This is a genomic window from Streptococcus sp. CL5.50, from assembly GCF_049738015.1.
Classification (GTDB): domain Bacteria; phylum Bacillota; class Bacilli; order Lactobacillales; family Streptococcaceae; genus Streptococcus; species Streptococcus mitis_CA.
This window is the reverse complement of sequence record NZ_JBKOTR010000003.1, coordinates 113807-171477: the sequence shown is the minus strand read 5'-3', so window position 1 is coordinate 171477 and position 57671 is coordinate 113807. Positions and strand designations below refer to the sequence as shown.

55 protein-coding genes and 1 pseudogene (1 of these 56 cut by a window edge) are annotated in these 57671 nt (G+C 39.9%); 51 read left to right on the top strand and 5 right to left on the bottom strand.

Annotation, left to right across the window (positions count from 1 at the left end; genetic code table 11):
- The 7 genes from ACLNCV_RS03250 to ACLNCV_RS03220 form a co-directional block, all read left to right on the top strand.
- On the top strand, positions 1-315 hold the 3' portion of the coding sequence (locus ACLNCV_RS03250) for a S1 RNA-binding domain-containing protein (protein ID WP_261125909.1). Its footprint begins 39 nt before the window's first position; 315 of the gene's 354 nt are visible here — the last part of the coding sequence; the start codon falls outside the window, past its left edge; the stop codon is at positions 313-315.
- A gap of 61 nt (positions 316-376) precedes the next feature.
- Positions 377-1126 carry a tRNA1(Val) (adenine(37)-N6)-methyltransferase gene (locus ACLNCV_RS03245; RefSeq protein ID WP_261022980.1) on the top strand — a complete coding sequence of 250 codons (750 nt, stop codon included), beginning with the start codon at positions 377-379 and terminating at the stop codon, positions 1124-1126.
- The gene (locus ACLNCV_RS03240; RefSeq protein WP_033685375.1) at positions 1116-1412 is read left to right on the top strand and encodes a GIY-YIG nuclease family protein; all 297 of its coding nucleotides are present in this window, start codon (positions 1116-1118) and stop codon (positions 1410-1412) included. Before ACLNCV_RS03245 ends, ACLNCV_RS03240 begins: the two co-directional genes overlap by 11 nt.
- 178 nt (positions 1413-1590) lie before the next feature.
- Positions 1591-2526 (top strand): manganese-dependent inorganic pyrophosphatase, encoded by a 936-nt coding sequence (locus tag ACLNCV_RS03235; RefSeq protein ID WP_049488515.1) that lies wholly within the window; start codon positions 1591-1593, stop codon positions 2524-2526.
- Between the two features lie 86 nt (positions 2527-2612).
- Positions 2613-3125 (top strand): YiiX/YebB-like N1pC/P60 family cysteine hydrolase, encoded by a 513-nt coding sequence (locus ACLNCV_RS03230; protein ID WP_153209965.1) that lies wholly within the window; start codon positions 2613-2615, stop codon positions 3123-3125.
- Positions 3109-3759 (top strand): DUF1803 domain-containing protein, encoded by a 651-nt coding sequence (locus ACLNCV_RS03225; protein ID WP_261241015.1) that lies wholly within the window; start codon positions 3109-3111, stop codon positions 3757-3759. The genes ACLNCV_RS03230 and ACLNCV_RS03225 overlap by 17 nt, the downstream gene beginning before the upstream one ends.
- A gap of 98 nt (positions 3760-3857) precedes the next feature.
- The gene (locus ACLNCV_RS03220; protein WP_000051182.1) at positions 3858-4049 is read left to right on the top strand and encodes a CsbD family protein; all 192 of its coding nucleotides are present in this window, start codon (positions 3858-3860) and stop codon (positions 4047-4049) included.
- 46 nt (positions 4050-4095) lie between these two features.
- Here the strand turns inward: ACLNCV_RS03220 and ACLNCV_RS03215 are convergent, their stop codons facing one another.
- Positions 4096-5541, bottom strand: coding sequence for a UDP-N-acetylmuramoyl-L-alanyl-D-glutamate--L-lysine ligase (locus ACLNCV_RS03215; protein ID WP_261188581.1), 1446 nt, complete (start codon positions 5539-5541; stop codon positions 4096-4098).
- 105 nt (positions 5542-5646) lie between these two features.
- Between ACLNCV_RS03215 and ACLNCV_RS03210 the strand changes: the two genes are divergently transcribed.
- The 24 genes from ACLNCV_RS03210 (at position 5647) to msrB (ending at position 31932) form a co-directional block, all read left to right on the top strand.
- Positions 5647-7272, top strand: a complete 1626-nt coding sequence (locus tag ACLNCV_RS03210; protein ID WP_424844854.1) for a putative polysaccharide biosynthesis protein — start codon at positions 5647-5649, stop codon at positions 7270-7272.
- Between the two features lie 202 nt (positions 7273-7474).
- Positions 7475-9433, top strand: coding sequence for a peptide ABC transporter substrate-binding protein (locus ACLNCV_RS03205; protein WP_261052002.1), 1959 nt, complete (start codon positions 7475-7477; stop codon positions 9431-9433).
- Positions 9434-9749: 316 nt separating this feature from the next.
- Entirely contained in the window at positions 9750-10205 is a 456-nt protein-coding gene (locus ACLNCV_RS03200) for a hypothetical protein (protein ID WP_045612047.1), read from the top strand.
- Between the two features lie 270 nt (positions 10206-10475).
- Positions 10476-11570: a cystathionine gamma-synthase gene (locus ACLNCV_RS03195; RefSeq protein WP_045612046.1), complete on the top strand. Its 1095-nt coding sequence runs from the start codon at positions 10476-10478 to the stop codon at positions 11568-11570.
- 7 nt (positions 11571-11577) lie between these two features.
- Positions 11578-12744, top strand: a complete 1167-nt coding sequence (locus ACLNCV_RS03190) for a MalY/PatB family protein (RefSeq protein WP_084926700.1) — start codon at positions 11578-11580, stop codon at positions 12742-12744.
- Between the two features lie 92 nt (positions 12745-12836).
- Positions 12837-15935, top strand: coding sequence for a DEAD/DEAH box helicase (locus tag ACLNCV_RS03185; RefSeq protein WP_261241007.1), 3099 nt, complete (start codon positions 12837-12839; stop codon positions 15933-15935).
- A gap of 47 nt (positions 15936-15982) precedes the next feature.
- Complete coding sequence (locus tag ACLNCV_RS03180) at positions 15983-16600, top strand: hypothetical protein (RefSeq protein WP_045612040.1); 618 nt, start codon at positions 15983-15985, stop codon at positions 16598-16600.
- A gap of 10 nt (positions 16601-16610) precedes the next feature.
- Positions 16611-17945 carry a UDP-N-acetylmuramate--L-alanine ligase gene (murC, locus tag ACLNCV_RS03175; RefSeq protein WP_261241006.1) on the top strand — a complete coding sequence of 445 codons (1335 nt, stop codon included), beginning with the start codon at positions 16611-16613 and terminating at the stop codon, positions 17943-17945.
- 9 nt (positions 17946-17954) lie between these two features.
- Positions 17955-18428: a GNAT family N-acetyltransferase gene (locus tag ACLNCV_RS03170; RefSeq protein WP_261057172.1), complete on the top strand. Its 474-nt coding sequence runs from the start codon at positions 17955-17957 to the stop codon at positions 18426-18428.
- Positions 18418-18930, top strand: a complete 513-nt coding sequence (locus tag ACLNCV_RS03165; protein ID WP_261022938.1) for a GNAT family N-acetyltransferase — start codon at positions 18418-18420, stop codon at positions 18928-18930. The genes ACLNCV_RS03170 and ACLNCV_RS03165 overlap by 11 nt, the downstream gene beginning before the upstream one ends.
- 61 nt (positions 18931-18991) lie before the next feature.
- Positions 18992-20686 carry an endolytic transglycosylase MltG gene (gene mltG, locus ACLNCV_RS03160; protein WP_424844853.1) on the top strand — a complete coding sequence of 565 codons (1695 nt, stop codon included), beginning with the start codon at positions 18992-18994 and terminating at the stop codon, positions 20684-20686.
- 60 nt (positions 20687-20746) lie between these two features.
- A complete protein-coding gene (greA, locus tag ACLNCV_RS03155; RefSeq protein WP_000818748.1) occupies positions 20747-21229 on the top strand; it encodes a transcription elongation factor GreA in 483 nt (160 codons plus the stop codon).
- Between the two features lie 75 nt (positions 21230-21304).
- Complete coding sequence (locus tag ACLNCV_RS03150) at positions 21305-22669, top strand: amino acid permease (RefSeq protein ID WP_424844852.1); 1365 nt, start codon at positions 21305-21307, stop codon at positions 22667-22669.
- Between the two features lie 100 nt (positions 22670-22769).
- The gene (locus ACLNCV_RS03145; RefSeq protein ID WP_424844851.1) at positions 22770-23180 is read left to right on the top strand and encodes a GNAT family N-acetyltransferase; all 411 of its coding nucleotides are present in this window, start codon (positions 22770-22772) and stop codon (positions 23178-23180) included.
- A 370-nt stretch (positions 23181-23550) separates the two neighbouring features.
- Positions 23551-24396 (top strand): ABC transporter ATP-binding protein, encoded by an 846-nt coding sequence (locus tag ACLNCV_RS03140; RefSeq protein WP_424844850.1) that lies wholly within the window; start codon positions 23551-23553, stop codon positions 24394-24396.
- A 15-nt stretch (positions 24397-24411) separates the two neighbouring features.
- Positions 24412-25140: a hypothetical protein gene (locus tag ACLNCV_RS03135; RefSeq protein WP_414302427.1), complete on the top strand. Its 729-nt coding sequence runs from the start codon at positions 24412-24414 to the stop codon at positions 25138-25140.
- A gap of 378 nt (positions 25141-25518) precedes the next feature.
- Positions 25519-25728, top strand: coding sequence for a helix-turn-helix transcriptional regulator (locus tag ACLNCV_RS03130; protein WP_001107500.1), 210 nt, complete (start codon positions 25519-25521; stop codon positions 25726-25728).
- Complete coding sequence (locus ACLNCV_RS03125) at positions 25718-26206, top strand: DUF6773 family protein (protein WP_261125919.1); 489 nt, start codon at positions 25718-25720, stop codon at positions 26204-26206. The genes ACLNCV_RS03130 and ACLNCV_RS03125 overlap by 11 nt, the downstream gene beginning before the upstream one ends.
- A 115-nt stretch (positions 26207-26321) precedes the next feature.
- Positions 26322-27782, top strand: coding sequence for a nicotinate phosphoribosyltransferase (locus ACLNCV_RS03120; protein ID WP_424844849.1), 1461 nt, complete (start codon positions 26322-26324; stop codon positions 27780-27782).
- On the top strand, positions 27779-28603 hold the full coding sequence (gene nadE, locus ACLNCV_RS03115; protein WP_261052557.1) for an ammonia-dependent NAD(+) synthetase: 825 nt from the start codon (positions 27779-27781) through the stop codon (positions 28601-28603). The genes ACLNCV_RS03120 and nadE overlap by 4 nt, the downstream gene beginning before the upstream one ends.
- Positions 28604-28807: 204 nt before the next feature.
- Entirely contained in the window at positions 28808-29350 is a 543-nt protein-coding gene (locus ACLNCV_RS03110) for a GNAT family N-acetyltransferase (RefSeq protein WP_424844848.1), read from the top strand.
- A 172-nt stretch (positions 29351-29522) separates the two neighbouring features.
- Positions 29523-30233 carry a thiol-disulfide oxidoreductase-associated membrane protein CcdA2 gene (gene ccdA2, locus ACLNCV_RS03105; protein ID WP_064276520.1) on the top strand — a complete coding sequence of 237 codons (711 nt, stop codon included), beginning with the start codon at positions 29523-29525 and terminating at the stop codon, positions 30231-30233.
- 13 nt (positions 30234-30246) lie between these two features.
- Entirely contained in the window at positions 30247-30810 is a 564-nt protein-coding gene (locus ACLNCV_RS03100; protein WP_261240997.1) for a redoxin family protein, read from the top strand.
- A gap of 9 nt (positions 30811-30819) precedes the next feature.
- Positions 30820-31932 carry a peptide-methionine (R)-S-oxide reductase MsrB gene (msrB, locus tag ACLNCV_RS03095; RefSeq protein ID WP_261240995.1) on the top strand — a complete coding sequence of 371 codons (1113 nt, stop codon included), beginning with the start codon at positions 30820-30822 and terminating at the stop codon, positions 31930-31932.
- Here msrB and ACLNCV_RS03090 read toward each other — a convergent pair.
- On the bottom strand, positions 31929-32120 hold the full coding sequence (locus ACLNCV_RS03090) for a hypothetical protein (protein ID WP_261240992.1): 192 nt from the start codon (positions 32118-32120) through the stop codon (positions 31929-31931). The genes msrB and ACLNCV_RS03090 overlap by 4 nt on opposite strands.
- A gap of 74 nt (positions 32121-32194) precedes the next feature.
- On the opposite strand from ACLNCV_RS03090, the gene ACLNCV_RS03085 reads away from it, so the two are divergent.
- From ACLNCV_RS03085 to ACLNCV_RS03045, 9 genes and pseudogenes are all read left to right on the top strand, one after another.
- Positions 32195-32932, top strand: coding sequence for a response regulator transcription factor (locus tag ACLNCV_RS03085; RefSeq protein WP_424844847.1), 738 nt, complete (start codon positions 32195-32197; stop codon positions 32930-32932).
- Positions 32929-34620, top strand: a complete 1692-nt coding sequence (locus ACLNCV_RS03080) for a cache domain-containing sensor histidine kinase (protein WP_424844846.1) — start codon at positions 32929-32931, stop codon at positions 34618-34620. The genes ACLNCV_RS03085 and ACLNCV_RS03080 overlap by 4 nt, the downstream gene beginning before the upstream one ends.
- Before the next feature lie 114 nt (positions 34621-34734).
- Positions 34735-35298 (top strand): TIGR01440 family protein, encoded by a 564-nt coding sequence (locus ACLNCV_RS03075; RefSeq protein ID WP_000659517.1) that lies wholly within the window; start codon positions 34735-34737, stop codon positions 35296-35298.
- A 2-nt stretch (positions 35299-35300) separates the two neighbouring features.
- Entirely contained in the window at positions 35301-41189 is a 5889-nt protein-coding gene (locus ACLNCV_RS03070) for a ZmpA/ZmpB/ZmpC family metallo-endopeptidase (protein ID WP_424844845.1), read from the top strand.
- A 73-nt stretch (positions 41190-41262) separates the two neighbouring features.
- A complete protein-coding gene (gene pabB, locus ACLNCV_RS03065; RefSeq protein ID WP_424844844.1) occupies positions 41263-42984 on the top strand; it encodes an aminodeoxychorismate synthase component I in 1722 nt (573 codons plus the stop codon).
- Positions 42985-43602 carry an alpha/beta hydrolase gene (locus ACLNCV_RS03060; protein ID WP_261125932.1) on the top strand — a complete coding sequence of 206 codons (618 nt, stop codon included), beginning with the start codon at positions 42985-42987 and terminating at the stop codon, positions 43600-43602. It begins immediately after the preceding gene.
- Positions 43603-43651: 49 nt separating this feature from the next.
- Positions 43652-44338, top strand: a pseudogene (locus tag ACLNCV_RS03055) (excalibur calcium-binding domain-containing protein); the annotation flags it as partial.
- A gap of 117 nt (positions 44339-44455) precedes the next feature.
- Positions 44456-45415, top strand: a complete 960-nt coding sequence (locus ACLNCV_RS03050) for an ROK family glucokinase (protein WP_020902451.1) — start codon at positions 44456-44458, stop codon at positions 45413-45415.
- Between the two features lie 97 nt (positions 45416-45512).
- Positions 45513-46352: a thymidylate synthase gene (locus tag ACLNCV_RS03045; protein ID WP_033686601.1), complete on the top strand. Its 840-nt coding sequence runs from the start codon at positions 45513-45515 to the stop codon at positions 46350-46352.
- A 50-nt stretch (positions 46353-46402) separates the two neighbouring features.
- Here the strand turns inward: ACLNCV_RS03045 and ACLNCV_RS03040 are convergent, their stop codons facing one another.
- On the bottom strand, positions 46403-46573 hold the full coding sequence (locus tag ACLNCV_RS03040) for a DUF3042 family protein (protein WP_001051780.1): 171 nt from the start codon (positions 46571-46573) through the stop codon (positions 46403-46405).
- 120 nt (positions 46574-46693) lie between these two features.
- Here ACLNCV_RS03040 and miaA point away from each other — a divergent pair, with 120 nt between their 5' ends.
- From miaA to ACLNCV_RS03015, 5 genes are read left to right on the top strand one after another with little or no spacing between them, the layout of a single operon-like run.
- The gene (gene miaA / locus ACLNCV_RS03035; RefSeq protein ID WP_261011068.1) at positions 46694-47578 is read left to right on the top strand and encodes a tRNA (adenosine(37)-N6)-dimethylallyltransferase MiaA; all 885 of its coding nucleotides are present in this window, start codon (positions 46694-46696) and stop codon (positions 47576-47578) included.
- Entirely contained in the window at positions 47571-48809 is a 1239-nt protein-coding gene (hflX, locus tag ACLNCV_RS03030; protein WP_261125934.1) for a GTPase HflX, read from the top strand. The genes miaA and hflX overlap by 8 nt, the downstream gene beginning before the upstream one ends.
- On the top strand, positions 48802-49425 hold the full coding sequence (locus tag ACLNCV_RS03025) for a cystathionine beta-lyase (RefSeq protein ID WP_261125935.1): 624 nt from the start codon (positions 48802-48804) through the stop codon (positions 49423-49425). Before hflX ends, ACLNCV_RS03025 begins: the two co-directional genes overlap by 8 nt.
- 14 nt (positions 49426-49439) lie before the next feature.
- Positions 49440-50369, top strand: coding sequence for a ribonuclease Z (gene rnz, locus ACLNCV_RS03020; RefSeq protein ID WP_261125936.1), 930 nt, complete (start codon positions 49440-49442; stop codon positions 50367-50369).
- Positions 50370-50389: 20 nt separating this feature from the next.
- On the top strand, positions 50390-51145 hold the full coding sequence (locus tag ACLNCV_RS03015) for an SDR family oxidoreductase (protein WP_261125937.1): 756 nt from the start codon (positions 50390-50392) through the stop codon (positions 51143-51145).
- A gap of 38 nt (positions 51146-51183) precedes the next feature.
- Here ACLNCV_RS03015 and ACLNCV_RS03010 read toward each other — a convergent pair whose 3' ends face one another.
- Positions 51184-52089, bottom strand: a complete 906-nt coding sequence (locus tag ACLNCV_RS03010) for a helix-turn-helix domain-containing protein (protein WP_049499926.1) — start codon at positions 52087-52089, stop codon at positions 51184-51186.
- A 385-nt stretch (positions 52090-52474) separates the two neighbouring features.
- On the opposite strand from ACLNCV_RS03010, the gene ACLNCV_RS03005 reads away from it, so the two are divergent.
- From ACLNCV_RS03005 to ACLNCV_RS02995, 3 genes are all read left to right on the top strand, one after another.
- Entirely contained in the window at positions 52475-53449 is a 975-nt protein-coding gene (locus ACLNCV_RS03005; RefSeq protein ID WP_049502202.1) for a hypothetical protein, read from the top strand.
- Between the two features lie 32 nt (positions 53450-53481).
- On the top strand, positions 53482-54072 hold the full coding sequence (locus tag ACLNCV_RS03000; RefSeq protein WP_024056545.1) for a hypothetical protein: 591 nt from the start codon (positions 53482-53484) through the stop codon (positions 54070-54072).
- A 73-nt stretch (positions 54073-54145) separates the two neighbouring features.
- Positions 54146-54862 (top strand): Ltp family lipoprotein, encoded by a 717-nt coding sequence (locus ACLNCV_RS02995; RefSeq protein WP_024056544.1) that lies wholly within the window; start codon positions 54146-54148, stop codon positions 54860-54862.
- A gap of 25 nt (positions 54863-54887) precedes the next feature.
- On the opposite strand, the gene ACLNCV_RS02990 is transcribed toward ACLNCV_RS02995, so the two are convergent.
- Entirely contained in the window at positions 54888-55508 is a 621-nt protein-coding gene (locus ACLNCV_RS02990; RefSeq protein WP_024056543.1) for a hypothetical protein, read from the bottom strand.
- A gap of 374 nt (positions 55509-55882) precedes the next feature.
- On the opposite strand from ACLNCV_RS02990, the gene ACLNCV_RS02985 reads away from it, so the two are divergent.
- The 3 genes from ACLNCV_RS02985 (at position 55883) to ACLNCV_RS02975 (ending at position 57591) form a co-directional block, all read left to right on the top strand.
- The gene (locus tag ACLNCV_RS02985) at positions 55883-56362 is read left to right on the top strand and encodes a helix-turn-helix domain-containing protein (protein WP_033686609.1); all 480 of its coding nucleotides are present in this window, start codon (positions 55883-55885) and stop codon (positions 56360-56362) included.
- 32 nt (positions 56363-56394) lie between these two features.
- Positions 56395-57324: a hypothetical protein gene (locus ACLNCV_RS02980; protein WP_261125941.1), complete on the top strand. Its 930-nt coding sequence runs from the start codon at positions 56395-56397 to the stop codon at positions 57322-57324.
- A gap of 105 nt (positions 57325-57429) precedes the next feature.
- A complete protein-coding gene (locus tag ACLNCV_RS02975; RefSeq protein WP_235285511.1) occupies positions 57430-57591 on the top strand; it encodes a hypothetical protein in 162 nt (53 codons plus the stop codon).
- The last annotated feature ends 80 nt before the right edge of the window (positions 57592-57671 follow it).

Below are 57671 nucleotides of genomic sequence, written 5' to 3'. Positions count from 1 at the left end.
ATTCAGCCTTACGGTGCCTTTGTTGAGCTAGAAACGGGTGATACGGGGCTGATTCACATTTCAGAGATTCGGACAGGCTTTATTGAAAATATACAAGAAGCCTTGAAAGTGGATGAAGAAGTTCAAGTTCAAGTAGTGGATTTAGATGAATTTACAGGGAAAGCTAGTCTTTCTATCCGCACTTTGGAGGAGGAAAAGCACCAGTTTCCTAGACGGAGACGCTTTTCAAGCGACCGCTTTAACTACGGCTTTGCGCCTCTCAAAAGAATGATGCCAATTTGGACCAAGGAAGCCCTTCAACATTTGAAGAAGTAGAAGAATTAGTTAGAAATCTATATTCTTTGTAATGTTAATATAAATTTGCTATAATAGGACCATGGAAGAAGAACAATTATTAAAATCAGGAGAGCGTATTAACCAGCTCTTTTCGACAGATATCAAAATCATTCAAAATAGAGAGGTTTTTAGCTATTCGGTGGATAGTGTTCTCTTGTCACGTTTTCCACGTTTTCCTAAAAAGGGCTTGATAGTGGATTTTTGCGCTGGAAATGGAGCGGTGGGGCTATTTGCTAGCACTCGGACTCAGGCACAGATTTTGGCTGTTGAGATTCAGGAGCGTTTGGCGGATATGGCTGAACGCTCTGTCCGTTTGAATGGTTTAGAAGAGCAGATGGAGGTCATCTGTGATGATTTGAAAAATATGCCTACTTACATCCAGGGAAGTAAGGTGGATATGATTTTGTGTAATCCACCCTATTTCAAGGTGGATCCTCATTCAAACTTGAACGAGAGCGAACATTATCTCTTGGCGCGACATGAAATCACGACCAATTTGCAGGAAATCTGTCGTAGTGCCCAGAGTATTCTCAAGTCTAATGGGCGTTTGGCCATGGTTCATCGTCCTGATCGACTTTTAGATATCTTGGACAGCTTACAACGGCATAATCTAGCTCCTAAGCGCCTGCAGTTTGTTTATCCAAAAAGAGAAAAGGAAGCCAATATGCTTTTGATTGAGGCTATCAAGGATGGCTCGAAAAGTGGCTTTAAGGTCTTACCACCTCTCATTGTGCACAATGATGATGGCTCTTATACGCTGGAACTCGAAGAGATTTATTATGGATCATAAGGCTTATATGTACGTGCTGGAGTGTCGTGACGGATCCTACTATACAGGCTATACGACTGATGTGAGAAGACGCCTCGCTGTCCACAATAGTGGGAAGGGAGCCAAATATACACGAGCACGCTTGCCAGTCAAACTTATCTATGCTCAAGGTTTTGCCAGTAAGGAAGAAGCCATGTCAGCAGAAGCCCTTCTCAAGCTTAAGAAGAGGCCACAGAAGGAAAGATTTTTATCTGAAAATCAAGATAGAAATTTACTCATACTCAATGAAAATCAAGGAGCAAACTAGGAAGCTAGCCGTAGACAGTACTTGAGTACGGCAAGGCGAAGCTGACGTGGTTTGAAGAGATTTTCGAAGAGTATCAGTTATTTTGAAGAATCGTGAGGAGCCCTTTGACTCCTCTTACTTTTGTCAAAAAGCGAAAAAAATGCTACAATAAAGAGAATAAACAAAATGAGGTATTATCATGTCTAAGATTCTAGTATTTGGTCACCAAAATCCAGACTCAGATGCCATCGGGTCATCTGTAGCCTTTGCCTACCTTGCAAAAGAAGCTTACGGTTTGGATACGGAAGCTGTTGCCCTTGGAACTCCAAATGAAGAAACAGCCTTTGTCTTGAACTATTTTGGTGTAGAAGCACCGCGTGTCATCACTTCTGCTAAAGCAGAAGGTGCAGAGCAAGTTATCCTGACTGACCACAATGAATTCCAACAATCTGTATCAGATATCGCTGAAGTAGAAGTTTATGGTGTTGTGGATCACCACCGTGTGGCTAACTTTGAAACTGCAAGCCCACTCTACATGCGTTTGGAGCCAGTTGGTTCAGCGTCTTCAATCGTTTACCGTATGTTCAAAGAACATGGTGTAGCTGTACCTAAAGAGATTGCTGGTTTGATGCTTTCAGGTTTGATTTCAGATACTCTTCTTTTGAAATCACCAACAACACACCCAACAGATACAGTCATCGCTCCAGAATTGGCTGAATTGGCTGGTGTCAACTTGGAAGAGTATGGTTTGGCTATGTTGAAAGCTGGTACAAACTTGGCTAGCAAATCTGCTGACGAATTGATTGACATCGATGCTAAAACTTTTGAATTGAACGGAAATAATGTCCGTGTTGCTCAAGTAAACACAGTTGACATCGCTGAAGTATTGGAACGCCAAGCAGAAATTGAAGCTGCAATGCAAGCTGCTAACGCAGCAAACGGCTACTCTGACTTTGTCTTGATGATTACAGATATCGTCAACTCAAACTCAGAAATCCTAGCACTTGGTGCCAATATGGACAAGGTTGAAGCAGCCTTCAACTTCAAACTTGAAAACAATCATGCCTTCCTTGCTGGTGCCGTTTCACGTAAGAAACAAGTGGTACCTCAATTGACTGAAAGCTTCAATGCTTAAGATTTTGAGTGTTAATTCAAATTAGGAAAGGCTAGTTTGCCTTATATCGAAAGGAGTTTCGGCTCCTTTTTTTCTAGGAGTGAAGCATGTTAGAAAATGGCGATTTGATTTTTGTGAGAGATGAGTCAGATATGGGACATGCCATCCAGACTTCCACAGGCAACTATAACCATGTTGCGATTTGTTTGGATGGGATGATTTACCACGCTAGTGGACAGGCGGGTGTTGTCTGTCAAGAACCGGCAGACTTCTTTGAGTCCAATCACTTGTACGACCTCTATGTTTACCCAGAAATGGATATCCAGTCTGTGAAGGAAAAAGCTTGCAAACATCTAGGAGCACCCTACAATGATTCTTTCTATCCAGATGGAGAAGGTTTTTACTGTTCCCAGTACATGGCAGAAATTCTCCCCATTTTTGAAACCATTCCCATGAAATTTGGGGATGGGGAGCAGGTGATTAGTGATTTTTGGAGGGAGTATTACAGAGAACTAGATCTGCCTGTTCCTTTGAACCAGCCGGGGACCAATCCTAGTCAGTTGGCAGCATCGCCTCTGTTAGAAAGTAAAGAAAGGAATCTTCATGATTCAGATTTTTAATCCATCTCGTTTGACGAGACAGCCATTTTTTAGAGAATTGATCCGCTATTTGGACCAGCATGATGATGTTATTTTGAGAGAAATTAAGGCTCAATTTCCAGATGTGGCAGTCGATAAACTCATGGAAGAGTATATAAAGGCTGGCTTGATTCTACGGGAAAATAAGCGTTATTACCTTAATCTTCCTATGCTTGAATCACTCGATAGTCTAGAACTGGATCAAGAGATTTTTGTCAGCGAAGATAGTACGGCCTATCAAGCCTTGTTAGAGCAGCGTTTTGAGACGGAATTACGAAATCAAACCAATGCTGCTATTTTAGTTGAAAAGACAGACTTTGCGAGATCAAAAATGACCCTTTCCAATTATTTCTACAAGGTCAAACATCAGTATCCTTTGACAGAAAAACAGCAGGAACTTTACGACATTTTGGGAGATGTTAATTCTGAGTATGCTCTCAAATACATGACAACTTTTTTGCTAAAATTTCTCAAAAAAGACCAGCTCATGCAGAAACGCCGTGATATCTTTGTGGACAGTTTAGTTGTCCTAGGTTATATTATTCAAAATGAAGATGGAAAGTATGAGTTGGCCGTCGATTTTGATAAGGAAAGATTAACTTTCTACTTGGCCTGATTTTTTTCTGAGCACATTGTTTGACTTTCCTTAGTATTCGGTATAAACTATATGTAACCGGTAACACATATCGGAATAAAATTAAAGGAGACAATCATATGTCACTTGAAAACAAATTGGAACAAGCAACAGGCGCTATCAAAGAAGGATTTGGTAAAGTTACTGGGGATGGCAAGACTGAAGCAGAAGGTGCTGTAGAAAAGACAGTTGCTAAGGCAAAAGAAGTAGTTGAAGACGCTAAAGGTGCTGTAGAAGGTGCCGTTGAAGGTTTGAAAAACGCTTTTAAATAAAAATAGAAAAAATCAAGGGTTTCATTTCCCTTGATTTTTTACTATCTTATAAATAATTTTCTGCGACGGCTGCATCTCCAGGATAGGCTTCTTTCTTGCCTTGGACGATTTGGTAGCAATCGGCACCCTTACCGGCGATAATAACTGCATCTAATTCGTGATTTGTGATAGCCATAGCTGCCTTGATGGCTTCTTGGCGATCCGCAATTTTTTCAACAGGATGATTGATGTAACTCCTAATTTCATCTGCAATGGCCATTGGGTCTTCATAGTTAGGGTCATCAGCAGTCAAAAAGACTTGAATCTCAGGGTGTTGATTGAGGAGAAGTCCAAAGTCCTTACGACGACTTTCTCCCTTATTTCCTGTCGAACCTAACACCAGAGCAATCTTTCCTGTTTGATGAGTCTCTACAACATTGATGAGTTTTTTGAGACTGTCACCATTGTGGGCGTAGTCGATGAAAACCTTGGCTCCGTTTTTCTGAGTGAGGACTTCCATACGACCAGGAACACGGGTTGCAGCGATTCCTTTTTTGATGTCCTCAAGACTAGCTCCGAGACGGAGGCAAGCAAGTCCAGCAGCAACGGCATTTTCTTGGTTAAAGTGGCCAATGAGTTGAATATCATAATCTCCAGCGAGTTTACCCGTAGCTGAAAAGCTAAAGGCTTTGGAATTCTCGATTTGGTTATCAGACTGGCTGCCGTAGAAATCATGGTCTTGATCTTCTACTTGTTCTTTCAAGACAGAAAAGTGATCCATGTCACTATTAATGATGACTGCTCGGCTATTTTTCATCAAGAGACGCTTGTGGTAGAAGTAGTCTTCAAAGCTAGGGTGTTCAATCGGGCCGATATGGTCGGGGCTGATATTGAGGAAAACTCCCACATCAAAGGTTAGACCATAGACACGTTTGACCAGATAGGCCTGACTGGATACTTCCATGATGAGGTGAGTACGGCCATTTTGCACAGCTTGATTCATCATATCAAAGAGGTCAATACTCTCAGGGGTTGTTAATGCAGACTTAAAGAAAGTCTTGCCATCTAGAGTTGTATTCATGGTCGAGAGCATAGCCGGTCGATGCCCTTGAGATAAAATGTTATAGGCGAAGTAGGCTGCTGTTGTTTTACCCTTAGTACCAGTAAAGGCAAGGAGTTTGAGTTTTTTCTGTGGATTGCCATAAAATTCCATAGCTACCAAACTCATGGCTTTCTTGATATCACTGACGATGATAGCAGGAATACCAACCTCATAGTCTTTTTCAGCTACATACCAACCGAGGCCTTGAGAGATGGCAGAAATCAGAAATTCCTTCTTAAAGGCAGCACCTTTAACGAAAAAGAGGCTCTTTTCTTTAGCCTTGCGGCTGTCATAGCAGATGGTGTCAAATATGACATGGCTGTAGTTGTAGTGATAATGTCCTTGGTCGATAATCTCACGGAAGAGACCATCTTTCTTTAAAATATCTAATACGGTTTCAATCTTAATCATACTTTCTATTGTAAACCGAAAGTCGTAAATTTACAAGTGACAAGGAAAAGTTTATAATGGAAGATGAGGAATTTTTCCTAGTGATTAAAATTAAATGAGGAATCTATGTCTAACGAAAACAATCACCAGCAGGCCCAGATGTTACGGGGGACTGCTTGGCTAACGGCTAGTAACTTTATCAGTCGTCTACTCGGTGCCATTTATATCATCCCTTGGTATATCTGGATGGGGTCTTATGCGGCTACGGCCAATGGTCTCTTTACCATGGGCTACAATATCTATGCCTGGTTCTTGCTGATTTCAACAGCGGGGATTCCAGTTGCAGTGGCCAAGCAAGTTGCCAAGTATAATACCATGCGAGAAGAGGAGCATAGTTTTGCCCTGATTCGGAGTTTTTTAGGCTTTATGACGGGACTAGGTCTGGTCTTTGCTCTAGTCTTGTATGTCTTTGCTCCATGGCTAGCAGACTTGTCGGGTGTAGGGAAAGACCTGATCCCAATCATGCAGAGCTTGGCTTGGGCGGTCTTGATTTTCCCATCTATGAGTGTTATCCGAGGTTTCTTCCAAGGGATGAATAACCTGAAACCTTATGCCATGAGCCAAATCGCTGAGCAGGTCATTCGTGTTATCTGGATGCTTTTAGCTACCTTTATCATTATGAAGATTGGTTCAGGAGATTATCTAGCAGCGGTAATCCAATCAACCTTTGCTGCCTTTGTCGGCATGGTAGCCAGTTTTGCAGTTTTGCTTTACTTCCTTGCTAAGGAAGGATTACTAAAAAGAGTCCTTGAAACAGGAGATAAGATTAACAGCAAGCGTCTCTTAGTCGATACCATTAAGGAAGCCATTCCTTTTATCCTGACAGGGTCTGCCATCCAGCTCTTCCAGATTCTGGACCAGATGACCTTTATCAATAGTATGAGCTGGTTTACCAATTATAGTAATGAAGACTTGGTTGTCATGTTTTCTTATTTCTCAGCTAACCCTAATAAAATCACTATGATTTTGATTTCTGTTGGGGTTTCGATTGGTAGTGTAGGATTGCCACTCTTGACTGAAAACTATGTCAAGGGAGACTTGAAAGCAGCTTCTCGCCTAGTTCAGGACAGCATTACCATGCTTTTCTTATTCCTACTGCCAGCAACAGTTGGAGTGGTCATGGTAGGAGAACCTCTTTATACGGTTTTCTATGGCAAGCCAGATAGTTTGGCTATGGGTTTGTTTGTCTTTGCAGTTTTGCAGTCTACTATTTTAGGCTTGTACATGGTCTTGTCACCAATGCTTCAGGCCATGTTCCGAAACCGTAAGGCTGTTCTCTATTTTATCTATGGTTCTATTGCCAAGCTAGTCTTGCAACTTCCAACCATCGCTCTCTTCCACAGTTATGGTCCTTTGATTTCCACAACTATCGGTCTTATCATTCCTAATGTCTTGATGTATCGGGATATTTGTAAGGTAACAGGTGTCAAGCGCAAGATTATTGTGAAGCGAACCATTTTAATCAGTTTGTTAACTCTTTTCATGTTTCTTGTAGTTGGGACATTGCAGTGGATTTTAGGATTTGTCTTCCAACCAAGTGGACGTTTGTGGAGTTTCCTATATGTAGCTCTTGTCGGTGCCATGGGGGGAGGAGTTTACGGATTCTTGAGTCTTCGTACCCGTTTATTGGATAAGGTGATTGGACAAGCCCAAGCTAATCGCTTACGAGCAAAATTAAGAATTTCTCAATAATTTTTTTATAAATAAAAGGGATAATTTGAACATTTCTATCATGAAATGCTTGAATTATTCTCTTTTTTATTAATTTGTATTATATTTTTTATAATTTGTAGATAGTAATTTAATTTTTCTTAAATTTTACTTAAAAAACTATTGACTAAATAAAACCTGTAATGTATAATAAGACAAATATTTAAATCAGGAGGTTCTGGAGATGAAAAAGTCTAAGGCCAAGTATGCAACGCTTGCAGGTGTCGTGTTAAGTGCAGGTATTTTGTTAAGTGCCTGTGGAAATTCTAGCACAGGGTCAAAAACATACAATTATGTTTATTCAAGTGATCCATCTAGTTTGAACTATCTAGCAGAAAACCGTTCAACAACTACTGATATTGTGACCAACCTGGTAGATGGTCTCATGGAAAATGACCAATATGGGAACTATGTCCCATCCTTGGCTGAGGATTGGAGTGTTTCTAAGGACGGTTTGACCTATACCTACAAACTGCGGAAAGATGCTAAATGGTATACTGCAGATGGAGATGAATATGCTCCTGTAACTGCCCAAGATTTTGTCACTGGTTTGAAATATGCGGCTGATAAAAAATCAGAAGCCTTGTACTTAGTGCAAGAATCCGTTGCAGGTTTAGATGACTATATCACTGGTAAAACAAGCGACTTTTCAACTGTCGGAGTCAAGGCTCTTGATGACCAAACCGTTCAATATACCTTGGCACGACCAGAATCTTATTGGAACTCAAAAACAACTTCAACCATTCTCTTCCCAGTCAATGCAGATTTCTTGAAATCAAAAGGGGATGATTTTGGGAAGGTAGACCCATCTAGCATTTTGTATAATGGACCTTTCTTGATGAAATCCTTTGTTTCAAAATCTGTCATCGAATTCAAGAAAAATCCTAACTACTGGGATGCTAAAAATGTCTTTGTAGATGATGTCAAATTGACTTATTTTGATGGTAGTGACCAAGACGCGTTAGCACGTAATTTTACCGAAGGTGTTTATAGCTACGCTCGTCTTTATCCAAATAGTTCAAGTTTTGAAGGAATTAAAGAAAAGAATAAGGACAATATCATTTATAGCATGCAAGATGCCACTTCTTACTTCTTAAACTTTAACCTAGATAGAAAATCTTATAAATTCACTTCTAAGACAAGTGATGCTGAAAAGAAATCGACTCAGGAAGCGGTTCTTAATAAAAACTTCCGTCAAGCCATTAATTTTGCCTATGACCGTACAGCTTACGGAGCCCAATCTCAAGGAGAAGAGGGGGCAACTAAGATTTTGCGTAACTTGGTTGTTCCTCCAAACTTCGTAAGTATCAACGGAAAAGACTTTGGTGAAGTAGTAGCCTCGAAGATGGTTAACTACGGTAAGGAATGGCAAGGAATCAACTTTGCGGATGCTCAAGATCCATACTACAATCCAGAAAAAGCTAAAGCTAAATTTGCTGAAGCTAAGAAAGAACTCCAAGCCAAAGGAGTCCAATTCCCTATACACTTAGATAAAACTATAGATTTGGCTAATAAGGCTGAAATTCAAGGAATCAATTCCATGAAGCAATCAATAGAATCTGTCTTAGGTGCAGATAATGTTGTGATTGATGTTCATCAACTTTCTACAGAGGACTATGATAGTTCAGGTTATCTTGCTCAAACTGCAGCTCAGAAGGATTATGATCTTTACAATGGTGGTTGGACTCCAGACTATCAAGATCCTTCAACTTACCTCGATATCTTTAGTGTCAATAGCGGAGGTATGTTGCAAAACCTTGGTTTAGAGCCAGGTGAAGTTAATGACAAGGCCAAGGCTGTTGGGCTGGATGTCTATACTCAAATGTTGGAAGAAGCTAATAAGGAGCAAGATCCAGCTAAACGTTATGAGAAATATGCTGATGCTCAAGCTTGGTTGGTGGATAGCTCTCTAGCAATTCCAAATGTTTCACTTGGTGGAACACCAACATTGAGAAAAATCGTTCCTTTCTCAACACCATATTCATTGGCTGGTAATAAAGGGGTTGAATCATATAAATACCTCAAATTACAAGATAAGACAGTTACAAAAGACGAATATGAAAAAGCCAAAGAAAAATGGTTGAAAGAAAAAGAAGAATCTAATAAAAAAGCCCAAGAAGAATTGACAAAACACGTCAAATAAGGATTTTTCAAGAAAAACGATGGTTTCGAAAGAAGCTGTCGTTTTTTTATAGAATGATGGTGAATTTGGAAGAAAAGTGCTTACATTTTTTAATTGGTTTATTAAATTTATGTTATAATGAATATAATAAAAGGTGTGAGAAGCTATTTTTTAAATCCTCTTCCAGTGTTAACTGAAGTATGCACATGCTAGGATGATTTTATAGGAGGGATGCTGTCTACTGGAAAAGTAAGATAAAATGTAACAAATGATAAGTTCTTCTTTTATGTGAAGAGTTCTTATCTGTCTATTTACTAATCGTTATGGAGGTAAGATCATGGGTGCTATTATGGAGTTTGCAACAGAAAAACAGATTGAATCATTTCTCTCAATTTGCCACATTGAAGGGCAAAAGAATTTTCTGATGGCTTTTAAGAAAAAGACATGGTTGAAATCCTTTATTGATTTCTTCATTATAGGAGGGACTTACTATGTTCAGTCGAGTGTGAAGCCTAAGATTCTGGCATTCACACCTAATGGAATCTACTTGATGGACATCAGTGATGTAACAGAAAATCATTCTAATCAAGTCGTAGAGATGCCTTGGAATCAAGTTCAAGATTTTACTTATAAGCCAGCCTTGAATACAGTTAGGCTGAATTGGAACTATCAAAATGAAGTCTATATTTTTTCCGTGGATGTCGGTCAGATTGGTCAGCATGTGGGCCAATATCAATTTAATAAAGACCATTATGACTATTTAGCCCAACACGATTTCTTTCGGTTAAAGTAAACCCTAGCAATCATTTTCACGAAAGAATCTGGAATATTTTCTGGATTCTTTTTAGCTTTACTATCTAATACTCAATGAAAATCAAAGAGCAAACTAGGAAGCTAGCCGCAAGCTGTACTTGAGTACGGTAAGGCGACGCTGACGTGGTTTGAATTTGATTTTCGAAGAGTATAAGTCTATAGTTTAAAACTATAACCAGCTCTTGAAAAGAAGAAAATGAGTTGATGAAAATAAGTGGTACAATAGTTACTATAGATTTGGAGGTATTGTATGAGCAAGGAATTACGCATCAACACAATTTTGGCCCAGGCGGGTATTAAGTCAGATGAAGCGACAGGAGCTTTGGTGACACCGCTTCATTTTTCAACGACTTATCAGCACCCAGAGTTCGGTCAGTCTACTGGTTTTGACTATACGCGTACTAAAAACCCAACTCGCAGTAAGGCTGAAGAAGTCTTGGCAGCCATTGAGTCCGCAGATTATGCCCTAGCGACTAGCTCAGGCATGTCAGCAATTGTACTGGCCTTTAGCGTCTTTCCAGTAGGAAGTAAGGTCTTAGCTGTCCGTGACCTTTATGGTGGTTCTTTCCGCTGGTTCAACCAAGTGGAGCAAGAAGGCCGTTTCCATTTTACCTATGCCAATACAGAAGAAGAGTTGATTGCCGAGTTGGAGAAGGATGTGGATGTTCTCTATATCGAAACGCCAACCAACCCTTTGATGTTGGAATTTGATATCGAAAAACTAGCAAAGTTGGCTCATGCTAAGGGTGCCAAAGTGGTGGTGGACAATACTTTCTACAGCCCTATCTACCAACGTCCGATTGAAGATGGAGCAGATATCGTTCTTCATTCAGCAACCAAGTATCTAGCAGGACACAATGATGTCTTGGCTGGAGTGGTTGTGACCAATAGTTTAGAACTATACGAGAAACTCTTCTACAATCTCAATACGACAGGGGCAGTCTTGTCTCCATTTGACAGTTATCAATTGATTCGTGGTCTCAAGACCTTGTCTCTTCGTATGGAGCGCTCAACAGCTAACGCCCAAGAAGTGGTTGCCTTTTTGAAGGATTCCCCAGCAGTTAAGGAAGTTCTCTACACTGGTCGTGGAGGCATGATTTCCTTTAAAGTAGCTGATGAAACACGCATTCCTCACATTTTGAACAGTCTTAAGGTCTTCTCTTTTGCGGAAAGTTTGGGTGGGGTAGAAAGTCTCATTACTTATCCAACGACGCAAACTCATGCTGATATTCCAGCAGAAGTGCGCCATTCTTATGGTTTAACAGATGACCTCTTGCGTTTGTCGATTGGGATTGAGGATGCTAGAGATTTGATTGCAGATTTGCGCCAAGCCTTGGAAGGATAAGACAAAGATGGGAAAATATGATTTTACAAGCCTGCCCAATCGTTTAGGGCACCATACCTATAAATGGAAAGAAGCAGAAACAGATAGTGAAGTCCTACCAGCTTGGATAGCGGATATGGACTTTGTAGTCTTGCCTGAAATCCGCCAAGCCGTGCAGACTTACGCTGATCAACTGGTTTATGGCTATACCTATGCCAGTGAAGAGTTAATTCACGAAGTTCAAAAGTGGGAAGCCACACAACACGATTACCACTTTGACAAAGAGGCTCTTGTCTTTATCGAGGGTGTGGTACCAGCCATCTCAACAGCTATTCAAGCCTTTACAAAAGAAGGCGATGCGGTTTTGATTAACACACCTGTCTATCCACCCTTTGCACGCAGTGTCAAGTTGAATAACCGTAGATTGATTACCAATTCTTTGGTGGAAAAGGATGGTCTGTTTGAGATTGACTTTGACCGACTTGAAAAGGATTTGGTAGAAGAGGATGTCAAACTTTATATTCTTTGCAACCCTCACAATCCTGGTGGACGTGTTTGGGAAAAGGAAGTGTTGGAGAAGATTGGCCAACTCTGCCAAAAACACGGTGTTTTCTTGGTTTCAGATGAGATTCACCAAGATTTGGCCCTCTTTGGTCACAAGCATCATTCCTTCAATACCATCAATCCTGACTTTAAAGAATTTGCTATCGTCTTGACTAGTGCCACTAAAACCTTTAATATTGCTGGAACAAAAAATTCATATGCAGTCATTGAAAATCCTAAGTTGAGACTGGCTTACCAGAAACGCCAGTTGGCCAATAACCAGCATGAAATTTCAGGCTTGGGTTATTTGGCGACAGAAGCTGCCTATCGATACGGTAAAGATTGGTTAGAGGAACTCAAGCAAGTCTTTGAAGACCATATCAATTATGTGGTGGATTTATTTGGAAAAGAGACTAAAATCAAGGTCATGAAACCGCAAGGAACCTACTTGATTTGGCTTGATTTTTCAGCCTATGACCTGACTGATGAAAAATTACAAGAGCTTTTGAGAAATGAAGCCAAGGTTATCCTCAATCCTGGTTTGGATTATGGGGATGAAGGAAGTCTTCATGCCCGCCTCAATGTAGCCATGCCTAAATCCCTGCTGCAAGAAGTTTGTCAGCGGATTGTGACGACTTTTGCTAAACTTTAAAAATCCAGCCTTCTAGGAGAAAAGTCTTCCTAGAAGGCTATTTTCATAGGGGAAAATATGGTATAATAAAAAGATAAGGTAAAGGTAAAAATATGGCTAAATTGATTCCGGGGAAAGTCCGTATCGAAGGCGTTGCCCTTTATGAAACTGGTAAGGTTGACATCATCAAGGAAAAGAACAATCGGCTCTATGCTCGCGTTGCAGAAGAAGAACTGCGCTATAGTTTAGAGGATGATTTGGTTTTTTGTGCCTGCGATTTTTTCCAAAAGAGGGGCTACTGTGTGCATTTGGCAGCTCTGGAGCATTTTCTGAAAAATGATGAGCGTGGTCAGGAAATCTTGCAAAGTCTGGAAGAAGGTCATGAGGAAAAAGAGGCCGTTGAAACCAAGGTGACCTTGGGTGGCAAATTTTTGGAACGAATCTTGTCTCCAAAATCAGAACGTGCCTATGAATTATCGGCTGTGGGGCAAGTGGAAGCAGGAACCAATCATATCTTGTGGACCCTGAGAATCGGCCAAATCAATAGCCAAAAATACTACGTCATTCGGGATATTCCACTCTTTTTAAGAATTGTCGAGCAGAGAAAGTCTTATATGATTGGCAAGATTTATGAGGAGTCTCTTTCTTGGGAAGCCTTTGATGAGGCCAGTCAAGAACTTCTGACTTTCTTGCGCGGACTGATGGAGGAAGGACAGGCTCCAGACCTCTTTTTCCAAAACCAAGGTCGGCACCTCTTTTTCCCTCTGACTTTTTTTGAGCAGGGTGTGAATTTACTGATGACTTTGCCGCATTTTCAATTTGACCATCAAGTGGATAGCTACCAGACTCTACTTTTTCAGGATATGCATGCTGATGCCAATCTCTTTGCCTTTACAGTAACAGAATACTCGGATTATTTTGAAATGGAAATCCATGAGAGTCCGAGGGTCAATGCCTTTTATCAGGGAGCTGTGCTTTTCCATAAAGGACAGGTTTATTTTCTAACAGACCAGCAGATGCGTCTTCTCAAGGAAATCAAAGCGCTGCCTTTGGATCAACATGGAAAGAAATACCTGCAATTTGATAGCAGTGACCGAGATAAGTTGGCTTCTTGTCTAACGCTCTTTGGCCAGATGGGCACCGTTTCAGCTCCAGAACGTCTACAAATCAAAACTTTTGCACCATCTTTTTACTTTGACAGGGAAGAGGATAATCGGATTCGTTTGGAAATTCAGTTTGATTATGGAAATAGACAGGTATCTAGCCGACAAGAGCTAGAAGAATTGCCATTTTCGAGTGATGCTGATTTAGAAGAAAGAGTTTTCCAAGTCTGTTTGGCAGCTGGTTTTGAAGCAGATTTTCAATCTTGGCGTCAGGCCTTAAAAGCAGAGTCTGTTTATCATTTCTTCCATGAAATGATTCCAGTCTTTGAAAAACTCGGGAATGTTGATCTATCAGACAAGCTAGAAGAACTCTATAACCTAGCAAGCCCTCAAGTGCAGATTGCTTCCAAGGGAGGTCTCTTGGAAATTCAGTTTGATTTTCAAGATATTGCCCAGGAGGAAATCGACCAAGCCATGCAGGCCTTGGTTGCCAATCAAGATTTTTACATTGATGCGTCTAATCAAGTCTACTTTTTCGATGAAGAAACCAAGAAAATTCGCCAAAATCTACAGGAACTGGGGCAGCTTGAATTAAAAGATGGGGCTTTGCAGGCTCGAAAACCCTTGGCCTACAGTTTAGCTCATCTTTTTGAAGGGCGTGACCGTGTTTCTTTTTCACAAGAATTTCAGAATCTGGCCCACGATTTGACGCATCCAGAGGATTTTCCTCGACAGGCAACTCAGGTTAAGGCTGATTTACGAGATTATCAGGAAAAGGGAATCGGCTGGCTGCAGATGCTCCATCATTATGGTTTTGGTGGGATTTTGGCTGATGATATGGGACTTGGTAAAACCCTGCAGACCATTGCTTTTTTGACCAGTCAAGTGACAAAAGAAAGTCGGGTCTTGATTTTAGCTCCGTCAGGTTTGATTTACAACTGGGCAGATGAATTTCAGAAGTTTGCCCCACAGTTGGATGTAGCTGTTGTTCATGGCTTGAAAGCTAGTCGTGAAGAGATTCTTGCTGAAAGCCATCAAATCTATGTGACGAGCTATGCCACCTTCCGTCAGGATAGCGATCTTTATCAGGGGATGGCCTTTGACTTCCTTTTCTTAGATGAGGCCCAGGTCATGAAAAATGCCCAGACCAAGATAGCCCAGACCTTGAGACAATTTGTGGTGCCGTCAGTTTTTGCCTTGTCAGGAACTCCTATTGAAAACCATCTGGGTGAGTTGTGGTCTATTTTCCAAATCGTCATGCCAGGACTCCTGCCAAGCAAGAAAGAATTTATGAAATTGTCAGCAGAGCGAGTGGCTCAGTTTATCAAGCCTTTCGTGATGCGGCGCAAGAAAGAAGAAGTTCTGACTGAATTGCCAGACTTGATTGAAGTGGTTTATAAAAATGAACTGGAAGACCAGCAAAAGGCTATCTACCTAGCCCAGTTGCAACAGATGAGGGACCGTCTAGCTCAAGTTTCAGATCAGGAATTTCAGCGAAGTCGGGTGGAAATTTTATCTGGTTTGATGCGCTTGCGCCAAATCTGTGATACTCCTGCCCTCTTTATGGAGGATTATCAGGGAGCCAGTGGCAAACTGGATAGTCTCCGAGACCTGCTGGTACAGGTGGCAGACGGCGGACACCGTGTCTTGATTTTCTCGCAGTTCAAGGGAATGTTGGAGAAAATTGAACAAGAACTGCCAGACTTGGGCATGACATCCTTTAAAATTACGGGTTCAACCCCAGCCAAGGAAAGACAAGACATGACCAAGGCCTTTAACCAAGGAGAAAGAGATGCCTTTCTGATTTCTCTTAAGGCTGGTGGTGTCGGTCTGAACTTGACAGGTGCTGATACAGTGATTTTGGTTGACCTTTGGTGGAATCCTGCGGTGGAAGCGCAAGCCATTGGCCGTGCCCATCGGATGGGGCAGGAAGAAACGGTTGAGGTCTATCGCTTGGTGACCAGGGGAACCATTGAAGAAAAAATTCAAGAACTCCAAGAACAGAAGAAACATCTGGTGTCACAAGTATTGGACGGCACAGAGTCACGTGGCAGTCTGACCCTAGCAGAAATTAGAGAAATTTTGGGAATTTCTGAAGCCAGCACTTGAAAAATCAAGACAATACGCTATAATGAAGTGTTGAAAGGAAATAGAAAATGAGAGAAGAACGATTTCCATTGGTGTCAGATGACGAGGTCATGCTGACTGAGATGCCGGTTATGGACCTCTATGATGAGTCTGACTTTATCAGTAATATCAAGGGAGAATACCGTGATAAGAATTATCTGGAGTGGGCCCCTATTACTGAAGAAAAACCAGCAAAACCGATTGAAAAACCAGTAGAGAAACCTAAGAAATCTGGTTTAGGAGTTAAAAAAGAAGGAAAGAGCTATGCGGAGGTGGCGCGTGAAGAAGCGCGTGCGGATTTGAAAAAGAAACGCTCAGCAAGTTATCTGACTAAGGATATTACTCCTACAAGACGCCATTCTCATCCAAGTCTAGTTAGGCAGGGCAATCAACCTACCGCGCCTTTCCAAAAGGAAAATCCTGGTGAATTTGTCAAATATAGTCAAAAATTGACCCAGTCTCATTACATCTTGGCGGAAGAAGTGAGCAATATTTCGACTCAATCTGAGCCAAAAGAAACTTCAGGTCCAAAGAAAAATAATTATGATTTTCTGAAGAAGAGCCAAATCTACAATAAAAAGAATCAACAAAAAGAACAAGAACGTCAGGTTGCCCAAGAGTTGAATCTGACAAGAATTACTGAATAGGGGAGAAAACATGTCAAAGACATATCATTTTATCGGAATTAAGGGATCAGGGATGAGTGCCTTGGCCTTGATGTTGCATCAAATGGGGCATAAGGTACAGGGATCAGATGTTGAAAAGTACTACTTTACTCAACGTGGTCTTGAGCAGGCAGGGATTACTATTCTTCCTTTTGATGAAAAGAATCTAGACGGTGATATGGAAATTATCGCTGGAAATGCCTTTCGTCCAGATAACAACGTCGAAATTGCCTATGCGGACCAAAATGGAATCAGCTACAAACGTTACCATGAGTTCCTAGGTAGCTTTATGCGCGACTTTGTCAGCATGGGAGTTGCTGGAGCGCACGGCAAAACTTCAACGACAGGTATGTTGTCTCATGTCTTGTCTCACATTACAGATACTAGCTTTTTGATTGGGGATGGGACAGGTCGAGGATCAGCTAATGCCAAATATTTTGTCTTTGAATCTGACGAATATGAGCGCCACTTCATGCCGTACCACCCAGAATATTCTATCATCACTAACATTGACTTTGACCATCCAGACTATTTCACAAGTCTAGAGGATGTTTTCAATGCCTTTAACGACTATGCTAAACAAATTACTAAAGGTTTGTTTATCTACGGTGAGGATACTGAATTGCGTAAGATTACGTCTGATGCACCAATTTATTATTATGGTTTTGAAGCAGAAGGTAATGACTTTGTCGCTAGTGATCTTCTTCGTTCAACAACTGGTTCAACCTTCACCGTTCATTTCCGTGGACAAGACTTGGGGCAATTCCACATTCCAACCTTTGGTCGTCACAATATCATGAATGCGACAGCCGTTATTGGTCTTCTTTACACAGCAGGATTTGATTTGAACTTGGTGCGTGAACACTTGAAAACATTTGCCGGTGTTAAGCGTCGTTTCACTGAGAAAATTGTCAATGACACAGTGATTATCGATGACTTTGCCCACCATCCAACAGAAATCATTGCAACCTTGGATGCAGCTCGTCAGAAATACCCAAGCAAGGAAATTGTTGCAGTCTTCCAACCGCATACTTTTACAAGAACCATTGCTTTGTTGGACGAATTTGCTCACGCTTTGAACCAAGCGGATGCTGTTTATCTAGCCCAAATTTATGGATCCGCTCGTGAAGTAGACCATGGAGATGTTAAGGTAGAAGACCTAGCTAATAAAATTAACAAGAAACACCAAGTGATTACTGTTGAAAATGTTTCTCCACTCCTAGACCATGACAATGCTGTTTACGTCTTTATGGGAGCAGGAGATATCCAAACCTATGAATACTCATTTGAACATCTTTTGTCCAACTTGACAAGCAATGTTCAATAGGCTATTCTCATGGAAATTCCAATTAAGATCATTCAGGCAAGTAAGTCTGATTTGACTGAGATAGAGACACTTCAGGCCACATCTTTTCCAGTTGAAAAGCAGCAACCTTCCCATATTTTAGAAGAAAGTATCCGTAAGTATGCGGATACCTTTCTTCTAGCTAGGGATGAAAATCAGCTTCTGGGCTATGTTCTAGGTGGTCCTTACCCACATAATCCGAAATGTCTAGAAATACATTCTTTAGTCATCGAGGCTGACCATCAGAGACAGGGCTTGGGAACGCTTCTTCTTGCGGCTTTGAAAGATGTGGCAGTTGAGCTGGATTACAAAGCTATTCGTTTGAAGAGTCCGGATAAGTTGCTTTCCTATTTTGAAATGAACGGTTTTATTGATGAAGAAGAGACAGATTCGCTTTATGCAGCTAGTCAAGGTTTTAGTATGATTTGGTTTAATCTCTTTTTTAGGAGGCAAAATGGAAATTAGGAAAGCAAGATTAGAAGATTTGGATCGTATCGTTGAGATTGAACTAGAAAATTTCTCGATTGAAGAAGCCATTCCTCGCTCTGTTTTTGAGGCGCATTTGCGAGAAATTCAGACCTCGTTTCTGGTTGCAGAAAAAGAAGGTAGAATCATGGGGTATATAGAAGGACCAGTTGGCTCCCACCGTCATCTGCAAGATCAGTCCTTTACAGAAGAGATAGAAGATTATAGTCATGAGCCTGGTGGTTATATCTCTGTGACCTGTCTTTCTATTGCCGAGGAGGCACAGGGAATAGGACTAGGTCAGAAATTGCTAACAGCTTTGAAAGAACTAGCTCTTGAACACGAAAGAGAAGGCATTAACCTAACCTGTCATGACTATCTCATTACTTACTACGAAAAACATGGATTTATCAATGAAGGCCAGTCCCAGTCAACCTTTGCAGGGGAAACATGGTATGATATGGTCTGGGAAGCTAAAAAATCAGCTAGAAAAGCATGCTAGGTTGCTTTTCTTTCGTTTTTAAGATATAATATTATGGATTGTCAACGAGGAGGATAAACTTTTGAGTGAAAAGTCAAGAGAAGATGAAAAATTAAGCTTTAAAGAGCAGATTTTACGTGATTTAGAAAAAGTAAAACGTTATGAAGGGATTCGCCAAGAGACCACTGAACTTGCAGAGAAAAAAGAAGCTCTATTTGTCCCTGAAACAAAACTCGCAGATGAAGATGTTATGGTTGCATCCCTATCAGCTGTTGAAAAAATTATGGAGAATGCACCACGTGTTCCAAAACATCCTAGTGAGGATATGCCTGCATCACCGGCAGATGAATCGAGAGTAGAAGCTCCGATTACTCCTCGTCACCCTAGTCAAGATGTTCCAGCTTCACCAGTTGAGGCAAGTCCATCAAGACCGGTTCCAGGGCCAGAGACTAATCGTCCAAAAAAGGTCGAAGAAGATTTCAACGTAACTCCAACAAGAGTAGCTGTTTCTTATAAGACTGAAGCTAAAAAAGAGCCTCAGAAAGAAGTAACAAAACCAGAACCAGTTATGGAAACGGAAGCTGTTGAAGTCATTTCTGAAACTCCGAGTCGTAGTCGTCGTGAGACTGTTAAACCTGTCAAGAAGAAAAAATCACATTTGAAGGCTTTCTTCATTTCTCTACTGATTTTCCTTGCCTTGATTTCGGCAGGTGGCTACTTCGGTTATCAGTACGTCCAGTCATCTTTATTACCAGTTGACGCTAATTCTAAGAAGTATGTAACTGTTCAAATCCCAGAAGGAGCCAATGTCCAAGAAATTGGCTCAGCACTTGAAAATTCTGGTGTGATTAAACACGGAGTGATTTTTGCTTTTTATGCTAAATATAAGAATTATTCAGATTTGAAGGCTGGATATTACAATTTGCAAAAGAGCATGAGTACAGAGGATATCATTAAGGAACTCCAAAAAGGTGGTACTCCTGAACCTCAAGAACCTTCACTTGCAGATTTAACGATTCCAGAAGGATATACGATTGATCAAATCGCCCAAGCTGTAGGCCAATTACAAGGTGAATTTAAAGAGCCTTTGACAGCGGAAGCTTTTTTGGCTAAAGTTCAAGATGACAACTTTATCAGTCAAGAAGTTGCTAAATATCCAAACCTACTCGAAAGCTTGCCAACGAAAGAAAGTGGAGTTCGTTATCGTTTAGAAGGATTCCTCTTCCCAGCGACATACTCTATCAAGGAAAGCACAACTATTGAAAGTTTGATTGATGAGATGTTGGCAGCTATGGATAAGACCTTGACTCCGCACTATAGTGCAATTAAGTCTAAAAACTTGACAGTCAATGAATTGCTAACAATTGCTTCACTTGTTGAAAAAGAAGGTGCTAAGACTGAAGACCGTAAGTTGATTGCAGGTGTCTTCTACAATCGTTTGAACCTTGGTATGCCACTTCAAAGCAATATTGCAATCTTGTATGCCCAAGGGAAACTTGGTCAAAATATTAGCCTAGCAGAAGATGCTGGAATTGACACATCGATTAATTCACCATACAATGTTTATACCAAACCTGGTTTGATGCCTGGTCCAGTAGATAGTCCAAGTCAGGACGCGATTGAAGCAAGTATTAACCAAACAAAGAGTGAGAACCTCTACTTTGTAGCCAATGTTACAGATGGTAAAGTCTATTACGCAGTGACACAGGAAGAACATGATCGTAATGTAGCTGAGCACGTCAATAGCAAACTTACTCAAAATAGTAGTTCAAACTAAGACTACAAAAATGAGAATCTCAGATAGAGATTCAATACTATCGAAAGAAAGTTGAGAAAAATGGCAGAAAAAACATATCCTATGACCCTTGCGGAAAAGGAAAAACTTGAAAAAGAATTAGAAGAATTGAAATTGGTTCGCCGACCAGAAGTGGTAGAACGCATTAAGATTGCCCGTTCATATGGTGACCTTTCAGAAAACAGTGAATACGAAGCAGCTAAGGATGAACAAGCTTTTGTCGAAGGACAAATCTCTAGCTTGGAAACAAAAATCCGTTATGCTGAAATCGTCAATAGCGACTCAGTTGCCGATGATGAAGTGGCGATTGGAAAAACAGTCACTATCCAAGAAATTGGTGAGGACGAGGAAGAAGTTTATATTATCGTAGGTTCAGCCGGTGCAGATGCCTTTGCGGGTAAAGTTTCAAATGAAAGCCCAATTGGACAAGCCTTGATTGGCAAGAAAACAGGTGACACAGCAACCATTGAAACACCTGTTGGTAGCTATGATGTAAAAATCTTGAAGGTTGAAAAAACAGCCTAAAAATAGAAAAAAGGAGTGGGGAGGCAGTGCGCTTCACTCACTCCTTTTTCCATTTTAAATTGAATTGGAGACGTTATGAGTTCAAAGAAGAAAAAAAATAAGATGGAGCGTGGTCTGACCAATCGTCACGTGCAGGTTATGGCCATTGCGGGAACAATCGGAACAGGACTCTTTTTGGGAGCGGGGCGCTCTATCAGCCTAACAGGTCCTTCCATTGTACTGATTTATATGATTACAGGGGCCTTCATGTTCCTCATGATGCGTGCGGTTGGAGAAATGCTCTACCAAGACCCTGAGCAACATACCTTTATCAACTTTATCACGCGCCATTTGGGTAAGGGCTGGGGTTATTTCTCAGTTTGGTCCTACTGGCTATCCGTTGTCTTTATCGGTATGGCGGAAATTACAGCCATCTCTCACTACGTCCAGTTTTGGTTCCCTAGCTGGCCAAGTTGGATGATTGAGATTGGATTTTTGACTATTCTAGCCTTGGTCAATTTGATTGCGGTGAAACTTTTTGGGGAAGTTGAGTTTTGGTTTGCTATGGTCAAGATTGTGGCTATTTTAGCTATGATTGCCACAGGAGTCTTTATGGTCTTGACAGGCTTTAAGACACCACATGGAGTAGCAAGTTTGGCTAATATTGCTGACAATTTCTCTCTCTTCCCAAATGGTGGAGTCAACTTTGTCATGGCCTTCCAGATGGTGTTCTTTGCCTACCTCATGATTGAGTTTATCGGGGTAACAACTTCTGAAACCAAAAATCCACGTCAGGTCTTGCCAAAAGCCGTTAAGGAAATTCCTTTGCGTATCGCCTTTTTCTACGGTGGTGCCCTCTTAGCCATCATGGCTATCATTCCTTGGCGTGAGCTTGCCTCTGCTGATTCTCCCTTTGTTACGGTATTTGAATTAGCCGGTGTCAAGTGGGCAGCAGCCTTGATTAACTTCGTCGTTTTGACCTCAGCAGCATCTGCTCTTAACTCAACCCTTTATTCAACAGGGCGTCATTTGTACCAGATTGCCCATGATTCGCCAAATCCATTCTTAAAAGCTATCAAAGCAGATACTCTTTCTCGCCATAATGTGCCACAAAATGCCATCATTGCCTCAGCAATCTTGATTGCCCTAGCAGCCTTTATCAACATCTTGCCAGGTGTTTCCGATGCCTTTGCCTTGATTACGGCATCGTCGTCAGGTGTCTATATCGCCATTTATATCTTGATTATGGTGGCTCACCTTAAATACCGCAAGTCACCAGACTTTATGGCAGATGGCTATCTCATGCCCCATTATCGTTTCCTAAATCCCTTAACCATGCTCTTCTTTGCCTTTGTCTTTGTAACCCTCTTTTTACAAGAGTCTACATTTGTCGGAGCAATCGGTTCAGCTATCTGGATTATCGGTTTTGGGATTTACAGCCAGTGGAAATTTAGAAAATAGATTTGAAACTCATCAACTCAGGTTGGTGAGTTTTTGCTAGTTTGACAGTCCATTGAAATAAGACTATAATCAAGCTGTATCAGTTTTCGAGGAGGTTTAGATGTACTTTAGATTGGAAAATAAGGAATCCCATAAATCACAAGAAATAGGGAATCTGATTCGTGTTTATAACCGTTCCAAAAGAGAAGAGGCTGAAAGTGAGCCACTTAATCTTTATGTCGAAGATGAAAAGGGCAATCTCCTGGCAGGTTTGGTAGCTGAGACTTTTGGAAATTGGCTAGAAATCGAGTATTTATTTGTAAAAGAGGAACTGAGAGGGCAAGGAATCGGTTCAAAACTATTGCAACAGGCAGAAAGTGAAGCTAAGAATCGAAACTGTCGTTTTGCCTTTGTCAATACTTACCAATTTCAGGCACCGGACCTTTATCAGAAACATGGCTATAAGGAAGTCTTTTCTTTGCAAGACTATCCCTACACAGGAAAAAGATTTTATTACCAAAAAGATTTGTAAGGTGAGTATGAAAGTATAAGGCAAAGGGGAACTTGACATAAGTCTCGATAAATACCAGTAAAATCCTACAAATTGTGTCTTTCTAGACGATATTGAGGACAATACAATTGTAGCTGAGAAGGTGGGAATCAAGGCTTATCAAGTTAAGAAAAGAAGTGATGTCGTCGAAATTTTGAAATCATATATTTAGATTCAAAACTCTCTATCTTTTTGTGGTAGAGAGTTTTTTTGTTAACAAAATATTACAAAATGACATTTATATATTGCATTAAGTTAGATATATGATATAATGATGTTGAAAAGAGGCGCAACTTTTTAAAATTAATGAGAATCAAAGAAAAACCAAGAATATTAATGGAGGAATTACAAAATGGAAGTTATAAATGTAAGTAAAAATTATGGTCATTCAACCATTCTCAAAGATATCAATTTCGCACTTAACAAGGGTGAAATTGTTGGTCTAGTAGGGAGAAACGGAGTTGGTAAGAGTACATTGATGAAAATTCTTGTTCAGAATAATCAACAGACTTCAGGGAATATTACAAGGAGTGATAATGTTGGGTATTTAATCGAAGAACCAAAGTTATTTTTATCTAAAACAGGTTTAGAGAATTTAAAATATTTGTCAAATTTATATGGTGTTGATTACAATAAAGAAAGATTTGGGAGTTTGATTCAAAAGTTAGATTTGACTCAGTCTATTAATAAAAAAGTAAAGACCTATTCTTTGGGTACAAAACAAAAATTAGCTTTGCTTCTAACTCTCGTTACGGAACCTGATATATTGATTTTAGATGAACCGACTAATGGTTTAGATATTGAATCATCACAAATAGTTTTAGCGGTTCTAAAAAACTTAGCTTTACATGAAAATGTGGGAATTTTAATATCGAGTCATAAATTAGAAGATATTGAAGAAATTTGTGAGAGGGTTCTTTTCTTGGAGAACGGGCTTTTGACATTTCAAAAAGTAGGAAAAGATAGTCATAATTGCTTGTTTAAGATAGTTTTTTCATCAGCTACAGATAAAGACATTTTCATTACCAAACAAGAATTTGGAGATATTGTTCAGGAAGAGGGATTGAAAATTACTATGTCTGGGAATATTCAAAGTAGTGAACTTTTTAAATTTTTTAACGAAAACTATATTAAAGTAGTTGATTTTGAAACTAAAAAAGAGACGCTTAAAGATATTTATCTAAATCGTTCAAAATAAAGGAAGGTTATAATCATGAAATTAAATAAATTGAATTTTCTTAAGGAAAATATAAGAGATTTATATTCATCAGGCGTAATATATCTCGGATTGGTTATCTCGTTTATACCGCCGATACTGGTTACATTCTTTATTCTAAAGACTCAAGGGACATCACTTGGTATTAAGCATATTTCAAATTTTTATGCTATGCTCGGTATGTTAATGGCTGTTATACATGCTAACCGAATTATTAGCAGGGATTTTTCCCACAATACGATCAGTTTATTTTATAATCAACAGAAAAATCGGATGATTTACGTTTTGTCCAATTTTCTATATGCCATCTCAGTTTCCATTATTTATGCTTTGAATGGTATGGTGTTACTAGTCATCGTAAGTAAATTGGGTGTTCCAGGTGCTTTAGGATTAGATTTTATAGCAGCCATTGTAGTCAATACAATTTTGTTAGTCCTATTTTATTTTCTATTATCTTACATTTTCTATTTATACAAATTGAAAAGTGGCTTGGTATTTGGTATTTTAGTAGCTTTACTACTCTTTATCCCTAATATATTAAATACGATTGTGATGAATACTAGTAATGATTTGTTTATCAAAGCAATTGAACTTCTTCCTTTTTATTCCTTACCTGTATTTGTTGCTTCAAATACGATGTCTATTAGTCAGTATCTTGTGGTAATCACTACAATCATTTTATTGTATTTTTTCACTCTCAAGAAAAGTAAGGAGTATTCATTTTAGTTTCGTTTAGTATTATTTTGTAGACTGCAAATCCAGCAAAAAATCAGTCATCTTGCTATGCTCCTGCTCTTGTTGTGTACACGTTTTTGTCTTATGCTAGACTCATTTCCAAAAGCATTATATAATAGTGATATGAAATCAACTAAATAAGAAATACAAGCAATCAAAACTCGTTTAAAAGATCCTACCAAAGCTAATACTAAACAAAAATAAAAGAGTAAACTAGGAAGTTTATTTCAAACAATCCAACATACTGATTTTAGGCTGAAGATAATATTGGAGTGCTAATTAATGAGGTTATAATAAATAGCTGACAGCTTGTGTTGGTTTTGGATTTTTTAAGAGTAGATGAGTATTAAAACTATAAGGAGGACGCAGGTGGCTAAAAATTTAAAATTAAAATTAGCTCGTGTAGAGCTTGATTTGACACAAGGTCAACTGGCAGAGGCTGTTGGGGTGACGCGCCAGACTATTGGTTTGATAGAGGCGGGGAAATACAATCCCAGTCTCTCACTCTGCCAGTCTATTTGCAGATGTTTAGGGAAAACCTTAGATCAACTATTTTGGGAGGAAGAAGATGGTAAATAAATTTATTCATTATCAATTACTTGACGAAAGAGAAGAACAACTAATCAATAAAGCTGGAGCGGAATCCTTTACCCTCTTCATTGGGCTTGTGCTTCTAAGCTATTTGGTGGCTGTATTAGCTCCCTCTATTTTTAATCCGAATTTTCTAGTCTATACTCTGATAGTAGGAATTTTCTTCTTTTTCAATCGTGCTCGTTATCTGGGAGTGACCTACTATAGTCGTTTTCATTTTACGATTTTGGGTTGTTTTTTCCTAAACTTGGCTATTACGACTCTTTTGATGTTGCAGAATTATCAATTCAACATAGAAATTTATCAGCACAATCCTTTGAACCTTAAATACTTATCTGCTTGGGTCATTACTTATCTGATTTACCTTCCTTGGGTTTTTATCGGTAATCTCGGCCTTAAAAGTTATGGCGAATGGGCTCAGAAAAAGTTTGGACAAGATATGGATGAATTGGAGAGTGGTGAATAACTTGTTACTCTTTTCTCAATCCAGCTAAAATGTGTTATAATAGTACTAATTTATTGGAATACATGAAAGTTCTTGAAAATTTTCATGGGTTTCTAGCTAAGGAAGTAGGAAAAGTATGTATCCAGATGATAGTTTGACATTGCACACGGACTTGTACCAGATTAACATGATGCAGGTTTACTTTGACCAAGGAATTCACAATAAAAAGGCGGTCTTTGAGGTTTATTTCCGCCAACAGCCTTTTAAGAATGGCTATGCGGTTTTTGCAGGTTTGGAAAGAATTATGAGTTATCTTGAAGACCTGCGTTTTTCAGATAGTGATATTGCCTATTTGGAGTCGCTAGGCTATCATGGGGCATTCTTGGACTATCTCCGCAATTTCAAGTTGGAGTTGACCGTTCGTTCTGCCCAAGAAGGGGACTTGGTCTTTGCTAATGAACCGATTGTGCAGGTGGAAGGCCCTCTAGCCCAATGTCAATTGGTAGAAACGGCTCTTTTGAACATCGTCAACTACCAGACCTTGGTGGCTACTAAGGCAGCTCGTATTCGTTCAGTCATTGAAGATGAGCCTTTGATGGAGTTTGGGACACGTCGGGCGCAAGAGATGGATGCGGCTATCTGGGGAACACGCGCAGCGATGATTGGTGGTGCCAATGGAACCAGCAACGTGCGTGCTGGTAAACTCTTTGACATTCCTGTTTTGGGGACCCATGCCCATGCCTTGGTACAGGTTTATGGCAATGACTATGAGGCCTTTAAGGCTTACGCTGCTACCCACAAAAATTGTGTCTTTCTTGTGGATACCTACGACACCCTTCGCATCGGTGTGCCAGCTGCTATTCAGGTGGCGCGTGAGCTGGGTGATCAGATTAACTTTATGGGTGTGCGGATTGACTCTGGGGATATTGCCTACATTTCCAAGAAAGTCCGTCAGCAATTGGACGAGGCTGGATTTACAGAGGCTAAGATTTATGCTTCTAATGATTTGGACGAAAATACCATCCTCAACCTCAAGATGCAAAAGGCCAAGATTGATGTCTGGGGTGTGGGAACCAAGCTGATTACAGCCTATGATCAGCCAGCTCTTGGGGCAGTTTATAAGATTGTTGCCATCGAAGATGAAAATGGGAACATGCGCAATACCATCAAGCTTTCTAATAATGCGGAAAAAGTGTCTACGCCAGGTAAGAAACAGGTGTGGCGCATTACCAGTCGTGAAAAAGGCAAGTCAGAAGGAGACTATATCACTTATGACGGTGTGGATGTGAGCGACATGACGGAAATCAAGATGTTCCATCCGACTTATACCTACATCAAGAAGACCGTTCGTAATTTTGATGCCGTTCCTCTCTTGGTGGATATCTTCAAAGACGGAAAATTGATTTACAACCTGCCTAGCTTGACTGAGATTCAGGCTTATGCCCGTAAGGAATTTGACAAGCTTTGGGATGAGTATAAGCGTGTGCTCAATCCGCAGCATTATCCAGTGGATTTGGCGCGTGATGTATGGCAAGACAAGATGGACTTGATTGACAAAATGCGTAAGGAAGCCCTCGGTGAAGGAGAAGAAGAATGAGTTTGCAAGAAACGATTATCCAAGAGCTGGGTGTCAAACCGGTGATTGATGCTCAGGAAGAAATTCGTCGTTCCATTGATTTTTTAAAAAGATATTTGAAAAAACACCCCTTCCTTAAAACTTTTGTACTAGGGATTTCTGGAGGACAAGACTCAACATTAGCAGGACGATTGGCTCAACTGGCCATGGAAGAACTGCGAGCAGAAACGGGAGATGACAGCTACAAATTTATCGCTGTCCGTCTGCCATATGGAGTGCAAGCTGATGAAGCAGATGCTCAAAAAGCCTTAGCATTCATCCAACCAGATATCAGTTTAGTGGTGAATATCAAGGAGTCTGCAGATGCTATGACAGCTGCAGTTGAAGCGACAGGTAGTCCTGTTTCAGACTTCAACAAGGGAAATATCAAGGCACGTTGCCGTATGATTGCTCAGTATGCCCTTGCTGGTTCCCATAGCGGAGCGGTCATTGGAACAGACCACGCTGCGGAAAATATCACAGGTTTCTTTACCAAGTTTGGTGACGGGGGTGCGGATATTCTCCCTCTTTACCGCCTCAATAAGCGTCAAGGAAAACAACTCTTGAAGGAACTTGGTGCAGACCCAGCCCTTTATGAAAAAATCCCAACAGCAGACCTAGAAGAAGACAAACCAGGCCTAGCTGACGAAGTAGCCCTCGGAGTCACTTATGAAGAGATTGACGACTACCTAGAAGGCAAAACAATCAGCTCAGAAGCCCAAGAAAGAATCGAAAACTGGTGGCACAAAGGCCAACACAAACGCCACCTACCAATCACAATTTTTGATGACTTTTGGGAGTAAAAAGGTCCGGGGGACCTTTTTACCCCGAGTCTAAAAATAGGAAAACGAGGCACCTCCAGTGGAGGTTCTTACCCCGAGCATGGAAACAGGTAAGCGAAGAAGGTCCGAGAGACCTTTTTAGCTTATTACCTTGAAATTAAAAAGCAAAGTAAATTTAAATTGAGGTTGGGCAGAGAATCATCTATCAGAAAGTGAGGTAGCGTAATGAAATCTATCGGTACGCAAATGTTACAGACAGAACGTTTGATTTTGAGAAGATTTGTGGAAAGTGATGCAGAAGCCATGTTTCAGAATTGGGCTTCATCCGCTGAGAATCTAACCTACGTCACCTGGGATCCTCATTCTGATGTCGAGGTGACTCGAAACTCGATCCGAAATTGGGTTGTTTCCTATGCTAATCCCAACTATTACAAATGGGCCATTTGTCTCAAAGAAAAGCCAGAGCAGGTGATAGGAGATATCAGCATCGTTGCAATAGATGAGAATGATTCTTCTTGTGAAATTGGCTATGTGCTAGGCAAGAAATACTGGGGTCATGGTATGATGACAGAGGCTTTGAAAGCTGTCTTGGACTTTTGTTTTACTCAAGCAGGTTTTCAAGATGTCAGAGCACGATATGCTAGTCTTAATCCAGCTTCAGGTCGTGTCATGGAGAAGGCTGGAATGTCCTATCTCAAGACTATTACCAATGGTGTAGAGAGAAAAGGCTATCTTGTGGACCTTATTTATTATCAGATAAGTAGGTAAGAATAGTGAATTTTCTTTTCAGTTTCCATCAAAGTCAGACTTTGTCTGGCTTTTTTTGCAACATTTTTTACATAACCTGATTAAATTCCTATTTTTCCCTATCATTATCCCTATTTTTTCTGGAATTTTGAGGCTATAATAGTCCTATCAAATCAAAGAATGGAGGAAGGCAATGGATAATATAATCTTTTTTATCAGTGTTTTTCTTGCTGGAATTCTTTCCTTCTTTTCTCCTTGTATCTTACCCTTGTTACCGGTCTATGCAGGGGTACTACTGGATGATAAAGATGGTGCTCAGGTTTCTAGTGGCAAATGTTCAATCTCACTTGTTAGTTTATTGCGAACTCTGGCCTTTATTGCAGGGATATCCTTTGTTTTTATCTTACTAGGCTATGGAGCTGGTTTTTTAGGCAATTTGCTTTATGCTTCTTGGTTTCAGTATGTGACGGGTGCGGTTATCATTCTCTTGGGCTTGCACCAGATGGAAGTCTTACATTTTCAGGGACTCTACAAGGAAAGAAGGATACAATTAAAGAGACAGGTACAAAAGGGTAAGGGCTATAGTCAGGCATTTTTACTGGGGTTGACCTTTAGTTTTGCTTGGACGCCTTGTGTTGGGCCGGTTCTTGGCTCTGTTTTGGCTTTAGCAGCTTCAGGTGGTTCAGGTGCTTGGCAGGGAGCTGGTCTCATGTTAATTTATACGCTGGGTCTAGCGCTACCATTTTTGGTTCTAGCTCTAGCCTCCAGCTATGTTTTGAAACATTTCCGAAAACTTCATCCCTACCTCGGAACCCTCAAAAAAGTAGGTGGTTTCCTCATTATCGTGATGGGAATCTTGGTGCTTTTGGGAAATGCTTCCATTTTGACTACATTATTTGAATAGAGAGGAAAAAGAAATGAAAAAATGGCAAACATGTCTCCTTGGAGTAGGATCAATCTGTTGCTTGGCAGCCTGTTCGGCTAAAAATATGTCAGACGAATCTACTATGAAGGAGCAAACAAAAACAGAACAAGTTAGTTCGCAAACTGCGACTAAAGGTCAGGCGGTTGCTGATTTTGAACTGACGGGAGTAGATGGCAAGACTTACCGTTTATCTGATTACAAGGGCAAGAAAGTCTATCTCAAATTCTGGGCGTCTTGGTGTTCCATCTGTCTAGCCAGTCTTCCAGATACGGATGAAATTGCTAAGGATGCTGGTGATGACTATGTGGTCTTGACAGTGGTGTCTCCTGGACACAAGGGGGAACAAGCTGAAGCAGACTTTAAGAACTGGTACAAGGGCTTGGATTATAAAAATTTCCCAGTTCTAATTGACCCATCAGGCAAACTTTTGGAAAGTTATGGTGTCCGTTCTTACCCAACTCAAGCCTTTATAGACAGGGAAGGTAAGCTAGTCAAAACGCAACCAGGTTTTATGGATAAGGATATGATTTTAAAAACATTGAAAGAAATGGGGTAGAGAAAGGTCATGAATGATAAAGTAAAATTGTTTGTCTTGGCAGGAATCTTTTTCCTAGCCATAAGCGGTTTCTATTTTCTATTGATGCGAAATATAGGGCAGACAGATAGCTCGCAAATTGAGAAAGCATCAGTTAGCCAAGGAGGAAAAACAGTGAAAAAAACAGAAGTGAGTAAAGATGCAGACTTGCACGAAATTTATCTGGCTGGAGGTTGTTTCTGGGGAGTGGAGGAATACTTCTCACGCGTTCCCGGAGTGACAGATGCCGTTTCAGGCTATGCAAATGGTAGAGGGGAAACAACCAAGTACGAATTGATTAACCAAACAGGTCATGCGGAGACTGTTCATGTCACCTATGATGCTAATCAAATTTCTCTTAAAGAAATCCTGCTTCATTACTTCCGCATCATTAATCCAACCAGCAAAAATAAACAAGGAAATGATGTGGGTACCCAGTACCGTACTGGTGTTTATTACACAGATGACAAAGATTTAGAGGTGATTAACCAAGTCTTTGATGAGGTGGCTAAGAAATACGATCAACCTCTAGCAGTTGAAAAGGAGGCTTTGCAGAATTTCGTGGTGGCCGAGGATTACCACCAAGACTATCTCAAGAAAAATCCAAATGGCTACTGCCATATCAATGTCAATCAGGCAGCCTACCCCGTCATCGATGCCAGCAAATATCCCAAACCAAGCGATGAAGAATTGAAAAAGACCTTGTCACCTGAGGAGTATGCAGTCACCCAGAAAAATCAAACAGAACGAGCTTTTTCAAACCGCTACTGGGATAAATTTGAATCCGGTATCTATGTGGATGTGGCAACTGGCGAACCCCTCTTTTCATCAAAGGACAAGTTTGAGTCTGGTTGCGGATGGCCTAGTTTCACCCAACCAATCAGTCCAGATGTTGCTACTTACAAAGAAGATAAGTCTTACAATATGACACGCATGGAAGTACGGAGCCGAGTTGGAGATTCTCACCTTGGCCATGTCTTTACAGATGGGCCTCAGGATAAGGGTGGCTTGCGCTACTGTATTAATAGTCTCTCTATCCGATTTATTCCCAAAGACCAAATGGAAGAAAAAGGCTACGCTTATTTACTAGATTATGTTGATTAATACTCTTCGAAAATCTCTTCAAACCACGTCAGCGTCGCCTTACCGTATCTAGGGTTACTGACTTCGTCAGTTCTATCCGCAACCTCAAAACAGTGTTTTGAGCTGACTTCGTCAGTTTTATCTGCAACCTCTAAGCTGTACTTTGAGCAGCCTGCTGCTAGCTTCCTAGTTTGCTTTTTGATTTTCATTGAAGAGGGCTTTCCTAAGCAGTTAGAGGAGAATTTTGCTATACTGATACTAGTAAGTGACAAAGGAGAGAAGCATGACCTATACAATCTTAATCGTAGAAGATGAATATCTGATAAGACAAGGCTTGACCAAGCTGGTCAATGTAGCAGCCTACGATATGGAAATCATCGGTCAGGCTGAAAATGGAAGGCAGGCTTGGGACTTGATTCAACAACAAGTTCCAGATATCATTTTAACCGATATCAACATGCCTCAGCTAAATGGCATCCAGTTGGCCAGTCTGGTTCGAGAAACCTATCCTCAGGTTCATCTAGTTTTTTTAACAGGCTACGATGATTTTGATTATGCCTTGTCTGCTGTCAAACTCGGTGTGGATGACTACCTGCTCAAGCCCTTTTCTCGTCAGGATATTGAGGAAATGTTGGGGAAAATCAAGCAAAAGTTGGATAAGGAAGAAAAGGAAGAGCAGTTACAAGATTTATTGACCGATAAGTTTGAGGGAAATATGGCTCAGAAAATCCAGTCCCATCTGGCTGATAACCAGTTTAGTTTAAAATCTTTGGCCAGTGACTTGGGTTTTAGCCCGACTTATCTGAGTTCTTTGATTAAGAAAGAGTTAGGCCTGCCTTTTCAGGATTATCTGGTGCGAGAACGTGTCAAACAAGCCAAGCTCTTGCTTTTAACTACAGATCTGAAGATTTACGAGATAGCCGAAAAGGTTGGCTTTGAAGATATGAACTATTTCACCCAACGTTTTAAACAGATTGCAGGTGTGACACCTCGTCAGTTTAAGAAGGGGGAAGGTCGATGAAGCGTTCTTCTCTCCTAGTCAGAATGGTTATTTCTATCTTTCTGGTCTTTCTCATTCTCCTAGCTCTGGTTGGGACTTTCTACTATCAATCTAGTTCTTCAGCCATTGAGGCTAGCATTGAGGGCAATAGCCAAACGACTATCAGTCAAACTAGCCACTTTATCCAGTCTTATATCAAAAAATTAGAAACCACCTCTACCAGTTTGACCCAGCAGACGGCTGTCCTAGCCTATGCTGAGAATCCCAGTCAAGACAAGGTCAAGGGAATTCGAGATTTGTTTTTAACCATCTTAAAGGCAGATCAGGATTTGAAAACTGTTGTGCTGGTGACCAAATCCGGTCAGGTCATTTCTACAGATGACAGTGTGCAGATGAAAACTTCCTCAGATATGATGGCTGAGGACTGGTACCAAAAGGCCATTCATCAGGGAGCTAAGCCAGTTTTAACCCCAGCTCGTAAATCAGATAGTCAGTGGGTCATTTCTGTCACTCAGGAACTTGTTGATGCAAAGGGAGCCAATCTTGGCGTGCTTCGTTTGGATATTTCTTATGAAACTCTGGAAGCCTATCTTAACCAACTTCAGTTGGGTCAGCAGGGCTTTGCCTTTATCATCAATGAAAACCATGAATTTGTTTATCATCCTCAACATACAGTTTATAGTTCGTCTAGCGAAATGGAGGCCATGAACCCCTATATTGAGACAGGGCAGGGTTATACTCCAGACCACCAATCCTATGTCAGTCAAGAAAAGATTGCTGGAACTGATTGGACGGTTCTGGGTGTGTCTTCGTTGGAGAAGTTAGATCAGGTTCGGAGTCAACTCATGTGGACCTTGCTTGGGGCTAGTGTCACATCTCTTCTTGCCTGTCTCTGCTTGGTGTGGTTCAGTCTCAAACGTTGGATTGCTCCCTTGAAGGATTTGAGAGAAACTATGCTGGAGATTGCTTCTGGTAATCAGAATCTTCGTGCCAAGGAAACTGGTGCCCATGAACTGAGAGAAGTGACTCGCCAGTTCAATGCTATGTTGGATCAGATTGATCAGTTGATGGCAGCTATTCGCAGGCAGGAAGAAACAACCCGTCAGTATGAACTTCAAGCCTTGTCGAGCCAGATTAATCCGCATTTCCTTTATAATACCTTGGACACCATCATTTGGATGGCTGAATTTCAGGATAGTCAGCGTGTGGTGCAGGTGACCAAGTCCTTAGCGACCTACTTTCGCTTGGCGCTCAATCAAGGCAAGGACTTGATTTCCCTGTCTGACGAAATCAACCATGTCCGCCAGTACCTCTTTATCCAGAAACAACGCTATGGAGATAAGCTGGAATATGATATTGATGAAAATCCTGCCTTTGATAAGCTAGTTTTGCCCAAGCTGGTGTTACAACCCTTAGTAGAAAATGCTCTTTACCATGGCATTAAGGAAAAAGAAGGTCAGGGACATATCAGAGTTTCTGTTCAGAAACAGGATTCAGGACTAGTCATCCGCATTGAGGATGATGGGGTTGGTTTCCAAGATGCTGGCGATAGTAGTCAAAGTCAACTCAAACGTGGGGGGGTTGGTCTTCAAAATGTTGATCAACGGCTCAAACTTCATTTTGGAGAAGATTACCAAATGAAGATCGATTCTATTCCCTCAAAAGGAACGATAGTAGAAATATACATAAATAGAATAGAAACTAGCTAACTCCCAGTCAATTCTGGGAGTTTTATGCATAATTGGGCAAGCTTTCTAGGTTGTCTATCTTGCTAAAACGTAGAAAAAACGATATGATAGATAATGACAAAAGAGGTATCAAGTATGAAGGAAAAAGACATTCAAAGAGAAACAAGCCAGATTGTAAAAGATGTATTAGAAAAGGCCAATTTGAAGCAAGGATCTATCTTTGTTTTGGGCCTTTCTTCTAGTGAAGTGATAGGTGGTCAGATTGGCAAGGAATCCAGCCAAGAAATTGGCGAAATCATTGTGAAAACCATCCTAGATATCCTAGAGGAAAAAGGAATTCATCTAGCCGTTCAAGGTTGTGAACATGTCAATCGGGCCCTCGTCGTTGAACGTCAGGTGGCAGAGCAGTTTGGTCTGGAAATCGTCAGTGTCCTTCCTACCCTTCATGCAGGAGGGTCAGGTCAGTTGGCAGCCTTCAAGTTTATGCAAGATCCAGTTGAGGTCGAATTTATCAAGGCTCATGCTGGATTGGATATCGGAGACACTGCAATTGGCATGCATGTCAAGCATGTTCAGGTTCCGATTCGCCCTCTTTTGAGAGAGATTGGGCATGCCCACGTAACGGCGCTGGCTAGTCGTCCAAAATTAATCGGAGGTGCGCGTGCGCACTATCCGCAAGATTCTATTAGAAAGTCGTGAGAATGAGAAAAACAAAACAACAACTAGAAAAAATCACCAAATATTCAATTCGTAAGCTAACTGTTGGGGTAGGTCCTGTAGCCATCGGGGCCTTCCTTTTTGGTGCAAGTACCCTTTCAGTAGACAAGGTGCAAGCCAATGAAGTTGGTGGTGCTCATAGCGTTCATTACCGTTATTTGGCAGAGCAGGAATTGACTGAGTCTGAAAAAGCTCTGATTCATCATGAAGTTCCTACAGAATTTCAAGATGATGATATTCTTTATGTGGTTTATCGTAAGAAGGCAACTAACAGTCAACAACTTCCATACACAGGAAGTAAGGAGCTAGCTCTAGCAGGCCTTGGCTTGGCAACAGCTTCTCTAGCAGTCTTTTTGGTGTCTAAAAAAGGTCGTAGAGAAGTTCTAGGTGTTCTCTTGATTGGTTCTTTAGGAGCCAGCACTTTTGTACCTTATGGGACATTTGCGTTTGAAAATAAGGAATTACTTTCTTATAACCAAACTATTTCAGCCTCTACACATGAAGGCTTGGCTGAAGGGATTATCCACATTGATGGTTATGAGTACATCGGCTACTTCAAGGAGGCAGAACTCCATCCATCAAGACCAGCTTCAGCTGAGAAGCCTCAGTTGCCAGTAGAAAATCAAAGTTCAAAAGAAATCGAGAAAACAGAAGTCGTTCAAGAAAGACATGCTGTTGCTCTGGAAACTGTCGTTGAAAAACCTGTAGTAGAGACTCCAGTTGCTCCTGAGGTTGAAGAAAAACCAGTTTCTGAAAAACCTCAGACAAGACAGGAAGAGAGCTTGGTGGAGATTCCTTTTGAAACAGTCACAAGTCCAGATGCGAATCTAGTAGAAGGACAGACTCGTATTGTCACAGCCGGAGTAAATGGTCAGCGTCGTCTTGTAACCAAAGTTTCGGTGGTCAATGGTCAAGAAGTTAGAGAAGTCATCGAAGATCAAGTAGTCCAAAATCCTGTGTCGCAAGTCATTGCAGTCGGAACTAAGAAAGAAGTGCAACCTGCCCCAACTCCAGTACCGCAATCAGAACCAAGTCACCAAGTAGCTAAAGGTACTCAAGAGGCAGGCAAAGAGGGTCAAGCCTTAACGCAAGCAGAATTACCAGAAGCCCCAATTGAAGTCAAAGGCACCCAAGAAGAAGATAAAGCAGGTCAAGCTCTGACGCAACCAGAAAATCAAGAATATCATGAAGCAAAAGGTGTTCAAGAAGTAAAAGAAGATGAGAAACAAGGTCAAGCTTTAGTACAGCCAGAACTTCCTGAATATACAGAAGCAGTTTCAACTAAGGGAACACAAGAAACAGGAAAAGAAGGACAAGCTACAGAGCAACCTGCAAACCCAGAATATAAAGTAACAACAGGTACAGTTGAGAAGTCTACTGAAAGTGAACTAGATTTCACAACAGAAGTAGTTCCTGATGACACAAAATATGTGGATGAAGAAGTAGTTGAACGTCAAGGTACTAAAGGGGTTCAAGTTACTAAAACAACTTATGAAACAGTGGAAGGTGTCGAAACAGATAAAGTCGTATCTACAACGACAGAATTGAAAACTCCTGCCGTTTCTAAAGTAGTTAAAAAAGGGACAAAACCAATTGAAGGAACAAAAGTTGAAATAAGAGAAGAAGTCATTCCTTTTGAAACCAAAGAACAAGAAGATGACACTTTAAAACGCGGAACAAGACAAGTAGCTCAAAAAGGTGTAGAAGGTAAGAAACAAATTACTGAAACCTATAAAACGATTCGTGGAGAAAAAACAAATGAAGCTCCAACAGTAGAAGAAACAGTTCTCCAAGCACCTCAAGATGAGATTATCAAAAAAGGTACAAAAGGTTTAGAAAAACCAACCTTAGAATGGGCTAACACAGATAAAGATGTCTTGAAGAAGAGCGCTACAGCTAGTTATACATTGAATAAACCAGCTGGAGTAGAAATCAAATCGATTAAAGTAGCTCTGAAAGATAAGACTGGACAAGTTGTTAAAGAAGTGACAGTAGAAGAAAATAAATTACAAGCTACTTTAGACAACTTGAAATATTATCAAGGCTATACACTATCCACAACGATGGTCTACGATCGAGGCGAAGGCGAAGAAACTGAGAAATTAGAAGATAAACAAATTCAGTTAGACCTCAAAAAAGTTGAAATCAAGAACATCAAAGAAACAAGCTTGATGAGTGTAGATGCTGAAGGAAAAGAAACAGATAAGAGCTTATTAACTGAAAAGCCAACAGATGTTGCTCCATTATATTTACGTGTAACAACGCATGATAATAAGACAACAAGACTTGCAGTAAGTTCTGTTGAAGAAGTGGTTGTTGATGGCAAAACATTGTACAAAGTTGTAGCAAAAGCTCCAGACTTAGTTCAACGTAGAGCTGATGATACACTAAGCGAAGAGTATGTACATTACTTTGAAAAGCAAAAAGCAAAAGTCGGAAATGTCTATTACAACTTTAAAGAACTCATTGAGGATATGCAAAAAGACCCAACTGGTGAGTTTAAACTTGGTGCGGACTTAAACGCTGTGAATGTACCAACACCAAGTAAACAGTATGTAACAGGAACGTTTAAAGGTAAGTTGTCTAGTGATGGGGATAACCGCTTTACAATTCATAACCTAGCGCGTCCACTATTCAACCGAGTTGAAAACGCTCATATTCATGACTTCAATCTAGGTAATGTTGATATCAATATGCCTTGGGCTAACAAGACAGCACCGCTTGGTGAGATGTTTAAGAAGTCAACGATTGAAAACATTAAAGTAACAGGTAATGTTGTAGGTAACAATGACGTTACGGGTATGGTCAATAAACTGGATGAATCCAATATGCGTAATGTAGCCTTTATCGGCAATATTACAAGTGTAGGTAACGCAGGATGGTGGTCTGGCGGACTTGTCAGCGAAAGCTGGAGAAGTAACACAGATAACTCTTACATTGATGCCTATATTAAAGGGAATAAAGCTAAGGTCGGTGGACTTGTTGCTAAATTGAATCACGGTGATAATCCGAGAGACGTTAGTGCATGGGGACGTTTGAAGAACTCTGTTGCCAAGGGTACAATTGATGTGAAAGAACCTCTTGAAACAGGTGGTTTGCTTCATTCTAACTGGTCATGGGGACTTGCTGAAAATAACGTTACTATGATGAAGGTGAAGAATGGCGGTGAGATTCTTTACGGTTCTCGTGATGCAGAGGATGATGATTACTTTGGTGCAAACTGGGTTCGAAATAATAATGTATTCGTTAATGGTGTAAGTGAAGGTAAACAATCCTATTCTCGTTCTAGTCGTTGGAAAGGTGTTTCCCAAGAAGAAGCTGATGCAAGAATTGCTAAAATGGGAATTACTGCACATGAATATACAATAACTGAACATTTTGTAGATAAGTTAAATCATAAGGAATCAAAAGTTGACACTTATAAATCTACTCAAGATTATGATGCATCTCGTGAGCTTGCTTACCGTAACATCGAAAAACTTCAACCATTCTACAATAAAGAATGGATTGTAAATCAAGGTAACAAGATTCCTTCAGATTCTAAATTACTGAATACAGAAGTATTATCTGTTACAGGTATGAAAGATGGACAATTTGTGACCGACTTATCAGATGTTGATCATATTATGATTCATTATGCTGATGGTACGAAAGAAGAAAAAGCTGTGTCACCTAAGGCTACATCAAACGTGGAACAAGTAAAAGAATATGGTATTACAGATTTAGGAGATGTAGTTTACACACCAAATATGGTGGTTAAAGACCGTACTCAATTACTAAGTGATATTAAAGCAAAATTAGATACAATTACTCTTGAATCTCCTGAAGTTCGTGCGATAACAGGTAATGTTGGAGCATTATATTTAGAAGAAAGTTTCGCAGAAGTAAAAGGAAATCTTGATAAATTAGTAAAAGCTCTTGTTGAAAATGAAGACCATCAATTAAACGGTGATGAGGCAGCCATAAAAGCACTTCTTAAGAAAGTAGAAGATAATAAAGCTAAAATTATGATGGCACTTACTTACCTCAATCGTTATTATGGAATTGAATATGGTGACTTGAACATTAAGAATATGATGATGTTTAAACCAGACTTCTATGGTAAGACACCAAGTGTTATTGACAGATTGATTCGAATTGGCTCGCAAGAAAAGAACTTAAAGGGTGATAGAACTCAAGATGCATACCGTGAAATTATTGCAGGAGACACTGGTAAAGGTGATTTACGTAGTTTCTTAGATTATAATATGCGTCTCTTCACAAATGATACAGATCTTAACGACTGGTTTATTCACTCAGCGAAAAATGTTTATGTTGTAGAACCTGAAACAACAAATCCAGATTTAAAAAATAAACGTCATCGTGTCTTTGATGGTCTGAATAATAATATGCATGCACGTATGATTTTACCATTATTGAACTTGAAGAAAGCACATATCTTTATGATTTCAACCTATAATACTATGGCTTATAGTTCATTTGAAAAATATGGTAAAAATACAGAAGCTGAACGTGAAGCGTTCAAAGAACGTATTAATTATGTAGCTAAAGCTCAACAAACATACTTAGACTTCTGGTCACGTCTTGCACTTCCGAATGTTCGAGATAGACTACTTAAGAGCCAAAATATGGTTCCTACACCTGTATGGGATAATCAAGCTTATGCGGGTATTAAGGATGCTAATCGTCGTGGATATGGTAAAGATGGGAAGGTAGCGACACCGATTCGTGAGTTATTTGGACCAACAGATAGATGGCATCAAATTAATTGGAATATGGGAGCGATGGCTAAAGTCTATGCAAAACCATATGAAGATGAACAAGTTTTCTTCATGGTAACAAATATGTTAGAGGACTTTGGTATTTCAGCATTTACACATGAAACAACTCACGTAAATGACCGTATGGCATATCTTGGTGGTCATGGACATCGTCAAGGTACAGATCTTGAAGCGTACGCGCAGGGTATGTTACAAACGCCTGATAAATCAACTTCAAATGGTGAATATGGAGCATTAGGGATTAATATGGCTTATCATCGTCAAAATGATGGAAATCAATGGTATAACCCAGATCCTGAAAAATTACAGACTCGTGAACAAATTGATCACTATATGAAGAACTACAATGATGCTCTTATGATGTTAGATCATCTTGAGGCTGATGCTGTATTACCGAAGTTAAATGGAAATACGAGTCGCTGGTTCAAGAAAATGGATCGACAATATCGTAGTGGAAATTCAGGTCATCAGTTCGATAAAATTCGTGAGTTGACAGAGGATGAGAAAAAAGTAGCAATCAATACTATTGATGATTTAATTACTAATAACCTAATGACGAAACATGGTGCTCCTGGTGATGGTACTTATAATCCAACGGATTTTGGGTCTGCTTATGTCAATATGAACATGATGACTGGTATCTATGGTGGAAATACAAGTACTGGTGCTCCTGGTGCGGCATCCTTTAAACACAATACATTCCGTATGTGGGGTTACTTCGGATATGAGAATGGATTTGTTGGATATGCTTCTAGTAAGTATCAAGATGCAGCTAATAAAGAAAATAATAAGATGTTAGGTGATGACTTCATTATCAAGAAAGTTTCTAATAACAGATTTAGTACTCTTGAAGAATGGAAAAAAGCTTATTATCAAGAAGTGAAAGCAAAAGCTGACAAAGGATTTACTGCAATTGAAATTGATGGTAAACAAATTACTAATTATGCTGAGCTAAAAGTCTTATTTGATAAGGCGGTTGAGGCTGATCTAGCAGGTGGAGGAACAGCTAAAACTGTAGAGCTTAAATCAAAAGTCTTTAAAGCACTTCTTAAGAATACTGATGGATTCACAGGAAATCTTTTTAAAGCATAAATTGTATTAAATAGATGAGTAAAAAGGTAGATTAAGTTTTTCTTGATTTACCTTTTTATGCTATACTTAAGCTATGCATAGAAAAACAGTGATTGATTTTAGGGCTTTGGGGGAGAGATACACCTTTACCCAGCCGATCAAAGAGTTAAAAACGAGAAATGTAGAAGAAGTGGCGGACTTGTTGGCACAAGTGGAAAGCTACCAAGAGCAAGGCTACTATGTGGTGGGATATGTCAGCTACGAGGCTGCACCTGCTTTTGAGGAGAAACTAGCAGTTTGCAAGGCTCCCCTACTGGGAGAGTACCTGCTATATTTTACAGTTCATGATAGGGTAGAAACATCACCTATTCCTTTGACTTATGATGAGGTTGATTTGCCCTCAAATTGGCAGGAAGTGACGTCTGCAGAGGACTATGAAAAGGCAATTGCCCAGATTCACCATCATTTGCGGCAGGGGGATACCTATCAGGTTAACTACACCGTCCAACTCAAGCAGGACTTAAGTGCCAATCCGTTTGCCATCTACAATCGTATGGTGGTAGAGCAGGAGGCGGGCTACAATGCCTATGTGGAACATGACGAAATGGCAGTGATTTCCATGAGCCCAGAGCTCTTTTTTGAGCAAAACGACCGTGAGTTAACTACGCGACCAATGAAGGGAACGACTCAGCGTGGAGTGATTGACCAAGAAGATCTTGACCAAGCTAGTTGGTTGGAGCAGGATCCTAAAAATCGCTCTGAAAATATGATGATTGTGGACCTCTTGCGCAATGATATGAACCGTATTTCTGAAGTGGGGAGTGAGCATGTGGAGCGTCTCTGCCAAGTGGAACAGTATTCAACGGTTTGGCAGATGACTTCGACCATCAAGAGTCAGTTGCGAGAGGATGTGGACCTTGTTGAAATCTTCCGTTCTCTCTTTCCTTGTGGTTCCATAACGGGTGCTCCGAAAATTGCGACTATGGAGATTATCAAAAATTTGGAACCTCAACCGCGCGGAGTTTACTGTGGAACGATTGGTCTCTTACTTCCAAATGGGCGACGGATTTTCAATGTTGCCATTCGGACCATTCAACTGCATCAAGGGAAAGCCATCTATGGAGTAGGTGGCGGCATTACATGGGATAGCACTTGGGAATCTGAATACCTCGAGGTTCATCAAAAGGCGGCAGTCCTTTATCGTAAACAAGCTTGCTTCCAATTAATCACAACTGGAAAAATCAGCCAAAAACAACTGCTGTTTGAAGAGCAACATATAGAAAGACTGAGAAAAGCGAGTCGATATTTTGCTTATCCTTTTGACCCAGAAATTTTGAGACAAAGGATTGAAGCAGAGTGTCAGACTTGTGATGCTAATCAAGATTACCGCTTGCGTATTTCTCTCGGCAAGTCTGGAGAGATAGAACTCAGTCGTCAAGTATTAACACCTCTTGGTCCAAGTTTTTGTCAGGCCAAACTTTGCCTTCAGGAAGCCAATTTGCAACAAGCCTTTACCTACTTCAAAACGACTCACCGACCGCATTTGAGCCTAGGGGAACAAGAGAATATTTACTATGATAAATCAGGAGAACTGCTTGAAACCTCTATCGGAAATTTGGTTCTGAAAATTTCTGGGAAACTCTATACACCATCTATCCGTCTTGGAATCTTGCCAGGAATTTACCGTCAGCATTTGCTGGAAACAGGACAGGTAGAAGAGAAAGTTTTGACCTTAAAAGACTTAGCCCAAGCAGAAGCTATTTACGGCTGTAATGCAGTGAGAGGCTTGTATGAATTGAGCCTAGAGGAGAACTAGATGAAACTGATATTTTTACACGGGTTAGGGCAGTCAACAGAGAGTTGGAAGGAAGTGCAAGAGTTACTTGCGGATTATCCCTCTGAAGCCCTTGACTTATTCCCTACGGGAATTACTAGCTATCAAGAAGCCAAGGAGTGCATTTATCAGCACTTGTCAGAGGAGACAGAACCTTTTGTCCTAATCGGTTTGTCCTTAGGAGCTGCACTTGCATTAGAGCTGTCAAGTTACGATTTGCCAAATCTTCAGGCCTTGGTTTTGTCAGGCTGTCCATTGAAACTAGCTGGCAATATCCCTTTTTACATTCAGTTGCTGATATTTAAACTACTCCCCAAAAGGACATTTGAGAAACAGGGAGCAGATAAATCGCTTTTGGTTGGAGTTTCTGAGGAATTAAAAACACTTGATTTAAGAGAGATTGCAAAGAATTGTCCCTATCCAACTTTGTTAATTTGTGGTAGTCAAGATAAGCCTAATCTCAGTTCAATGAAAGCTATTCAAGAACTGATGCCAAATTCCCAATTCCAGATTATCCCTGACGGTCCTCATGTCTTGAATAGAGCCAAACCAAAAGAGTTTGCAGCAATAACTAGAAGTTTTCTTGAATTGCTGAAATAAGTTTGATAAAATAATAGTGAAATCGATATCATAATTATGGGAGAAAGAAATGAACAAACGTCTATTTTTAAAAATGAGTCTGGCAACCTTGCCAGTTTTAGCCTTGTTTTCACAACCTGTGTTAGCAGAAGAAAACATTCATTTTTCTAGTTGTAAAGAGGCTTGGGCGAATGGATACTCAGATATTCATGAGGGAGAACCCGGTTATTCTGCCAAGTTAGACCGTGATCATGATGGTGTGGCTTGTGAATTGAAAAATGCCCCAAAAGGTGCTTTCAAAGCAAAACAATCAACTGCGGCTCAAAACAATACAAGTTCAGCAACAACAAGTGGTTGGGTTAAGCAGGATGGTGCTTGGTACTATTTTGATGGAAATGGAAATCCAGTGAAAAATGCATGGCAGGGAAGCTATTACCTGAAAGCTGATGGTAAAATGGCACAGAGTGAATGGATTTATGACTCTTCTTATCAAGCTTGGTATTATTTGAAATCAGATGGTTCTTATGCAAAAAATGCATGGCAAGGAGCTTATTACCTTAAATCAAACGGTAAAATGGCACAAGGTGAGTGGGTTTATGACTCTTCTTATCAAGCCTGGTATTACTTGAAATCAGATGGTTCTTATGCTCGCAATGCATGGCAAGGAAACTACTATTTGAAATCAGATGGTAAAATGGCTAAAAATGAGCGAGTTGATGGAGGCCGCTACTATGTAGATGCTTCAGGTCTATGGAAACCATAAGTAAGGATAAAATCTAGAAAGTTAATGCAAACCTTTGCATAAATGAGTGAATTTTGTTATACTATATCTGTAAGCATTTTCAATTAATTCATAATAAAAAAGGAGAATATGATGAGTCAAAAGATTATTGGGATTGACCTTGGTGGAACTTCTATCAAATTTGCAATCTTAACAACAGCAGGAGAAATCCAAGAAAAATGGTCTATCAAGACTAATATTTTGGATGAGGGAAGTCATATCGTAGATGATATGATTGAGTCTATTCAGCATCGTTTGGACTTGCTTGGATTGGCAGCAGCGGACTTCCAAGGAATTGGGATGGGATCACCAGGTGTGGTTGACCGTGAAAAAGGGACTGTTATCGGTGCCTACAACCTCAACTGGAAAACCCTTCAACCAATTAAAGAGAAGATTGAAAAGGCCTTGGGTATTCCATTCTTCATCGATAATGATGCCAACGTAGCTGCTCTTGGTGAGCGTTGGATGGGGGCTGGTGATAACCAACCAGATGTTGTATTTATGACACTCGGTACTGGTGTTGGTGGTGGTATCGTGGCAGAAGGCAAATTGCTTCACGGTGTCGCTGGTGCGGCAGGAGAACTTGGTCATATCACTGTTGACTTTGACCAACCAATCGCTTGTACTTGTGGTAAGAAAGGCTGTCTTGAGACAGTTGCTTCAGCAACAGGGATTGTCAACTTGACTCGTCGCTATGCCGATGAATACGAAGGCGATGCAGCCTTGAAACGCTTGATTGATAATGGAGAAGAAGTAACCGCTAAGACTGTCTTTGATTTGGCAAAAGAAGGAGACGATCTTGCTTTGATCGTTTACCGTAACTTCTCACGTTACTTGGGAATCGCTTGTGCTAACATTGGCTCAATCCTAAACCCATCAACAATCGTTATCGGTGGTGGTGTATCAGCTGCGGGAGAATTCCTTCTACAAGGTGTTCAAAAAGTCTACGATGAAAATACCTTCCCACAAGTACGCACAACTACTAAACTAGCTCTTGCAACTCTAGGAAATGACGCTGGAGTTATCGGAGCAGCATCACTTGTATTGCAATAAAATAGAAAAAGGAGAAAATTGCTTTCCAGAAGCGAGTGATTTTCCTCCTTTCTTTTTTTATGCTATACTAGTTAGGAAATAAATGAGGTGAGAGTAAATGACAAAATCAGATACGATTTTTAAAGAGAATATTGAACGCATTCTAAAGGAAGGTGTTTTCTCAGAGCAAGCACGTCCCAAGTACAAGGATGGGACAGTTGCCAACTCTAAGTACGTAACGGGTGCCTTTGCAGAGTATGACTTGGCCAAGGGGGAATTCCCCATTACAACCTTGCGTCCCATTGCAATCAAATCAGCTATCAAAGAAGTTCTCTGGATCTACCAAGACCAGTCTAATAGCCTAGAAGTTCTCAATGACAAGTACAATGTTCACTACTGGAATGACTGGGAAGTGGGAAATACGGGAACCATTGGTGAGCGCTATGGTGCTGTTGTTAAGAAACACGACATTATCAATAAGCTTCTCAAGCAGTTGGAAGTCAACCCTTGGAACCGTCGCAATATCATTTCGCTCTGGGATTACCAAGCTTTCGAAGAAACAGAAGGACTACTCCCATGCGCCTTTCAGACCATGTTTGATGTCCGCCGTGTAGATGGAGAAATCTATCTGGATGCGACCTTGACCCAGCGTTCGAATGACATGTTGGTGGCCCACCACATCAATGCTATGCAGTACGTGGCTCTTCAAATGATGATTGCCAAGCATTTCGGCTGGAAGGTTGGGAAGTTCTTCTACTTCATCAACAATCTCCATATCTATGACAATCAATTTGAACAAGCTCAGGAATTGCTCCGTCGTGAGCCATCAAACTGCCAACCACGTTTGGTCTTGAATGTGCCAGATAAGACCAATTTTTTTGATATTAAAGCAGAGGACTTTGAGTTGGTGGATTATGACCCTGTCAAGCCACAGTTGAAGTTTGACCTAGCTATTTAAAAGAATAGAAAAAAGAAGTTGAGAAAATAAATCCCAACTTCTTTTGTTTCTTAACGTGATACGCGGCGACGAGCTGCTTTTTTACGGTTTTCTTCGATGAAAGCTGCTTTTTGCTCTTCTGGTTCGATCACTTTCTTTTTAAATGCGTATACTGCACCTGCGACTGCAGCGACAGTTCCTGCGACACCTGTTACAAGACCTTTAGCGAATCCTTTAGCCATGAGTCTTCCTCCTTTATCTTCTTAATCAGCCAGCCCCCTCAAGAGGTCACATTTTTCTGACTGACTTTTTTGTGTTATAATAATAGTAACGAAAAAATGGGAATTTTTCAAGGAAAAAAGATGAAAACAAAAATAATTGTGATTGTTGGACCTACTGCAGTTGGAAAAACAGCCCTTGCCATCGAAGTTGCCAAGCGTTTTAATGGCGAAGTGGTTAGTGGAGATAGCCAGCAAGTCTATCGAGGACTTGATATTGGGACGGCCAAGGCTAGCCCAGAGGAGCAAGCGGCTGTTCCTCATCATTTGATTGATGTTAGAGAGGTAACCGAGTCTTACTCGGCTTTTGATTTTGTTTCAGAAGCTAAGATGGCTATTGGGGATATTCACAGCCGTGGCAAGCTTGCCATTATCGCTGGTGGGACTGGACTTTATATCCAGAGCTTGCTAGAAGGTTACCACCTGGGTGGGGAGACTCCCCATGAGGAGATTCTGGCCTATCGGGCTAGTTTGGAGCCTTATACAGATGAGGAGTTAGCCCATCTGGTAGAGCAAGCAGGTCTTGAAATTCCCCAGTTTAATCGTCGTCGTGCTATGCGTGCCTTGGAAATTGCCCATTTTGGTCAGGATTTGGAAAATCAAGAGACCTTGTATGAACCATTGATTATCTGCTTGGATGATGAGCGGAGTCAATTATATGAACGAATCAATCATCGAGTGGATTTGATGTTTGATGCCGGACTTTTGAACGAAGCTAAATGGTTGTTTGACAACTATCCAGATGTTCAGGCAGCTAAAGGTATTGGATACAAGGAACTCTTTCCTTATTTCCGTGGAGAGCAGACCTTGGAAGAAGCCAGTGAGAGTCTCAAACAGGCTACCCGTCGTTTTGCCAAGCGTCAGTTGACCTGGTTCCGTAATCGCATGCAGGTTACCTTTTATCAGATAGGAGAGCCTGGTGTGAAGGACCGCATTTTAAGCCAGTTAGAGGAGTTTTTAGATGATTGAAACGGAGAAAAAAGAGGAGCGGGTCCTGCTCATTGGTGTGGAATTGCAGGGCATGGACAATTTTGACCTCTCCATGGAAGAATTGGCCAGTCTAGCTAAGACAGCTGGGGCAGTCGTTGTAGATAGCTACAGACAAAAACGTGAGAAATATGATTCTAAGACCTTTGTCGGCTCGGGTAAGTTAGAAGAGATTGCGCTCATGGTGGATGCAGAAGAGATTACCACTGTCATTGTCAACAACCGTTTAACTCCACGACAAAATGTCAATCTAGAGGAAGTTCTGGGTGTTAAGGTCATTGACCGTATGCAGTTGATTTTGGATATCTTTGCCATGCGAGCTCGAAGCCATGAAGGGAAGCTCCAAGTCCACCTAGCTCAGCTCAAATATCTCTTGCCGCGCTTGGTTGGTCAGGGAATTATGCTCAGTCGTCAGGCAGGGGGAATTGGTTCCCGTGGACCTGGTGAAAGCCAGCTGGAGCTGAATCGTCGTAGTGTTCGCAATCAAATTACGGATATCGAGCGCCAGCTCAAGGTGGTTGAGAAAAATCGGGCGACTGTCAGAGAAAAACGTTTGGAGTCAAGCACCTTTAAGATTGGTTTGATTGGTTACACCAATGCTGGGAAATCAACCATCATGAACACTTTGACCAGTAAGACACAGTATGAAGCAGACGAGCTCTTTGCGACTTTGGACGCGACAACTAAGAGTATCCATCTGGGAGGCAATCTCCAAGTAACTTTGACAGATACAGTTGGCTTTATTCAAGATTTGCCGACAGAGTTGGTGTCCAGTTTCAAGTCAACCTTGGAAGAAAGCAAGCATGTGGACCTTCTGGTTCATGTTATCGATACCAGCAATCCTTACCATGAGGAGCATGAAAAAACAGTCCTGTCCATCATGAAAGACCTGGACATGGAAGATATTCCTCGCTTGACCCTTTATAATAAAGCGGATTTGGTGGAGGATTTTACGCCGACCCAAACGCCTTATACCCTCATTTCTGCCAAGTCTGAGGATAGTCGTGAGAACTTGCAGACACTATTTTTAGAGAAAATCAAGGATATTTTTGAATCTTTTACCCTGCGCGTGCCTTTTTCTAAGTCCTACAAGATTCATGATTTAGAAAGTGTTGCGATTCTGGAAGAACGTGATTATCAGGATGACGGGGAAGTCATTACAGGCTACATTTCTGAAAAAAATAAATGGAGGTTAGAAGAATTTTATGACTGATATTAAAACTTTGGCTCTAAAGTATGGAGGTTATACAAGTCTGGATAAGGTCTATCTGGATCAACTTCTAGCTGGTAAAACAGAGCAGGAGCAGTTGGCACTGATTACTCCTCCGCCAAGTGTGGTCAATGCCTATTTTGCTGAACTCTACCAGAAAAAGAGTCCTGAAGCTGCGACGGATTATTTTGAAGAACTTAGTCAGGAGCTGAATCTTTACAATACTGAGCCAAGTTTCACCCTAGAAAATAAGCCTTTTATTCGGCTTAATCTGTCTGGTAAATCCTTTGGTTTTTGCTATGAGAGTGAGGGGCTGGGTCGAATTTTCTCTGAAAATGAAGAGGTAATCTCAGATGACTTGCTTTTTGAAATTGCGCAAATTTTCCCCCATCAACTGGTCTTTGAAGAATCTGGAAAGATTTACTTGAACTCTGTCGGGGACGAGGAAGTTGTTAGCGTGGAGAGTCTCACGGCTTTGACTGATTTAGAAAGCTTGGCTGATGGTCGTAAGCGTCTCAAAGGCTACAGCCAAGAGGATTTACTGCAAGAAGCTACTGCTTTTTCTGGCAAGCGCTATTTCCGATCGGAAAACCGCACAGCCATGTTATATATTGATTAATTAGAAAGTATCGAATGGATATTCAATTTTTAGGAACAGGGGCTGGTCAGCCCTCTAAAGCCCGCAATGTCTCAAGTCTCGCCCTGAAACTCTTGGACGAGATTAACGAAGTTTGGCTCTTTGACTGTGGAGAAGGAACGCAAAATCGCATTCTGGAAACAACGATTCGACCACGCAAGGTTAGCAAAATCTTTATCACTCACTTGCACGGAGACCACATTTTTGGCTTGCCAGGTTTCCTTTCTAGCCGTGCCTTTCAAGCCAATGAAGAGCAGACAGATTTGGAAATCTATGGACCGCAAGGGATTAAGTCCTTTGTCTTAACCAGCCTTCGTGTGTCAGGTTCGCGCCTGCCTTACCGTATTCATTTTCATGAGTTTGACCAAGATTCTCTAGGAAAAATCCTTGAGACCGATAAATTCACGGTGTATGCAGAGGAGCTGGATCATACTATTTTCTGTGTTGGCTATCGTGTCATGCAAAAGGACTTAGAAGGGACCTTGGATGCTGAAAAACTCAAGGCAGCTGGTGTCCCATTTGGCCCGCTTTTTGGAAAAATCAAAAATGGTCAGGATGTTGTTCTAGAAGATGGAACTGAAATCAAGGCAGCTGACTATATCTCAGCTCCCCGTCCAGGTAAGATTATCACTATTCTTGGAGATACTCGAAAAACCAATGCTAGTGTGCGTCTGGCTGTCAATGCTGATGTCCTAGTCCATGAGTCCACTTATGGCAAGGGTGATGAAAAAATTGCCCGCAACCATGGTCACTCAACCAATATGCAGGCAGCGGAGGTCGCAGTAGAAGCAGGTGCAAAACGCCTCTTGCTCAACCATATAAGTGCCCGTTTCCTCTCAAAAGATATCAGCAAGCTCAAGAAAGATGCGGCAACTGTTTTTGAAAATGTCCATGTGGTCAAAGACTTGGAAGAAGTGGAAATCTAACAGATTGAGAAAGGATAAGTATGCCTACTATTCTGATTACCGGAGCTAGCGGTGATCTAGCCCAAGAAATGGTCAAACTTTTACCAGAAGACCAGCTCATCTTGCTTGGTCGAGATAGGGAAAAATTAGCTCAACTCTACGGAAATCATCCCCATGCAGAATTGATTGAAATAGACATTACCGATGATTCAGCCTTAGAATCTCTGGTAACTGACCTCTATCTCCGTTATGGCAAGATTGATGTCTTAATTAACAATGCTGGTTACGGGATTTTTGAGGAATTTGACCAGATTTCCGACCAAGATATTCATCAGATGTTCGAGGTCAATACCTTTGCCCTAATGAATCTGTCTCGTCGCCTTGCGGCTCGAATGAAGGAAAGTCAAAAAGGCCATATCATCAATATTGTTAGTATGGCAGGTTTGATCGCTACTGGCAAGTCTAGTCTCTACTCAGCCACTAAGTTTGCGGCCATTGGTTTTTCAAATGCTCTGCGCCTCGAACTCATGCCCTATGGAGTCTATGTGACAACAGTCAATCCAGGACCAATCCGAACAGGATTTTTTGACCAAGCGGACCCAGATGGGACTTATCTTAAGTCGGTTGACCGTTTCTTGTTAGAACCAGATACAGTGGCTAAAAAGATTGTCAAGATTATAGGAAAAAACAAACGAGAACTCAACCTCCCGATTTTGTTGAACCTAGCCCATAAGTTTTATACTCTCTTTCCCAAGCTAGCAGATAAGTTGGCAGGGGAAACTTTTAATTATAAATAAAAAAAGTTGTTCCTAAAATGGAGCAACTTTTTTGACGATTAGAACAAATCAATACCAGTCTTGTTTAATGCGTGGCAATGATAAGTGAAGGCGTTGATAAAATTAGAGTAGTATTGCTGATCAATAAATTTTGCGCTTTGAAGATAATTAAATAGATTTTTCGCTAAAGGAATAGCCTCAGGTTTATTCCATCTAAATTGATTGTAAACATGTTCAACTTCTAAAAACATGAGGGGAATAGCCAGATAGCCTCGTTCGAAGGTCTGAAGTGATTTAATTTTTTTAATAATATCATCAGCCTTTTGATAGTAACCCAGTTCAGAGAAATATTTTGCAGAGAAAGTAAGAGCATTTAAGATACGGATGTAGGTGTCAGTATTTGCACTTTCTTTGTACATAAGTAGTAATTGTTTAGTCATATGGTCAATAAGTTCCATCGGGCAATGATTGACAATGACGCGATAAATTTCAAGTTCGATACTATTAAAGACATCAGATTTCATTAAATGATTTATAATGTTTTGAATTCTGGCAACAGTTTCTGGACTCTTTGATATGGTTGGATAATGTCTTAATTTAATAGATTTGAAAATCATATCTGCTTGCAGTGGATTGTCTTTTAGGTAGACATCAAATAATTTTTCGTATTCTTCAATATAAGTGAGGATATCTTCTTCATGGACCACATGCTTGCCAAATTCAATAGCAGGTAATTCTAAACAATCTCCACCTTTATTTGCATAGGCGAGAACAAAATCATTCCATTCAACTCCGATAACAATTAAGAGTTTGGCAAAGTTTTCAAGTGAAATTCCTTTGTCTCCTTTTTCAAATTGACTAAGGAACTGTGGCGATACGATATCTGATGCTGCTTCCTTGAGAGTTAATCCTCGTGCTTCGCGTAGGTACTTAAATGTAGCACCAAATGGGTATAGATTTTCCATAAATAATCTCCTTACATACTTCTAAGACTATTATACAAAATTTTAAAGAAAATACTTGGAAAAGTAAACTATAGTTACAAAATATTAGAATTCTATGCTAATTTTTTATTTTTAAAATTATATTGAAACTATAGTTTAAATGACGAAAAAAACAAATATCTATTATGGTATGATAAGGGAAAGAATAGCTAAAAAGGAAGCTTGTTATACTAGTATAACAAGGATTGACTTACCACTCAATCCTATTCTATCAGCTATCAAAGGAGAAAATGAAATGGAGAAAATTTAAATGCTCGACGCTAGAAAACTATCATATTTACTTTTAAGGTTATAAGACAATTATCATAAATTTTTTGAAAAATAGAAATATATAAGGAGTTTTATTATGAAAAACAGAAAAATGTTGGCTTCTTCTTTACTAGCCGGTGCTTTATTGTCAGTAGGTTATGTAGCTTCTAAACCGACAGAGGTTCATGCCTTAACAGATATGAGTGTAAAAGATACTCAAAATCCCTTGAAAATCACATTGATAGCCACTACTGGGAACCCGGTTTATTCAGGAAGTGTGCTGGTAGATATTAAAAGAAATTCTTCTACTGATAATCCATCTTTGTATTATGATTTAGTTAATGAAGATACAGGGGCTATTGTATCTAGTTATAACTTTAATAGTTTTGGGGATCAAACTAGAAGTCAATCCCATGTTTGGTTACTATATGCTGAAGATGGAAGATATCATATTGATGTTTATAGTGAAAAAGACTTTGGGAAAAGATATTTTGGTCGGTCAGAAGTATTTAAAGTATCAAATCACGGATATGTACCTATAACAAATTCAGAGACACCGAAAGCTACTGAAACTCCAAAACAATCTACTAACTCTAACTCAGGTCAGACTGGTTGGTCAGGTTCTTCTTACTACAAAGCTGGTGTGAAAGTAGTCAATCAATGGATTTTTGATGTTCAGTATAATTCATACTTCTACCTAAATGCTTCAGGTAACTTTGTTCAAAATGCTTGGTCAGGTAACTACTACCTTAAGTCAGGTGGCTATATGGCTAAAAGCGAGTGGATTTACGATAAAAACTATAGTTCATACTATTACCTAACATCTGAGGGTAGCTATGCGCGTAACACTTGGGTAGGTAGCTATTATCTCAAATCAAATGGTAAAATGGCTAAGAGCGAATGGGTTTATGATAGCAGCTATAGCTCTTACTATTACTTAACATCAGAAGGAAGCTATGCTCGTAACACATGGGTAGGTGACTACTATCTCAAGTCAAATGGTAAGATGGCAGTTAACGAACGTACACCAGATGGCTACAAAGTAGATGGCTCAGGTAAGTGGGTAAAATAAAATTTTTTTGAACTGGGAGAAAAGGGAAAATAATGGAAAAACATGAAAACCAAATGAACGAAGAGGTAATCGTAGAAAAAGTCGAAGATACTGAAGAAGTGACCGTAGAAAAAGTCGATGAGACTACGGAAAGAATGGAAGAATCAATTAATGAAGTAGTTACAGAGAAGCCTGATAAAGTAGAAGCACTCAAAAAAGAGGCGTCAATTTTTGTAGAAAAAGCTGGAAAACAAATCGAAAATCTAGATATGAATGGTCTCATTGAAAAGATTAAAAAACTATTTGAAACAAAACCTCTACAATCTATCGGGATAAGCCTAGCTATCTTTCTTGTTCTGTTCTTTGGAATTCGTAAATTAACCAGTGATCCCTTAGATGGAACTTATGAAATTTTAACAAGACGTGATCATTTAGTCATGGTGATTAAAGGAAATGCTGGGACCGTCACCTCTGAAGATTCAGACGGAGACAAAGAAAAAAGATTAGTGAAAATTAATAAACAAAAGAAAGTATTGACAATAACAGACGATGAAGGAAGAGAAATAGGAAAAACAAAATATATGTTAAAAGATAAAGAACTCTATCTTCAAGAGCCAGATCAAACCTTTAACCGAGTAAAATAGACTACACATTAACAGCCTAAGCCAGTACCTTAAAAGCTACTGGCTTAGGAAATTGTATAAAAGGAGAATATGAATGAAATTCAAAAAATTAATAACTTTAGCTAGTTTAGTAGGGCTGATTGTTTTTCTTGCGACTACTGTAGTTGCCTGTGGTTCAAAATCTGAAAACACAGAAACTAAAACTGCACAAGTTGAAAAAAACAAAGAAAAAGAAAAAAAAGAAGCGTTAGACAAAGCTAAATCGTATGATAAAAGTCTTAACCTTTCTTACAATGCTATGGAAAAAAAATTGTTGGAAGAAGACTTTTCTGAAGAGGCTATAAAATACGCACTTAATAACGTGGGTATTGATTGGAAGCAAAATGCATTGGAAAAAGCTAAAGAGTATGCTAAAACTCCTCTCGTTTCAAGAAAAGTTATTAAAGAAAAGTTAGACTACGAAGACGGATTTGATGACCCAGAAGTCAACTACGCTATTGATAATGTAGATGTTGATTGGAAAAAAGCTGCAATAGAAAAAGCTAAGGACTATGCTAAAAACAACCACTTATCAAGTTTCAACACCGAGAGTGAGTTACAAAGAGAAAATCGCTTTACACCTGAAGAGGCAAAATACGCAGTAGAAAATGCAGGTATTGATTGGAAGGAAATCGCGCTAGAAAGAGCTAAAGAGTTGAAACAATCTGCGCCAGAACCAGACTTTGCAATTTCCGATACCAGAGATGGACTCCAAAGCGAACAATTTAGGGATGAAGAGGTCAAGTATGCAATGGACAACTTGAAAAAATAAAAAAGAGGTGGCGACCTCTTTTTTATTATTTCTCTTTCACAATTTCACCATCTACTTTATCAAAGCCTATTGCATTTCCTTTAGAAACTTCGGTAATGAGTAAATCTCCAGAAGAAACGACGCTGGAAGTGTATGCAATATATCCGGCATAGTATTTATCGCGAATTTGTCCACTAGTTAGAGATACGTAAGTAAGGTAAGATGGTTTATTTTCATCGTTAACATATAATTTTATCTCTTCTTTTGTAGTGTTATTCCCTGATCCATCTGTTATCGCCTTAGCTTTAACTTTATCGATTTCAAAACTTCTTTTTGATCTTTCTTCAGCTAATTTTCTAACTTCATTGATGTTTTTGCCTACAACTTCATCCATATGAAGCTCTACGGCTGCACCAACAGTCCCTCCGCCTATTTCGTACCCGTTCAGTTTTCCTCCTTTTGTGATATAGACGTAGTTTATTCTTTCATCTTTTCCAGGTAATGCATCATCATTAGAATCGATCACACTATAGAAAACTCTCTCTTGATTGTCGTTCATTAACTGAACGATACCTTTTCCTTTTGTATCCATAGATGATGAACAAGCTGCTAAACTAGCGCTAGCAAGTAGTGCACCTAATAACAACAATCCATTTCTGTTTCTCATAACAAAACTCCTTATATATTTCTATGTTTCAAAAATTTTATGATAACTATGAAAGTAAATATGATATTTTTCTAGTGTCAATCCTTTAAGTTCTTCTCATGTCATTTTCTCCTTTGATAGCTGATAGAATAGGATTGAGTGGTAAGTCAATCCTTGTTATACTAGTATAACAAGCTTCCTTTTTAGCTATTCTTTACCTTATCATACCATAATAGATATTTAAATTTTTCGCTATTTAAACTATAGTTTCAATCTTGTTCATAAAAATAAAAAATAGCATAGAATTCTAGTATTTTGTAACTATAGTTTTCTTTCTCCATTTTTTTCTCTAAATTTTTGTCTAATAGTTTTAGAAGTATGTAAGGAGATTATTTATGGAAAATCTATACCCATTTGGAGCTACATTTAAGTACCTGCGTGAAGCACGAGGGCTCAGCCTAAAGGAAGCTGCCTCAGATATTGTATCACCACAGTTCCTAAGTCAATTTGAAAAAGGAGACAAAGGAATATCACTTGAAAACTTTGCTAAATTGTTAATTGTCATAGGAGCTTTAGAAAATTTCAAAGCTGATAATATGAAGGAACTAGTAAATTTATATGATGATACAAAGTATAAAGAATTACAGTTGAACTATCAGAAAGAAATGCTACAGTTACAAAGGGAACAATATATTGATACTAAGAAAATGCTTCAAGCATTAAGATACAACAATTATGTTCAAACTTTGCAATTACAGCAGTTAGATGGAATCCGTAGAAATACAGAAGAAGCAGTTGATTACTTGAGAAATTTACGTGTTCAAGAAAATCATTATCACACACATAACCATTACCATCAAAATAATATTTATTAATTTATATAGGTGAAATTAAAATTAGAAATAATATGAAGAAAATTATAAAAATAATTACCTGTTTGGGTTTGTTTTGCGGCTTGTTTTCACTAGTGGATTCAGCACAAGCTGATAGTACTGACTACAATCAACTATTGCCACAAATTGCTGAGAAGTGGGAGAGCAAACATCTATTTGAAAATAATGCTAATAGACTTGGTTACGCTTTGAAAGACATTGATAGAAATGGGACTGATGAATTATTAATTGGTCTTACTAATGGTGAAAAATGGGAACTGTTTGAAGTATATTATATGAATGGTAATACCCCAACTCCCTTATTTGATAGATTTTGGGATATAAGTCTCAGGATGGGGACAGTTATTAATACCTACACAGATGGCAGTATTATAGTGTTCGAAAGTTCTCCAGGGATTATGTCATATAGATTGTTCCAACTTTCTAAAGAAAATAAGGAGCCAACGTTAATTAAAAAAGGTGAATTTAGAGCAGGAGAAGGTGACTTAGATGACTTAAACCTTGACTCTAAAACAAAGATAGATACCTCAGCTATTGAATATACTTCTCTAAATCTCCCGATTATTGGAGATAATATGGATCCTAATCCCCCTATGCCCAAGTACTTTGTCGATGCTAAAATTGGAGATGAAATTCCTTTGCCATCTGAGTTGGTAGGTATTTGGATTAATAAGGAGCCAAATAATGGTACTAAGCCTGGTAGAGCTTCAACACTTATTTTGGGAGAGGATGGAAGCTACACTGGAACCTTTAAAGATGGAGATATTATAGGGAAGTTATCTCGTCTTAAAAAAGTGAGTGAGAACGGATTTATTGTCTTAAAAGATAATCAGGAGGGGCAAGCGTTTGCTTTTAGTGTCGGTTTAGGTGGAGGTTTGCCTCCTGGTGAGCGAATTGATTTAGGAATGGTATTGGAGGGACGGACTTTATATTCTGTGTCATAGCGAGTCAAAGAAGGAGCAGAAGACTACTCCAAACCGACTAAACAAGTAGCCTTTGTAAATCCAAATTATGGTCCTAAGAAAATAGAGAAAAAAGCAGAACAAGACGTGGCGAAACAAGGTGATACAGTGGCAGAATCAACTCAAGACAGTAGTGAGAAGACACAGCCAGAGCAAAAACTATTTAGGAGCATTCCAGTATTTGGACTGGTTGTTGGAGCTGGACTTGTCCTTGTTTTAATCTTATCTATATTTTGGTTTAAAAAATAAGATTTTATAAAAACCTTTTGATTTACTACTGGAGAAAAAAACCTCAAGAACTAGGATTGAAAGCTAGTTCTTGAGGTTTT

Coding starts and splice junctions, on each gene's coding strand:
- ACLNCV_RS03245 (WP_261022980.1), top strand. CDS start 377: ATGGAAGAAGAACAATTATTAAAATCAGGAGAGCGTATTAACCAGCTC.
- ACLNCV_RS03240 (WP_033685375.1), top strand. CDS start 1,116: ATGGATCATAAGGCTTATATGTACGTGCTGGAGTGTCGTGACGGATCC.
- ACLNCV_RS03235 (WP_049488515.1), top strand. CDS start 1,591: ATGTCTAAGATTCTAGTATTTGGTCACCAAAATCCAGACTCAGATGCC.
- ACLNCV_RS03230 (WP_153209965.1), top strand. CDS start 2,613: ATGTTAGAAAATGGCGATTTGATTTTTGTGAGAGATGAGTCAGATATG.
- ACLNCV_RS03225 (WP_261241015.1), top strand. CDS start 3,109: ATGATTCAGATTTTTAATCCATCTCGTTTGACGAGACAGCCATTTTTT.
- ACLNCV_RS03220 (WP_000051182.1), top strand. CDS start 3,858: ATGTCACTTGAAAACAAATTGGAACAAGCAACAGGCGCTATCAAAGAA.
- ACLNCV_RS03215 (WP_261188581.1), bottom strand. CDS start 5,541: ATGATTAAGATTGAAACCGTATTAGATATTTTAAAGAAAGATGGTCTC.
- ACLNCV_RS03210 (WP_424844854.1), top strand. CDS start 5,647: ATGTCTAACGAAAACAATCACCAGCAGGCCCAGATGTTACGGGGGACT.
- ACLNCV_RS03205 (WP_261052002.1), top strand. CDS start 7,475: ATGAAAAAGTCTAAGGCCAAGTATGCAACGCTTGCAGGTGTCGTGTTA.
- ACLNCV_RS03200 (WP_045612047.1), top strand. CDS start 9,750: ATGGGTGCTATTATGGAGTTTGCAACAGAAAAACAGATTGAATCATTT.
- ACLNCV_RS03195 (WP_045612046.1), top strand. CDS start 10,476: ATGAGCAAGGAATTACGCATCAACACAATTTTGGCCCAGGCGGGTATT.
- ACLNCV_RS03190 (WP_084926700.1), top strand. CDS start 11,578: ATGGGAAAATATGATTTTACAAGCCTGCCCAATCGTTTAGGGCACCAT.
- ACLNCV_RS03185 (WP_261241007.1), top strand. CDS start 12,837: ATGGCTAAATTGATTCCGGGGAAAGTCCGTATCGAAGGCGTTGCCCTT.
- ACLNCV_RS03180 (WP_045612040.1), top strand. CDS start 15,983: ATGAGAGAAGAACGATTTCCATTGGTGTCAGATGACGAGGTCATGCTG.
- murC (WP_261241006.1), top strand. CDS start 16,611: ATGTCAAAGACATATCATTTTATCGGAATTAAGGGATCAGGGATGAGT.
- ACLNCV_RS03170 (WP_261057172.1), top strand. CDS start 17,955: ATGGAAATTCCAATTAAGATCATTCAGGCAAGTAAGTCTGATTTGACT.
- ACLNCV_RS03165 (WP_261022938.1), top strand. CDS start 18,418: ATGGAAATTAGGAAAGCAAGATTAGAAGATTTGGATCGTATCGTTGAG.
- greA (WP_000818748.1), top strand. CDS start 20,747: ATGGCAGAAAAAACATATCCTATGACCCTTGCGGAAAAGGAAAAACTT.
- ACLNCV_RS03150 (WP_424844852.1), top strand. CDS start 21,305: ATGAGTTCAAAGAAGAAAAAAAATAAGATGGAGCGTGGTCTGACCAAT.
- ACLNCV_RS03145 (WP_424844851.1), top strand. CDS start 22,770: ATGTACTTTAGATTGGAAAATAAGGAATCCCATAAATCACAAGAAATA.
- ACLNCV_RS03140 (WP_424844850.1), top strand. CDS start 23,551: ATGGAAGTTATAAATGTAAGTAAAAATTATGGTCATTCAACCATTCTC.
- ACLNCV_RS03135 (WP_414302427.1), top strand. CDS start 24,412: ATGAAATTAAATAAATTGAATTTTCTTAAGGAAAATATAAGAGATTTA.
- ACLNCV_RS03125 (WP_261125919.1), top strand. CDS start 25,718: ATGGTAAATAAATTTATTCATTATCAATTACTTGACGAAAGAGAAGAA.
- ACLNCV_RS03120 (WP_424844849.1), top strand. CDS start 26,322: ATGTATCCAGATGATAGTTTGACATTGCACACGGACTTGTACCAGATT.
- nadE (WP_261052557.1), top strand. CDS start 27,779: ATGAGTTTGCAAGAAACGATTATCCAAGAGCTGGGTGTCAAACCGGTG.
- ACLNCV_RS03110 (WP_424844848.1), top strand. CDS start 28,808: ATGAAATCTATCGGTACGCAAATGTTACAGACAGAACGTTTGATTTTG.
- ccdA2 (WP_064276520.1), top strand. CDS start 29,523: ATGGATAATATAATCTTTTTTATCAGTGTTTTTCTTGCTGGAATTCTT.
- ACLNCV_RS03100 (WP_261240997.1), top strand. CDS start 30,247: ATGAAAAAATGGCAAACATGTCTCCTTGGAGTAGGATCAATCTGTTGC.
- msrB (WP_261240995.1), top strand. CDS start 30,820: ATGAATGATAAAGTAAAATTGTTTGTCTTGGCAGGAATCTTTTTCCTA.
- ACLNCV_RS03090 (WP_261240992.1), bottom strand. CDS start 32,120: ATGAAAATCAAAAAGCAAACTAGGAAGCTAGCAGCAGGCTGCTCAAAG.
- ACLNCV_RS03085 (WP_424844847.1), top strand. CDS start 32,195: ATGACCTATACAATCTTAATCGTAGAAGATGAATATCTGATAAGACAA.
- ACLNCV_RS03080 (WP_424844846.1), top strand. CDS start 32,929: ATGAAGCGTTCTTCTCTCCTAGTCAGAATGGTTATTTCTATCTTTCTG.
- ACLNCV_RS03075 (WP_000659517.1), top strand. CDS start 34,735: ATGAAGGAAAAAGACATTCAAAGAGAAACAAGCCAGATTGTAAAAGAT.
- ACLNCV_RS03070 (WP_424844845.1), top strand. CDS start 35,301: ATGAGAAAAACAAAACAACAACTAGAAAAAATCACCAAATATTCAATT.
- pabB (WP_424844844.1), top strand. CDS start 41,263: ATGCATAGAAAAACAGTGATTGATTTTAGGGCTTTGGGGGAGAGATAC.
- ACLNCV_RS03060 (WP_261125932.1), top strand. CDS start 42,985: ATGAAACTGATATTTTTACACGGGTTAGGGCAGTCAACAGAGAGTTGG.
- ACLNCV_RS03050 (WP_020902451.1), top strand. CDS start 44,456: ATGAGTCAAAAGATTATTGGGATTGACCTTGGTGGAACTTCTATCAAA.
- ACLNCV_RS03045 (WP_033686601.1), top strand. CDS start 45,513: ATGACAAAATCAGATACGATTTTTAAAGAGAATATTGAACGCATTCTA.
- ACLNCV_RS03040 (WP_001051780.1), bottom strand. CDS start 46,573: ATGGCTAAAGGATTCGCTAAAGGTCTTGTAACAGGTGTCGCAGGAACT.
- miaA (WP_261011068.1), top strand. CDS start 46,694: ATGAAAACAAAAATAATTGTGATTGTTGGACCTACTGCAGTTGGAAAA.
- hflX (WP_261125934.1), top strand. CDS start 47,571: ATGATTGAAACGGAGAAAAAAGAGGAGCGGGTCCTGCTCATTGGTGTG.
- ACLNCV_RS03025 (WP_261125935.1), top strand. CDS start 48,802: ATGACTGATATTAAAACTTTGGCTCTAAAGTATGGAGGTTATACAAGT.
- rnz (WP_261125936.1), top strand. CDS start 49,440: ATGGATATTCAATTTTTAGGAACAGGGGCTGGTCAGCCCTCTAAAGCC.
- ACLNCV_RS03015 (WP_261125937.1), top strand. CDS start 50,390: ATGCCTACTATTCTGATTACCGGAGCTAGCGGTGATCTAGCCCAAGAA.
- ACLNCV_RS03010 (WP_049499926.1), bottom strand. CDS start 52,089: ATGGAAAATCTATACCCATTTGGTGCTACATTTAAGTACCTACGCGAA.
- ACLNCV_RS03005 (WP_049502202.1), top strand. CDS start 52,475: ATGAAAAACAGAAAAATGTTGGCTTCTTCTTTACTAGCCGGTGCTTTA.
- ACLNCV_RS03000 (WP_024056545.1), top strand. CDS start 53,482: ATGGAAAAACATGAAAACCAAATGAACGAAGAGGTAATCGTAGAAAAA.
- ACLNCV_RS02995 (WP_024056544.1), top strand. CDS start 54,146: ATGAAATTCAAAAAATTAATAACTTTAGCTAGTTTAGTAGGGCTGATT.
- ACLNCV_RS02990 (WP_024056543.1), bottom strand. CDS start 55,508: ATGAGAAACAGAAATGGATTGTTGTTATTAGGTGCACTACTTGCTAGC.
- ACLNCV_RS02985 (WP_033686609.1), top strand. CDS start 55,883: ATGGAAAATCTATACCCATTTGGAGCTACATTTAAGTACCTGCGTGAA.
- ACLNCV_RS02980 (WP_261125941.1), top strand. CDS start 56,395: ATGAAGAAAATTATAAAAATAATTACCTGTTTGGGTTTGTTTTGCGGC.